50 protein-coding genes and 3 tRNA genes (2 of these 53 running past the window's edge) are annotated in these 57,086 nt (G+C 70.1%); 22 read left to right on the forward strand and 31 right to left on the reverse strand.

Annotated elements, in window-relative coordinates:
• Together ITJ59_RS03390 and ITJ59_RS03395 are read right to left on the reverse strand one after the other, a co-directional pair.
• Positions 1-522 carry the beginning of an RHS repeat-associated core domain-containing protein gene (locus tag ITJ59_RS03390; protein WP_194649708.1) on the reverse strand. Its footprint begins 3,915 nt before the window's first position, so 522 of the gene's 4,437 nt are visible here — the first part of the coding sequence; its start codon is at positions 520-522; its stop codon lies beyond the left edge, outside the window.
• Positions 523-735: 213 nt separating this feature from the next.
• The gene (locus tag ITJ59_RS03395; protein WP_194649709.1) at positions 736-1,713 is read right to left on the reverse strand and encodes a matrixin family metalloprotease; all 978 of its coding nucleotides are present in this window, start codon (positions 1,711-1,713) and stop codon (positions 736-738) included.
• A 131-nt stretch (positions 1,714-1,844) separates the two neighbouring features.
• On the opposite strand from ITJ59_RS03395, the gene ITJ59_RS03400 reads away from it, so the two are divergent.
• Complete coding sequence (locus ITJ59_RS03400) at positions 1,845-2,699, forward strand: phosphotransferase (protein WP_194649710.1); 855 nt, start codon at positions 1,845-1,847, stop codon at positions 2,697-2,699.
• A 20-nt stretch (positions 2,700-2,719) separates the two neighbouring features.
• Here ITJ59_RS03400 and ITJ59_RS03405 read toward each other — a convergent pair whose 3' ends face one another.
• From ITJ59_RS03405 to ITJ59_RS03445, 9 genes are all read right to left on the reverse strand, one after another.
• A complete protein-coding gene (locus ITJ59_RS03405; protein WP_228510776.1) occupies positions 2,720-3,637 on the reverse strand; it encodes a GNAT family N-acetyltransferase in 918 nt (305 codons plus the stop codon).
• A 216-nt stretch (positions 3,638-3,853) separates the two neighbouring features.
• Complete coding sequence (locus tag ITJ59_RS03410) at positions 3,854-5,770, reverse strand: S9 family peptidase (protein WP_323749384.1); 1,917 nt, start codon at positions 5,768-5,770, stop codon at positions 3,854-3,856.
• A gap of 29 nt (positions 5,771-5,799) precedes the next feature.
• Positions 5,800-7,608 carry an N-acetylglutaminylglutamine amidotransferase gene (locus tag ITJ59_RS03415; RefSeq protein WP_194649712.1) on the reverse strand — a complete coding sequence of 603 codons (1,809 nt, stop codon included), beginning with the start codon at positions 7,606-7,608 and terminating at the stop codon, positions 5,800-5,802.
• Positions 7,608-10,172 carry a glutamate--cysteine ligase gene (locus tag ITJ59_RS03420; protein WP_194649713.1) on the reverse strand — a complete coding sequence of 855 codons (2,565 nt, stop codon included), beginning with the start codon at positions 10,170-10,172 and terminating at the stop codon, positions 7,608-7,610. The genes ITJ59_RS03415 and ITJ59_RS03420 overlap by 1 nt, the downstream gene beginning before the upstream one ends.
• A 352-nt stretch (positions 10,173-10,524) precedes the next feature.
• Entirely contained in the window at positions 10,525-11,394 is an 870-nt protein-coding gene (locus tag ITJ59_RS03425) for an ABC transporter permease (protein ID WP_194649714.1), read from the reverse strand.
• The gene (locus tag ITJ59_RS03430; RefSeq protein ID WP_194649715.1) at positions 11,391-12,332 is read right to left on the reverse strand and encodes an ABC transporter permease; all 942 of its coding nucleotides are present in this window, start codon (positions 12,330-12,332) and stop codon (positions 11,391-11,393) included. The genes ITJ59_RS03425 and ITJ59_RS03430 overlap by 4 nt, the downstream gene beginning before the upstream one ends.
• On the reverse strand, positions 12,329-13,549 hold the full coding sequence (locus tag ITJ59_RS03435) for a spermidine/putrescine ABC transporter substrate-binding protein (protein ID WP_323749385.1): 1,221 nt from the start codon (positions 13,547-13,549) through the stop codon (positions 12,329-12,331). The genes ITJ59_RS03430 and ITJ59_RS03435 overlap by 4 nt, the downstream gene beginning before the upstream one ends.
• Positions 13,546-14,733 (reverse strand): ABC transporter ATP-binding protein, encoded by a 1,188-nt coding sequence (locus ITJ59_RS03440; RefSeq protein WP_194649716.1) that lies wholly within the window; start codon positions 14,731-14,733, stop codon positions 13,546-13,548. The genes ITJ59_RS03435 and ITJ59_RS03440 overlap by 4 nt, the downstream gene beginning before the upstream one ends.
• A gap of 31 nt (positions 14,734-14,764) precedes the next feature.
• Positions 14,765-16,192, reverse strand: coding sequence for a gamma-aminobutyraldehyde dehydrogenase (locus ITJ59_RS03445; RefSeq protein WP_194649717.1), 1,428 nt, complete (start codon positions 16,190-16,192; stop codon positions 14,765-14,767).
• Positions 16,193-16,304: 112 nt separating this feature from the next.
• Between ITJ59_RS03445 and ITJ59_RS03450 the strand changes: the two genes are divergently transcribed.
• The 5 genes from ITJ59_RS03450 (at position 16,305) to ITJ59_RS03470 (ending at position 21,801) form a co-directional block, all read left to right on the forward strand.
• Positions 16,305-16,787: an Lrp/AsnC family transcriptional regulator gene (locus tag ITJ59_RS03450; RefSeq protein ID WP_035809531.1), complete on the forward strand. Its 483-nt coding sequence runs from the start codon at positions 16,305-16,307 to the stop codon at positions 16,785-16,787.
• Positions 16,788-16,906: 119 nt separating this feature from the next.
• Positions 16,907-18,238 (forward strand): aspartate aminotransferase family protein, encoded by a 1,332-nt coding sequence (locus tag ITJ59_RS03455; RefSeq protein WP_416354852.1) that lies wholly within the window; start codon positions 16,907-16,909, stop codon positions 18,236-18,238.
• Positions 18,239-18,240: 2 nt separating this feature from the next.
• The gene (locus tag ITJ59_RS03460) at positions 18,241-19,605 is read left to right on the forward strand and encodes an NAD(P)/FAD-dependent oxidoreductase (RefSeq protein WP_194649719.1); all 1,365 of its coding nucleotides are present in this window, start codon (positions 18,241-18,243) and stop codon (positions 19,603-19,605) included.
• Positions 19,605-20,933, forward strand: a complete 1,329-nt coding sequence (locus ITJ59_RS03465; RefSeq protein WP_194649720.1) for a flavin monoamine oxidase family protein — start codon at positions 19,605-19,607, stop codon at positions 20,931-20,933. Before ITJ59_RS03460 ends, ITJ59_RS03465 begins: the two co-directional genes overlap by 1 nt.
• A 214-nt stretch (positions 20,934-21,147) precedes the next feature.
• On the forward strand, positions 21,148-21,801 hold the full coding sequence (locus ITJ59_RS03470; protein WP_194649721.1) for a DUF1345 domain-containing protein: 654 nt from the start codon (positions 21,148-21,150) through the stop codon (positions 21,799-21,801).
• A gap of 6 nt (positions 21,802-21,807) precedes the next feature.
• Here ITJ59_RS03470 and ITJ59_RS03475 read toward each other — a convergent pair whose 3' ends face one another.
• The 7 genes from ITJ59_RS03475 to ITJ59_RS03505 all read right to left on the reverse strand — a co-directional run bounded on the left by ITJ59_RS03475 (position 21,808) and on the right by ITJ59_RS03505 (position 27,087).
• A complete protein-coding gene (locus tag ITJ59_RS03475) occupies positions 21,808-22,626 on the reverse strand; it encodes an SDR family oxidoreductase (protein WP_194649722.1) in 819 nt (272 codons plus the stop codon).
• A gap of 106 nt (positions 22,627-22,732) precedes the next feature.
• Positions 22,733-23,173 carry a VOC family protein gene (locus ITJ59_RS03480; RefSeq protein WP_194649723.1) on the reverse strand — a complete coding sequence of 147 codons (441 nt, stop codon included), beginning with the start codon at positions 23,171-23,173 and terminating at the stop codon, positions 22,733-22,735.
• A 50-nt stretch (positions 23,174-23,223) separates the two neighbouring features.
• Positions 23,224-23,475 carry a hypothetical protein gene (locus ITJ59_RS03485; protein ID WP_194649724.1) on the reverse strand — a complete coding sequence of 84 codons (252 nt, stop codon included), beginning with the start codon at positions 23,473-23,475 and terminating at the stop codon, positions 23,224-23,226.
• On the reverse strand, positions 23,472-24,917 hold the full coding sequence (locus ITJ59_RS03490; protein ID WP_194649725.1) for a PH domain-containing protein: 1,446 nt from the start codon (positions 24,915-24,917) through the stop codon (positions 23,472-23,474). Before ITJ59_RS03490 ends, ITJ59_RS03485 begins: the two co-directional genes overlap by 4 nt.
• Before the next feature lie 34 nt (positions 24,918-24,951).
• The gene (locus tag ITJ59_RS03495; protein ID WP_194649726.1) at positions 24,952-25,404 is read right to left on the reverse strand and encodes a PH domain-containing protein; all 453 of its coding nucleotides are present in this window, start codon (positions 25,402-25,404) and stop codon (positions 24,952-24,954) included.
• 16 nt (positions 25,405-25,420) lie between these two features.
• Complete coding sequence (locus ITJ59_RS03500) at positions 25,421-26,302, reverse strand: ATP-binding cassette domain-containing protein (RefSeq protein WP_194649727.1); 882 nt, start codon at positions 26,300-26,302, stop codon at positions 25,421-25,423.
• On the reverse strand, positions 26,299-27,087 hold the full coding sequence (locus ITJ59_RS03505) for a hypothetical protein (protein ID WP_194649728.1): 789 nt from the start codon (positions 27,085-27,087) through the stop codon (positions 26,299-26,301). The genes ITJ59_RS03500 and ITJ59_RS03505 overlap by 4 nt, the downstream gene beginning before the upstream one ends.
• 258 nt (positions 27,088-27,345) lie before the next feature.
• Between ITJ59_RS03505 and ITJ59_RS03510 the strand changes: the two genes are divergently transcribed.
• The 3 genes from ITJ59_RS03510 (at position 27,346) to ITJ59_RS03520 (ending at position 29,678) form a co-directional block, all read left to right on the forward strand.
• Positions 27,346-27,507 (forward strand): aureocin A53 family class IId bacteriocin, encoded by a 162-nt coding sequence (locus tag ITJ59_RS03510; RefSeq protein ID WP_123311236.1) that lies wholly within the window; start codon positions 27,346-27,348, stop codon positions 27,505-27,507.
• A 108-nt stretch (positions 27,508-27,615) separates the two neighbouring features.
• The gene (locus ITJ59_RS03515; RefSeq protein WP_194649729.1) at positions 27,616-28,650 is read left to right on the forward strand and encodes a nitrilase-related carbon-nitrogen hydrolase; all 1,035 of its coding nucleotides are present in this window, start codon (positions 27,616-27,618) and stop codon (positions 28,648-28,650) included.
• Complete coding sequence (locus ITJ59_RS03520) at positions 28,647-29,678, forward strand: agmatine deiminase family protein (RefSeq protein ID WP_194649730.1); 1,032 nt, start codon at positions 28,647-28,649, stop codon at positions 29,676-29,678. The genes ITJ59_RS03515 and ITJ59_RS03520 overlap by 4 nt, the downstream gene beginning before the upstream one ends.
• Here ITJ59_RS03520 and ITJ59_RS03525 read toward each other — a convergent pair whose 3' ends face one another.
• Positions 29,679-30,905, reverse strand: coding sequence for an alpha/beta hydrolase (locus tag ITJ59_RS03525; RefSeq protein ID WP_194649731.1), 1,227 nt, complete (start codon positions 30,903-30,905; stop codon positions 29,679-29,681).
• 315 nt (positions 30,906-31,220) lie between these two features.
• On the opposite strand from ITJ59_RS03525, the gene ITJ59_RS03530 reads away from it, so the two are divergent.
• Positions 31,221-32,630, forward strand: coding sequence for an APC family permease (locus ITJ59_RS03530; RefSeq protein WP_194649732.1), 1,410 nt, complete (start codon positions 31,221-31,223; stop codon positions 32,628-32,630).
• A 19-nt stretch (positions 32,631-32,649) separates the two neighbouring features.
• On the forward strand, positions 32,650-34,017 hold the full coding sequence (locus tag ITJ59_RS03535) for an NAD-dependent succinate-semialdehyde dehydrogenase (RefSeq protein WP_194649733.1): 1,368 nt from the start codon (positions 32,650-32,652) through the stop codon (positions 34,015-34,017).
• A gap of 406 nt (positions 34,018-34,423) precedes the next feature.
• On the opposite strand, the gene ITJ59_RS03540 is transcribed toward ITJ59_RS03535, so the two are convergent.
• From ITJ59_RS03540 to gabT, 3 genes are read right to left on the reverse strand one after another with little or no spacing between them, the layout of a single operon-like run.
• On the reverse strand, positions 34,424-35,797 hold the full coding sequence (locus tag ITJ59_RS03540) for a flavin monoamine oxidase family protein (protein WP_194649734.1): 1,374 nt from the start codon (positions 35,795-35,797) through the stop codon (positions 34,424-34,426).
• Positions 35,794-37,347, reverse strand: coding sequence for an NAD-dependent succinate-semialdehyde dehydrogenase (locus ITJ59_RS03545; protein ID WP_194649735.1), 1,554 nt, complete (start codon positions 37,345-37,347; stop codon positions 35,794-35,796). The genes ITJ59_RS03540 and ITJ59_RS03545 overlap by 4 nt, the downstream gene beginning before the upstream one ends.
• Positions 37,344-38,705 carry a 4-aminobutyrate--2-oxoglutarate transaminase gene (gene gabT, locus ITJ59_RS03550; RefSeq protein ID WP_194649736.1) on the reverse strand — a complete coding sequence of 454 codons (1,362 nt, stop codon included), beginning with the start codon at positions 38,703-38,705 and terminating at the stop codon, positions 37,344-37,346. Before gabT ends, ITJ59_RS03545 begins: the two co-directional genes overlap by 4 nt.
• Positions 38,706-38,797: 92 nt before the next feature.
• On the opposite strand from gabT, the gene ITJ59_RS03555 reads away from it, so the two are divergent.
• Complete coding sequence (locus ITJ59_RS03555; RefSeq protein ID WP_194649737.1) at positions 38,798-40,369, forward strand: PucR family transcriptional regulator; 1,572 nt, start codon at positions 38,798-38,800, stop codon at positions 40,367-40,369.
• 9 nt (positions 40,370-40,378) lie between these two features.
• A complete protein-coding gene (locus tag ITJ59_RS03560; RefSeq protein ID WP_194649738.1) occupies positions 40,379-40,996 on the forward strand; it encodes a TetR family transcriptional regulator in 618 nt (205 codons plus the stop codon).
• On the opposite strand, the gene ITJ59_RS03565 is transcribed toward ITJ59_RS03560, so the two are convergent.
• The gene (locus tag ITJ59_RS03565; protein WP_194649739.1) at positions 40,979-41,665 is read right to left on the reverse strand and encodes an NUDIX domain-containing protein; all 687 of its coding nucleotides are present in this window, start codon (positions 41,663-41,665) and stop codon (positions 40,979-40,981) included. The genes ITJ59_RS03560 and ITJ59_RS03565 overlap by 18 nt on opposite strands.
• A gap of 167 nt (positions 41,666-41,832) precedes the next feature.
• Positions 41,833-41,919: transfer RNA gene (locus ITJ59_RS03570), tRNA-Leu, on the reverse strand.
• Positions 41,920-42,005: 86 nt separating this feature from the next.
• Between ITJ59_RS03570 and ITJ59_RS03575 the strand changes: the two genes are divergently transcribed.
• The 7 genes from ITJ59_RS03575 to pknB all read left to right on the forward strand — a co-directional run bounded on the left by ITJ59_RS03575 (position 42,006) and on the right by pknB (position 51,212).
• Positions 42,006-42,686: an FhaA domain-containing protein gene (locus tag ITJ59_RS03575; RefSeq protein ID WP_194649740.1), complete on the forward strand. Its 681-nt coding sequence runs from the start codon at positions 42,006-42,008 to the stop codon at positions 42,684-42,686.
• Positions 42,683-43,234 (forward strand): FHA domain-containing protein, encoded by a 552-nt coding sequence (locus ITJ59_RS03580; protein ID WP_194649741.1) that lies wholly within the window; start codon positions 42,683-42,685, stop codon positions 43,232-43,234. The genes ITJ59_RS03575 and ITJ59_RS03580 overlap by 4 nt, the downstream gene beginning before the upstream one ends.
• Before the next feature lie 6 nt (positions 43,235-43,240).
• Positions 43,241-44,599, forward strand: a complete 1,359-nt coding sequence (locus ITJ59_RS03585) for a Stp1/IreP family PP2C-type Ser/Thr phosphatase (RefSeq protein WP_194649742.1) — start codon at positions 43,241-43,243, stop codon at positions 44,597-44,599.
• Entirely contained in the window at positions 44,596-46,038 is a 1,443-nt protein-coding gene (locus ITJ59_RS03590) for an FtsW/RodA/SpoVE family cell cycle protein (protein ID WP_194649743.1), read from the forward strand. The genes ITJ59_RS03585 and ITJ59_RS03590 overlap by 4 nt, the downstream gene beginning before the upstream one ends.
• Entirely contained in the window at positions 46,035-47,489 is a 1,455-nt protein-coding gene (locus ITJ59_RS03595) for a peptidoglycan D,D-transpeptidase FtsI family protein (protein ID WP_194649744.1), read from the forward strand. The genes ITJ59_RS03590 and ITJ59_RS03595 overlap by 4 nt, the downstream gene beginning before the upstream one ends.
• Positions 47,486-49,267 (forward strand): protein kinase domain-containing protein, encoded by a 1,782-nt coding sequence (locus ITJ59_RS03600; RefSeq protein WP_194649745.1) that lies wholly within the window; start codon positions 47,486-47,488, stop codon positions 49,265-49,267. Before ITJ59_RS03595 ends, ITJ59_RS03600 begins: the two co-directional genes overlap by 4 nt.
• Positions 49,268-49,388: 121 nt before the next feature.
• Positions 49,389-51,212, forward strand: a complete 1,824-nt coding sequence (pknB, locus tag ITJ59_RS03605; RefSeq protein WP_323749386.1) for a Stk1 family PASTA domain-containing Ser/Thr kinase — start codon at positions 49,389-49,391, stop codon at positions 51,210-51,212.
• A 274-nt stretch (positions 51,213-51,486) separates the two neighbouring features.
• On the opposite strand, the gene ITJ59_RS03610 is transcribed toward pknB, so the two are convergent.
• The gene (locus ITJ59_RS03610) at positions 51,487-52,131 is read right to left on the reverse strand and encodes an anthranilate synthase component II (RefSeq protein WP_194649746.1); all 645 of its coding nucleotides are present in this window, start codon (positions 52,129-52,131) and stop codon (positions 51,487-51,489) included.
• An 81-nt stretch (positions 52,132-52,212) separates the two neighbouring features.
• Between ITJ59_RS03610 and ITJ59_RS03615 the strand changes: the two genes are divergently transcribed.
• Positions 52,213-52,467: a cell division protein CrgA gene (locus ITJ59_RS03615; protein ID WP_194649747.1), complete on the forward strand. Its 255-nt coding sequence runs from the start codon at positions 52,213-52,215 to the stop codon at positions 52,465-52,467.
• A 373-nt stretch (positions 52,468-52,840) separates the two neighbouring features.
• Here the strand turns inward: ITJ59_RS03615 and ITJ59_RS03620 are convergent, their stop codons facing one another.
• Together ITJ59_RS03620 and ITJ59_RS03625 are read right to left on the reverse strand one after the other, a co-directional pair.
• Positions 52,841-53,695 carry a rhomboid family intramembrane serine protease gene (locus ITJ59_RS03620; RefSeq protein ID WP_194649748.1) on the reverse strand — a complete coding sequence of 285 codons (855 nt, stop codon included), beginning with the start codon at positions 53,693-53,695 and terminating at the stop codon, positions 52,841-52,843.
• Positions 53,696-53,702: 7 nt separating this feature from the next.
• On the reverse strand, positions 53,703-54,242 hold the full coding sequence (locus ITJ59_RS03625; RefSeq protein ID WP_194649749.1) for a peptidylprolyl isomerase: 540 nt from the start codon (positions 54,240-54,242) through the stop codon (positions 53,703-53,705).
• 117 nt (positions 54,243-54,359) lie between these two features.
• On the opposite strand from ITJ59_RS03625, the gene ITJ59_RS03630 reads away from it, so the two are divergent.
• Complete coding sequence (locus ITJ59_RS03630) at positions 54,360-54,935, forward strand: hypothetical protein (protein ID WP_123339322.1); 576 nt, start codon at positions 54,360-54,362, stop codon at positions 54,933-54,935.
• Positions 54,936-55,180: 245 nt separating this feature from the next.
• Here ITJ59_RS03630 and ITJ59_RS03635 read toward each other — a convergent pair.
• The 4 genes from ITJ59_RS03635 to gyrA form a co-directional block, all read right to left on the reverse strand.
• A tRNA-Ala gene (locus ITJ59_RS03635) sits at positions 55,181-55,253 on the reverse strand.
• Positions 55,254-55,285: 32 nt separating this feature from the next.
• A tRNA-Ile gene (locus ITJ59_RS03640) sits at positions 55,286-55,362 on the reverse strand.
• A gap of 75 nt (positions 55,363-55,437) precedes the next feature.
• Positions 55,438-55,845: a DUF3566 domain-containing protein gene (locus ITJ59_RS03645; RefSeq protein ID WP_027466922.1), complete on the reverse strand. Its 408-nt coding sequence runs from the start codon at positions 55,843-55,845 to the stop codon at positions 55,438-55,440.
• Positions 55,838-57,086 carry the 3' portion of a DNA gyrase subunit A gene (gene gyrA, locus ITJ59_RS03650; RefSeq protein WP_228510778.1) on the reverse strand. Its footprint extends 1,409 nt past the window's final position, so 1,249 of the gene's 2,658 nt are visible here — the last part of the coding sequence; its start codon lies beyond the right edge, outside the window — the gene reads right to left on this strand; it ends in the stop codon at positions 55,838-55,840. The genes ITJ59_RS03645 and gyrA overlap by 8 nt, the downstream gene beginning before the upstream one ends.

Below are 57,086 nucleotides of genomic sequence, written 5' to 3' on the forward strand. Positions count from 1 at the left end.
CTGCCCCTGCGCGGCACCGATGCCGCCACGGGAATCCAGCACCCGGGACGGTGACATCGCGACGAACCCGCCGGCCGAGACGCCGTTCTTCGTCGACGTGTAGTAGCCGGTGATGTCGATGATGACCCTCGACTGCGCCGTCTCGGTCCGCACCTGGATCGTGCCGTCATCCGCGACCGCGAGCAGACCCGTGTTCGACGTGTTCCCACCGACCCCGGAGTTGTAGATCATCAGCAGCGTCGTCGCATCGGAAGCGTCGGCGCGTGCCTGCAACTGCCCCGACCCGGACGGATCGGCGATCGTGACCATCATCGTCACCGCGCCGATCCCCGACGACGGCAACCCAGCCACCCCGGCAACCTTGACGGTGCGGAACACGCCCTTCTCGGTCGCACCACTCAGCACACGAGCGTTGGAGGGCATCGGCACGTACTGACCGCCCGACCCCGTCACCGCCGCCTGCGCCGGTGTCGGCTGCGACACCACCACCAGCAACGAACCCAGCAGAGCGACCAATGTCACCACCGCCAGGACCACTCCACGGACACGACCCGACAACGACGCAGCGAACACGCGAAAAGAACCCCTCAGCACGTCGCACCAACGCACAGCCCCCATGGCTGTGCTGTGCAACTCCACAGCACGTTACGGAGCATCACTCACCACCGCACCCCCACATGTGGGGGTCGAAACGACGAGCGTCGCACCGATGTAGGCGGGGTGGACCAGCACCGCTCAGTACAGCGCCGCGATCCCCCGCACGTCCCCGAGCCCGAGCGTCCGCTGTGCTGTGTCGCACACCGTGGACGACGGCTTCATCACGAGCCCGGACTGCTGCGCCGTGTGCCCGAGCCCGTACGAGTGCCCCCACTCGTGCGTCGCGATGCCGCGCAGGTCGAACCGGTTGCCCGAGCAGGTGGTGGTCGATCCCCACCGGTGGCTCGTCGAGTACCGCTGGTCGGTCTCGAACGCGACCCCGTCCGTGAAGGACCAGATGCACGTCACAGCGAGGGTCTTCGACGGCAGCGTCCCCCACCCGACGACACTCGTGCTGTTCGAGGTGCCGCAGCCCCCGTCAGCGGTGACAGAGGGCTGCTGCTTCGTGGTGCCGAGGTACTCCTGCGCCGCCGCCGACTGGACGGTCTGACCGCACGCCGTGATCGTGCCGGTCCACGCTTCGGCGCCGCGCTGGAACGCCGCGACCTTCGACACCTTCGCCCCGCTCGGGTTGTACCGCCACCGGATGGGCGACTCCCAGTGCGCGCCGGTCAGCGTGTAGGCCTTGCTCCCGCAGCTCGCGGACGTCGTCGTGCCGCCGTGCGAGACGGTCCCGCGGATCGTCGGTCCGAGGGTCCGCCGCTGCTGGGCTGCGCGCTCCTGCCGGACGGCGGCGGGCGATCCGCCCCAGACCACGTCGACCTGCACGGCGATGCCCGCCGCACCACGGTTCGCGATCACGACGTCACCGGGGTCGGTGTCTCCTTCGGCGACCGGGGCAGCGGTGAGCGTGACGCCGGCTGCGGGCACCGCAAAGGTCCGGCCGTCGTCGAGCGCGATCACGCCGGAGTCGACGTGGCATCCGGAGGCGAGATCGTGAACCGAGATGCTGTCGCCGTGGCATCTGGGCGCTCCCGCGATGCTCGGCGCGGCGAACGCCGCCGTCAGGACGAACCCGAGTACGACCGCGGCTGCGGCCTTCGATGACGTGCGCAATGCGCCCTCCTTGATCACACCGCACCCGAACCACGGTGGCGGACGGCTGCATCAGTGTCCGGGGGCCCAGGAGGGCCGACAAGCCCCCAGAACGGCCGCGGTGCGCAGACTGGACCGGGTAGCGTGCCGCCATGCAGTGGGGCGACACCGGACTCGACGACCACCAGATCGCGTTCGTGCTCCGCACGCTCCCCGACGCGGTCTTGGTGGCGGACGACTCGTGGGGCCTGCTCGACACGAGGGTCCTGCACGTCGTCGCCGGCGACCACGCCTGGACCGTGAAGGCCTCGGGCCCGGACAACACCCACTTCCCGCGGGAACTCGAGGCGCACCGGACCGTCACCGACACGCTGCGCGCCGCCGGGGACACCGGCGCGCTCGTGTCCGCGGACGAACAGCACCGGGTCCTCGTCCTCGAACGCGTCCCGGGTCACCTCGCGCTCGGCACCGCGGACGAGCACGCCCCCGAGGTTCACCGGCAGGCCGGCGCACTCCTCCGGCGTCTGCACGACCAGGGCACCCGGCACGACCCGTCGTTCCTGCTGCACGAACAGGCGAAGGCCCTCCGCGCGCTCGATGCCCCGCACCGGATCTCGCCCGACGTCGTCGCCCGGACCCGCGCGGCACTGCGCGCACTCCCGACCGACCACCCAGGCGAGCCCCTGGTCCCGACCCACGGCGACTTCCACCCGCGCAACTGGATCGTGGACGACGGACGGCTCCGCGTCATCGACTTCGGCCGCTTCGGCTGGCGCCCCGCGTCCTTCGACCTCACCCGACTCGCGGTGCTCCACTGGCAGCACGATCCGACCCTCGAAGCAGCGTTCTTCGACGGTTACGGCGACGATCCGCGCAAGCCTGGGGCCTGGCGCTGGCTGCAACTCCGCGAGGCCGTCGGCACTGCGACTTGGGCCTACGCCGTCGGCGACGAGGGCTTCGAGGCGCAGGGCCACGACATGCTCCGGCGCGCCCTCGCGGCCTTCTGACGGTCAGGAACGAGCCCAGCTCACGGCACCCGCACAAACCGCGGCGCCCCGCGATCCCGCAGCCGGAACCCCAGGTGCTGGTACAACCCGATCGCCCCGGTGTTCCCGGCAGCCGCGTGCATGAGCGGTGTCTCACCACGCTCCCGGATCCCGTGCGCGACGGCGAGCACCAACCGCCGCCCGAACCCCTGCCCCCGGTACCCCTCGTCCGTGCACACCGCGCTGATCTCGGTCCACCCCGGCGGGTGCAGGCGCTCCCCCGCCATCGCGACGAGCTGTCCGTTCCGTCGGATGCCGAGGTACGTGCCGAGCTCGATGGTGCGCGGCAGGAACGGCCCCGGCTTCGTCCGCTCCACCAGGGCGGTCATCTCCGGCACGTCGTCCGGCGTCAGCACGACGGCCTCGGGGTCCGGCGCACCCTCGATCGCCTCACCGGTGAGCTGCACGCCGCCGGCGCCCTCGACGAGCTCCCACCCCGACGGCAGGACGGCAGCGGCACCGACGCCGAGCATCCCGCCCGACCCGAGCAGCGCCCGGACGTCGTCCCAGTCCTGCGGCGTGGGCTGCGCGGGGATGCCCGTCCACACCGACACGTCGGTCTGGTACCGCACGACCTCGCCACGGCGCTCGGCGAACCGGGCGTGGTGGCTGTTCAGCGCGGCCATCGCGGGCGCGTCGAGCATCCGCGTCGGGGTGCCGTCGTCGGCGATGGTCAGGTCGAGCGTCCGGAGCGCTTCGCCGCGGGCATCGCCGCCCCGGAACCCGAGGTCCTCGATCCGCCGACGGTCGCCGTCGGCCCACCCGGCGGTGTCCGCGACGACCCCGGGGGCGTAGTGGTTCGTGGCGCGTTGCACGACCAGCTCGACGTCCGCTGCCGAGGCCACGAGGACCTCTCCGGGTCGGGGCAGCGCGGTCGAGGTCGGCGCAGTCGTCGTCATCCCACCATTGTCCGCCCGCACCGAGCGCCGCCACCGCATCGTTGCATCCCGTGACGCCGTGCCGCGCCTCGCACGGTGCGAGGGTGCCCGCGGCCCGTGCGAGGTTCCGTGCCCGGTGCGAGGGCACGTGCACCGCACGGAGTACGGAACCTCGCACCAGACCGAGAACCGCGGGAGCACCAGCGCGAGCAACCAGCACCAGCGCCCCGCCCCGCCTCACGCCAAGCGCGCCGCCACGAACTCCACCATCCGCCGCACCAGCAGCGCCCGCGACGACGCCCGCCGGTACTCGTGCCCCTCACCCGCGAGCTCCAGGTACTCGACGTCGTGCGACCGCTCCCGAAGCGCCGCGACCACCTGGTGCGCCTCGCCGATCGGCACGTTCGTGTCGAGCTCGCCGTGCACGACGAGCAGCGGCGCCGTGACGTCGTCGATCGCCCGCATCGGCGACAGGGCCGCGAGCAGCGCTTCGTCGTCGACGGGGTGCCCGTACTTCGTCGCGGCCGCCGAGGCGATCCACGGTTCGGTGTCCCGGTAGAACGTCGCGAAGTCGCTCATCCCGCACACCGCGACCCCGGCCGCGAACACGTCGGGCGTGAACGCCAACGACGCGAGGGTCGCGTACCCGCCGTACGAGCGGCCCTCGACGGCCACCCGCGATCGGTCGGCGTACCCGTTCGACACCAGGAACCGTGCGCAGTCCACGACGTCGGCGAGCGCGTTCCAGCGCAGGGCCAGGTCGTCGGCGTGCACGAACTCGTGTCCGTACCCGGACGATCCGCGGATGTTCGGGGCGAGGACGGTCACGCCCGCTGCGGCGAGCGCCTGGTGCTGCGGCGAGAACGTGGGTCGCTCCTGCGACTCCGGTCCGCCGTGCAGGTGGACGAGCGCTGCGCGCGGGCCGGGAGGAACGTCCTGCGTCACGCCATCGCCATCCGCCGACGACGCGACCGGCTCCACCGCCCGGTACAGCCACCCGGTCAGCTCGAGTCCGTCACGGGCGGCGAACCGCTCGAGGGTCGGCTCGACCAGCTGCACGTCCGGCAGCGCGGGGACGTCGGTGACCCGGTTCCAGGTGAGCGCGTTCGTGTCGAGGCGCCAGAGTTCTCGCGGTCGGGTCGGTCCCTCGACGGCGAGCAGCACGCTCCGGCCGTCACGGCTGAGCACCGGGTCGGTGACGACGTACCCCGGCAGGTCGGGCACGGGGGTGCGCGAGGCGTCGTGGGTGTTGAGCAGGTCGAGTTCGCTGCGCCCGTCGACGTTCCAGACGAGCAGCAGCGTGCGGCCGGCGTCGTCGGCGTCGAGGTACTCGAGTTCCGCGTCGGCGCGCTCGATGATCCGTCGGGGTGTGCCGCGCCAGCCGTGTGGTCCGACGGGCTGGGCGACGAGTCCGCGGCGGGGCAGTCCGGCCTCGGTCGCGACGTAGGCGACGAGGGGGCTGGTCTCGCTCGCGGGCGAGGGCCGCAGGAACGCGATCTCGGCGGAGCCGTCGGGGTCGTCGGCGAACAGGGCGTGGCTCTCGTCGGTCAGCCGGTCGACCACGACGACGAACTCCTGCCCACGCTGCCCGTCGCTCAGCACGACGAGGCGTTCCTCGACGGACAGGTCGAGGATGTGGATGAGTTCGCCGACGGCCAGGTCGTCGCGGTCGCCGGACACCGGGTCGACCAGGTACGAGCGGGCCGGCTGCTCGGCCTCGGTCGAGGGCAGCGTGATGACGACCCGGTGCCCACTGCGGCTCCACGGGCCGAGTTCGGCGTGTTGGTAGCGCGAACCGGCGATCTGCGCGGCGTCGGTGCCGTCCGGCCGGACCACCCAGACCTGCTGCTTCACACCGCCGTCGGTCGCGATCGCCACGGCGAGCCACTCCCCGTCGGACGACCACGACACCCGGATCACGGGGTCGTCGGACAGCGCGATCCGCACCGGTTCGGGCAGTTCGCCGTCGACGACGACGTCCTGCACGAACACCTCGGGGGTGCCGTGCCGATCGGACACGAACGCCACACGCCGGGCGTTCCGGGTCATGGTCGGGCCCCACGACCCCCAGGCGGCGGCGAGCCGCGCACCCAGGTCGGCCGCGGCCCTGGCGGCGACCGTGGGGCGGACGTCGGCCGACGACGCGACGCTCACCGCGCCTCCAGGCCGGATGGAACCCACGTTCACCGCACCCCCTGCTGCTGCAGCCACATCTCGATCAGGCCGAGCTGCCAGAGCGCGTTCGCGCCGATCTCGGTCCGCGTGCTGTTCGGGTCCTGGAGCATCCGCTCGACCGTACCCGGGTCGAACAGACCACGTTCCCGCGCCTCCGGCGCGTGCAGTGCCGCGCGGACCCGCTCCAGGTACGGGCCCTCGAGCTGCCGGATCGCGGGCACCGGGAACGACCCCTTGCTGCGGTCGATGACGCTGTCGGGGACGATGCCGCGCGATGCCCGCTTCATGACGCCCTTGCCGCCGTCCGACAGCTTGAGCGCGGGCGGGATCGCACCGGCGAGCTCGACGAACTCGTGGTCCAGGAACGGCACGCGGGCCTCGAGGCCCCACGCCATCGTCATGTTGTCGACGCGCTTCACCGGGTCGTCGACGAGCATCGTCATCGTGTCGCTGCGGAGCGCGGCGTCGACACTCGTCTCGGCGCCCGGAACCGCGAACGAAGCGTCCACGAACGCCGACGGGGTGTCGTCGGCGCTCTTCCAGCGCTCCCCGAGCAGCCCCTGCAGCGCCGGCCACCGGCGGTCCATGAACACGGAGCGGTAGGCCTCGGCTGCCTGGTCGCGGGGGACGTCGGCGAGCGGCGGGTACCAGTCGTAGCCGGCGAGCACCTCGTCGGCGCCCTGGCCGGACTGCACGACCTTGACATGCTGCGAGACCTCCTGCGACAGCAGGTAGAACGCGACGCAGTCGTGGCTGACCATCGGCTCGCTCATCGCGGCGACCGCACCGTCGATGCCGTCGAGCAGCCGTGTCGAGGGGATGTGGATGCGGTGGTGGTCGGTGCCGAAGTGCTTCGCGACCTGGTCCGAGTACTCGAACTCGTCGCCGGACTCACCGCCCGCCGCCTCGAAGCCGATGCTGAACGTGGCGAGGTCCTGCTGGCCGGCCTCGGCGAGCAGCCCGACGACCAGGGACGAGTCGATGCCGCCGGACAGCAGCACGCCGACGGGGACGTCGGCCACCATGCGGCGCTCGACCGCCGTGCGGAGGGAGCCGATGAACGCCTGCTCCCAGTCGTGGTCGGTCCAGTCGGCCCTGGCGGGGTCGCGTTCGAACCGCGGCTCCCAGTAGACGGTGTCGCGCTCGGTGCCGTCGCGCTCGATCACCCGGACGGTGGCGGGCGGCAGCTTGCCGACGCCGGACAGGATCGTGCGGGGTGCCGGCACGATCGAGTGGAAGCTCATGTACGAGGCGAAGGCGACGGGGTCGATGGACGTGTCGATGCCGCTGCCGGAGCTGCCCGCGCCGCCGTCGCCCGCCAGGATCGCCGGCAGGGAGCTCGCGAACCGCAGCCCGCCGCGGACCTGCGCGACGTACAACGGCTTGATGCCGAGCCGGTCCCGCGCCAGGACCAGCCGGCCGCTGGCGTGCTCCCAGATCGCGATGGCGAACATGCCGATCAGGTGCTCGACGAAGGCCGTGCCCCACTCGGCGTAGGCGACGGCGATGACCTCGGTGTCCGACGTCGAGAAGAACTCGTGGCCCTTGCCGCGCAGCTCGTCACGCAGCTGCTCGTAGTTGTAGACCATGCCGTTGTAGGCGATCGTCAGTCCGGCCCGGGGCAGCACCATCGGCTGCGCACCGGCGGTGGACAGGTCGACGATCGACAGTCGCCGGTGGCCGAGCGCGACCGGCCCGCGTGCCCACAGTCCGTCGCCGTCGGGGCCGCGGTGCACCATGCACCCGGTCATCCGTGCCACTGCTCCGACGTCCGGGGCGGTGCCGTCGAACCGGATCTCGCCAGCGAGTCCACACATCAGCTGTCTCCCTCGGTCGCCGTCGCGGCGGATCCCACGATCCACGTGTCCTTGGCCCCGCCGCCGCGCGACGAGTTCACGACCATGCTGCCCTCGGGCGCGACCCGGGTCAGCGCGACGTCGGCCAGGTGCGCGTCGCCCGCTCCGGTGCCGGTCAGGTAGACGAACGCGCGCAGGTCGACGTGCCGGGGGTCGAGGCCCGCCGGTCCGATGGTCGGGTGCGACGACAGCTGCACGACCTCTTGGCCGACCCAACCCGTCGGGTCCGCGGCGATCTCGCGCCGTCGTTCGGCGACCTCGGGGGCGCTCGCGCTCGGCCCGATCAGGACCCCTCGTCCGCCCTCACCGTCGACCGGCTTCGTCACGAGTTCGCCGACGCGGTCGAGCACCGACAGCCGCTCGCCCTCGATGCTCGTGCGGTACGTCGGCACCGACTCGAGCAGCGGCTTCTCGTCCAGGTAGTACCAGATCAGGTCCGGCACGGTGACGTACATCGCCTTGTCGTCGACCAGCGCGTTGCCGGGGGCGTTGGACAGGTGGACGTGTCCGGCCTCGGCGACGTCGAGGATGCGGGCGCCCAGCTCCGGCGTGTGGTCCGCGGTCAGGGCGCGCACGTCGCGGTCGATCCGCAGGTACAGCCCGTCGAGCACGTCACCGGTGGTCGCGTCGACCACGCGTCCGTCACGGACGTCCAGGTCCGACCCGGCCAGGAGGCGCAGCCCGGCTCCGTCGGCCAGCCTGCGGTGCTCGAACCACGCGCCGGCGGCGGGGCCGTCGCTGACGAGTGCGAGCACCGGGTCCGGGTTGCCGGTCACCGCGGTCGCGTTCGTGCGCAGGGTCTCGCGCAGCCGGTCGATCACGCCGTGTGGATCGCGCAACAGCGCCGGCCGTGGGGCGTCCGGCACGACATCGTCCATCAGCTCGCGGAGCGCGATGCCGTACGCCACCCCGGAGGGCGACCGCACGTTGTCCTCGAGCACCCGCCAACCACCGAACTCGTTCCGCACCAGGTCGAAGCCGAGCACGGGCGCACGCACCGCGTGACCGGGCAGGCGCGAGGCATCGGGGTCCCAGCCGTTCGCGCCGACGAACTGGTGCTCGTCCATGACCCCGTCGGCCACGATCCGCCGCTCGCCGTACACGTCGCGCAGGAACAGCTCGATCGCCCGTGCCCGCTGACCGAGGCCGCGCTCGAGCTGTGCCCACTCGTACGCGCTGATCGTCCGCGGCACCAGGTCGCACCCGAAGGCCTGCACGCCGCCGTCCACGACGAACCCGACCTCGTGCTCGCGGGTCCAGGCGTCGCGCGCGGCGCAGTGCGCGTTCGTGGTGTCGGCGTCCCAGGCGGTGAAGTACGTCGCCAGGTCGCGGAACGCCGGACGGGGGCGGGCACCGGGGCCGACCGCTTCGTCGCCGGCGCGCACGCGGTACCCGGGGACCGCGACCGCCGGGTCCTCGTCGCGGCCGGACGGCGTGCCGGCGGTGTCCTCCACCACCAGGGCGACGACGTCGTCGAGCTCGCCGCGCTCGGCGTACGCGGTGCGCTGCCGGTCGGTGGAGTTGCCGCGGGCCAGGGTGTCCTCGAGCAGGTCCGTGACGGTTCCCCAGTCGCCGAGTTCCTCGAGCTGCGGCCGGAGGCGTGACACGAGCTGCCGGACCGCGACCTCGGCCGGCAGGCGTTCCGGGTGCTGCCCGAGGCCGAGCAGTTCGCCGCTCAGCCCGGTGCGTGCCGCTTGCCACATCGCCGCACGGTGCAGGGGCTCGCTGCGGGGGTGCCACTCGGCGCCGGACTCGACGGCGATCTCGGCCTTCCGCACCGCGGCCCGGAACAGCCCGGCGATCAGGACGGCGTCGTCGACGATCGGAGTGGCGTCGCAGACCCGGAGCTCAAGCGTCGGAGCGTGCGACGACGGCCGTACGTCGAAGTACGCCATCTTCTTGTCGGCGATCACCCCCGAGGCGATCAGGTCGTCGAGCACCTTGTCGTACTCCGCCGCGCTCGACACCCGACCGAAGCTGCCCGCCGACGGCCACCGCTGCCAGATGATGCTGCGGAACGACGAGTACCCGGTGTCCTGCCCGTTCCAGAACGGACTCGACGCGCTCAGGGCCAGCAGCACCGGCAGCACCGGGGCCACCCGCTGGGCGATCTGCACCGCCAGGTCACGGTCGCTCACACCGACGTGCACCTGCAGGCCGCAGATGAGCTGCTCGTCGACGAGCATCCGATACTGCTCCTGCATCCGGCCGTAGCGCCCGCCGCTGGTGAGCTCGAAGTCGGCGTACTCGGACCGCGGTGCCGTACCGACCGACGCGATGGTGACCCCGGCCGGTGCGATCGCGGCGCTGAGCTCACGGCGCAGGTCGACGATCACCCGCCGCAGGTCGTCGAGGGTGCGCACCACGGGGGTGTTCGTCTCGATGGTCGTGCGCTGCAGTTCCGCGCCGAAGCGGTCGGCGGGCAGCTTGGGCAGAAGGCGCGGGGCCTTCGCGGAAAGTCGGCCGGACTCGAGGTCGATGAGGTGCAGCTCTTCCTCGGCGCCGAGCGTCAGCTCTGCACTCATGGCTGGAACCTACGCGTGGCTGCTGTGGTGCGCGCCGCGGCACACCGCCCGACTCGTGCCCGTAACACGCCCGTCAACCGAGCGTCACGAGCACTGCTCCGCCCGGCCGCACCGTGCTGTGGACGCACCACACGTTCGGACGGGAGGCACGACGCCAGCCCGCCACGCGCCTCCCGTCCGCACCGTGCGCACCTCGCCACCCCGTGCGAGGTTCCACGCACCGTGCCCGGTTACAAGCGCGCACCACGCGCGCAACCTCGCACCAGCCCGCGCACCCCGCACCGTGCGCACCGCGCCGACCCCGCACCAGCCCGCGAAAGCCGCACCGTGCGAGCGCCGGCCCGCCGCCCGCCTACCCCCGCGTCCGCGCCAACCGCCGGTTGAGCGCACCGTTCAGCAGCGCCACGAGCAGCCCCACCGCGAACACGAGCGTCCCGAAGCACAGCACCTGCGGCGGCATGCCGGCCTTCGCGGCCCCGTACACGAACAGCGGGAAGGTGACGGCTGGCCCGGCGACGAACGAGGTGATGACGTAGTCGTCGATCGACATCGCGAGCGCCAGCAGCCCCGCCGCGAGCATGCCCGGCGCGAGCAGCGGCAGGGTGACGAGCCGGAAGGCCTGGAACGGCGTCGCACCGAGGTCGCTCGCGGCCTCTTCGAGCACCTGCGACGTGCCGGAGATCCGCGCCCGGAGCACCACCACGACGTACGCGACGTCGAACGCCACGTGCGTGATCAGCACCGTCAGGAACCCGGTGCCGAGCCCCACCGACAAGAAGAAGGAGAGCGACGCCGAGCCGACCACGATGGACGGCGCCGCGATGTCCGCGAAGACGACGGCGTTCACGGCACCGCGGCCGGGGAACCGGTACCGCTCGAGCGCCAGGGCCAGCGGCAGCCCGATCGCGACCGAGACGATCGCGGCGAGGAACGCGACCAGGACCGAGGTGACGAACGCCGACCCGAGCCCGGAGACGTTGACCAGGTTCGCGTACCAGTAGGTCGTGAAGCCGTTCCAGGCGAAGGACAGTCGGTTCGTCGGGGCGTCGTTGAACGAGTACACGATCATGTAGACGATCGGCACGAGCGTGATCGCGATGGTGACCCAGTAGATGATCGCGAGCCAGGGCCCGCGCCGGTTCACGCCGTGGCGGCTCGGGCCGCGGGCGATCCCGCCGGTGGCCGGTGCGGCGGACGATCGGGTCGGTGCGACGGCGGTCATACGAGGTCCTCGAGGTCGTCGGTGCCGGAGACGCGGGCGTAGATGAACAGGATGATGCCGAGCACCACCATGAGCACGGTCGACAGTGCCGCCGCGACGTTGTACTGCTGGTTGCCGGAGTAGGCGTCCTGGATCGCCTGGCCGATCGTGTACGTGTTCGTGCCGCCGAGCAGCGCCGAGTTCACCGGGTCGCCGACGCTGTCGATGAACACGAGCAGCACCCCGGCGAAGATGCCCGAGCGGGACAGCGGCAGCGTGGTGTGCCAGAACGCCCGGAACTTGCCGGCGTACAGGTCGTTGGCGGCTTCGCCGAGTCGCGGGTCGATGCGTTCGAGTGCGGCGTAGATCGGCAGCACCATGAACGCCAGGTCGTTGTACGCGTCGCCGAAGATCACCGCGCCGCCGGTCCCGAGGATGTGGAAGTCCTTGCCGGCCAGGCCGATCGCCTGCAGGAACGTGACGACCGGGCCCTGCGACGCGAGCACGAACGCCCACATGTCGGTACGGATGATGAACGACACCAGGAAGCTCACGAACACGAGCATGAGCAGCGGGTTCTTCCACCTCGGGGACACCCGGAACGCGATGAAGTACGCCACCGGGTACCCGACGATGATGGTCACGACCGTGGCTGCTGCGCCGTACCAGAGGGATCGGAGCAGGAACGTCAGGTACGGCACCTGCGGGTCGATGAACAGCGAGCCGTAGATCCCCCAGTTCCACGTGAAGGTGTACCCGTCGTCCGGGTTGCCCGACATCAGCGAGACGATGAGCCCTGACACGAGCGGGATGACGAAGAACACGCAGAGGTACGCGGTCCCGACCAACGCGAGCAGGAACGGTGTGCCGCGACCCCGCCCCCGGCGGACCGGAGCCGGACCCGGACCCGCGCCCGGTGTCGGTGTGGCACCCGGGCCGGCGACGCCGACGGCGGTCACGACTGCACCACCGCGTTGAAGATGCCGTTCCACTCCGAGTACTCGTCGTAGTTCTCGAACACCCGGAACTCGTGCGACTTGTCGAGCACCTCGGACGAGGGGAACACCAGCGGACTGTCCGCCACCGTCGCGTCGTCGAGCTCGTTCCGCACGTAGTCCTCGGCGCCGGGGACCGGGCAGACGTAGTTGACGTAGTCCTCGACGATGCCGGCGATCTTCGGCGTGTAGTAGAAGTCCATCCACTCGAGGGCGGCCACCGGGTTCTCCGCCTGCCGGGGGATCATGAGGTTGTCGTGCCACATCATCTGGCCCTCCTCCGGCGTCACGAACTTCAGGTCCTCGAACCCGGACTGCTGCGCCTGGAAGACGTCGCCCGACCACGCCTGGGTGATCCACGTGTCGCCGTTCTCCAACCGGTTGATGTAGCTCTGGTCGTAGAACCCGGTGACGCTCGGGCGCAGTTTCCGCAACCAGGCCTGCGCTTTCCGCCAGTCCGCCGGGGTCGAGGTCTCGGGGGCGATGCCGTTCGCGAGCAGTCCGAGGGAACCGAGCTCGGTGTTGTCGCTCATCAGTCCGACGCGGCCCGCGAACGCCGGGTCGAGCAGGTCCTGGAACGACGTGATCTCGCGGTCGATGTACTTCGGGTTGTAGGCGATCCCGGTGAACCCGGTCTGCCAGACGACGGAGTGCTTGTTGCCGGGGTCGTACGTCGGGTCCTTCACCGAGTCCCCCGCGTTCGCCGCGAAGTTCGGCAGCCGCGAGTGGTCGAGCTCGCACACGAAGCCGTTCTTGATCATCTGGGTCAACTCGAACCCGTTGGTCATCACGACCAGGTCGTAGCCGGTGGCACCCTGCGCCCGCAGGATCGGCGAGACGGTCGCGTAGAAGGTCGCGTTGTCCTGGATCACCGCCTGGTAGTCGACGCTGATGCCGGTGGCTTTCTGGAACAACGCGAGCGACTCCGACTTGCCGTGGTCGGAGTCGATGTAGAGCGGCCAGTTCGCGAAGTTCAGCGTCTTGGTCGCCTTCGCGTCCTTCCAGAACGCGGTCCAGTCGACGGCGTTCTCGGCCACGGACGCGGCCGAGCCCTTGATGCTGCAGCCCGCCAGCAGTGCGGCGACGGCGGCGGCGCCGCCACCGGCCAACAGGCCCCGTCGACTGAGCCGCGCGGACGTCAGTCCGCGCAGCAGGTCCGGGCCGGCTCCCCCGCCGGTCACGCGAGCGATCCTGCCGTGGCGGGTGCGGACGGGAGGCCCGTGGCGGCGTGGGCGGTGACGGACGCGTCGGACGCGGGGTGCGCCTCCAGGCCGAAACCGTGGTCGACGCCCCACGTGAGCCAGACCTCGGTGCCGGTCGCGATCCGCGGCCCGCCCTTCGAGTTCTGCGCGAACACCGAGACGCGGCCGGCGCCGGGGACGTCCACCAGGTACTGGGTGCTGACGCCGGAGAACGAGACGTCGACCACGCGGCCGGGGCCGAGGATGTTGCGGCCGGCTTCGGGGGTGGGCTCCGAGGTGCGGATCTTGAGCTTCTCCGGACGGACGCCGACGACGACGCTGCCCGAGGTCGAGACGGCGCGGTCGGCCGGGACGGCGATGGTGCCCGCCGGGGTCGCGACCACGAGCAGCGGGCCGTCGGTGCCGCGGACCTCGCCCTCGAGCAGGTTCGACTGGCCGAGGAAGTTCGCGACGAACGCGGTGCGGGGCAGCTCGTACAGGTCCTGGGGGCTGCCCATCTGCTCGATCCGGCCGCCGTTCATGACGGCGACCGTGTCGGCCATCGTCATCGCTTCTTCCTGGTCGTGGGTGACGTGCAGGAAGGTGAGCCCGACCTCGGCCTGGATCGTCTTCAGCTCGAGCTGCATCTGGTGCCGGAGCTTCAGGTCGAGCGCGCCGAGCGGCTCGTCGAGCAGCAGCAGGGCCGGCCGGTTCACGATCGCGCGGGCCAGGGCGACGCGCTGCTGCATGCCGCCGGACAGCGAAGCCGGGCGCTTGTCGGCGGACGCGTCGAGTTCGACCAGGTGCAGGGCCTCGCGCGCCTTCGTCATCGGGTCCGGGATCCGCCGCCGCTTCAGGCCGAACGCGACGTTGTCGAGCACGCTCATGTGCGGGAACAGCGCGTAGTTCTGGAACACCGTGTTGACGGGCCGCTGGTACGGCTTCGTGTCGGTGACGTCCTTGCCGCCGATGGTGATGGTGCCGCTCGTGGGTTCCTCGAGGCCGGCCACGAGCCGCAGCGTCGTGGTCTTGCCGCAGCCCGAGGGGCCGAGCAGGGCGAAGAACGAGCCGGCGGGCACCGTCAGGTCGAGGGCGTCGACCGCGGTGTGCCCGGGGAACGACTTGGTGATCTGCTCGAGCCGGAGATCGGCTCCGGATTCGGCGAACGTGCCGGTCATTGCCATGGTGCCTCCTGCTGCGTCGGACGGGTCGGGATCAGCCGATGTAGGACATGACGTGCTTGATGCGGGTGTAGTCGTCGAACCCGTACTGGGACAGGTCCTTGCCGTAGCCGGAGTGCTTGAAACCGCCGTGCGGCATCTCGGCGACGATCGGGATGTGGGTGTTGATCCACACGCACCCGAAGTCCAGGTCGCGGGCGAAGCGCATCGCCCGCGAGTGGTCGGTCGTCCACACCGAGCTCGCGAGCCCGTACTCGACGCCGTTCGCGGCGCGCAGTACTTCGTCCTCGGTCGTGAAGCGCTGCACGGTCTGCACCGGGCCGAAGACCTCCTGTTGCACGATGCGGTCGTCCTGCCGCAGGCCGGACACGATCGTGGCCTGGTGGAAGTAGCCGACGTCGCCCTGCCGCCCGCCGCCGAGCTCGATCGTGGCGTGGTCGGGCAGGGTGTCGAGGAAGGACCGGACCTGGGCGAGCTGGTTCGCGTTGTTGACCGGGCCGAAGTACGGGGTGGCCGTGTCGGCGCCGGTCCGCGCGTTCGCCCGGGCTTCCTCGGCGAGGGCCGCCACGAACTCGTCGTGGATGCCGTCCTGCACGAGCACCCGGGTGGCGGCGGTGCAGTCCTGCCCGGCGTTGAAGAACCCCGCGGCGACGATTCCGGCGACGGCGGACGGGATGTCGGCGTCGTCGAACACGATCACCGGGGCCTTGCCGCCGAGCTCGAGGTGGGTGCGCTTCAGGTCGCCGGCGGCAGCGCGGGCGACCTCCATGCCGGCGCGGACCGACCCGGTGATCGACACGAGCTGTGGCGTCGGGTGGTCGATCATCGCGGCGCCGGTGGTGCGGTCGCCGACGACGACGTTGAGCACGCCGGGCGGCAGGAACTCGGCGGCGACCTCGGCGAGCAGCAGGGTGGAGAGCGGAGTGGTGTCACTCGGCTTGAGCACGGTGGTGTTGCCCGCGGCGAGCGCCGGGGCGAACTTCCACACCGCCATGTTGAGCGGGTAGTTCCACGGGGTGACCTGCGCGACCACGCCGATGGGCTCGCGCCGGACGAACGAGGTGTGGTCGGTCATGTACTCGCCGGCGCTGCGGCCCTCGAGGTTCCGGGCAGCTCCGGCGAAGAAGCGGATCTGGTCGACGGACAGCAGGATCTCGTCCTCGACCAGGGTGGCACGGGGCTTGCCGGTGTCGAGGGACTCCAGGTCCGCGAACTCCGCCGCCCGCGCTTCCATGGCGTCCGCGATCCGGAACAGCGCGAGCTGCCGTTCGCCGGGGGTCGTGCGGCGCCAGGTCGCGAACGCGGTGCTCGCGCTCGCGAACGCGGCGTCGACGTCGGCCGCGGTGGACACCGGCGAGGTGCCGTAGACCTGCTCGGTGGCCGGGTCGACGAGGTCGAAGGCGGCCTCGGCGCTCGAGGCGACCGAGGCGCCACCGATGAAGTTCTGCACGGCGTGCGACATGGCGGCGATCCTGACACGGATTCCGGCGGTTCGGAAGACTTGTAACAACGGAAATCGTCGCGAAACACGGTGTTCACAACGGAATCCCTTGCGCGCTCCGAGCCTCGCTGCCATGCTGTCCGGCATGGCGGCAGCACCACGACGTCCGGGACCGATCGACGACACCTCGAAGCGGATCATCGAACAACTCCAGGCGGACGGCCGCCGTCCGTACGGCGAGATCGGCAAGGCCGTCGGTCTCAGCGAGGCGGCGGTCCGGCAGCGCGTCCAGAAGCTGACCGAGACCGGCGTCATGCAGATCGTCGCGGTCACCGACCCGATGCAGCTGGGCTTCCACCGCCAGGCGATGATCGGCATCCGGGTCAGCGGCGACACCCGAACCGTCGCCGATGCCCTGGAGCAGCTGCCGGCGGTCGACTACCTCGTGATGACCGCCGGCAGCTTCGACCTGATGGTCGAGGTCGTCTGCGAGGACGACGACGACCTCATCGAACTGCTCAACGGCACGATCCGGGCCATCCCGGGCGTCGCCGGCACCGAGACCTTCGTCTACCTGCAACTCCGCAAACAGCTCTACGACTGGGGAACGCGATGACCATCTCCGAAACGACCAGCGGCCAGGCCACCGGCCAGTCCACCCGCCTCGGGTCCTACGACCCGTTCGCGCCGGTCGACGACGCCGACCTGCAGCGGAAGTCCCGGGACCACCTGTGGATGCACTTCGCCCGGCACGGTGCGAACCAGGCCGGAGCCGACGTGCCGATCATGGTGCGTGGCGAGGGCCACCACGTCTACGACAGCCACGGCAAGGGCTACATTGACGGCCTGTCCGGCCTGTTCGTCGTCGCCGCCGGCCACGGCCGCAAGCGCCTGGCCGAGATGGCCGCGAAGCAGGCGGAGACGCTGAGCTTCTTCCCGATCTGGTCCTACGCGCACCCGGCGGCCATCGAACTCGCCGACCGTCTGGCCGAGCACGCCCCCGGTGACCTCAACAAGGTCTTCTACTCGACGGGTGGCGGCGAGGCGGTGGAGACCGCCTTCAAGCTCGCGAAGTACTACTGGAAGCTCCAGGGCAAGCCGATGAAGCACAAGGTGATCTCGCGCGCGGTGGCCTACCACGGCACCCCGCAGGGCGCCCTGGCGATCACCGGCATCCCGGCGATGAAGCAGATGTTCGAGCCCCTGACGCCCGGCGGTTTCCGGGTGCCGAACACGAACTACTACCGCGCCGAGGAGATGGGCTTCCCCGGAGGCACCGAGGAGCAGTTCGGCTTCTGGGCGGCGGAACGCATCCGCGAGATGATCGAGTTCGAGGGTCCCGACACCGTCGCCGCGGTGTTCCTCGAGCCGGTGCAGAACTCCGGCGGCTGCTTCACGCCGCCGCCGGGGTACTTCCAGCGGGTGCGCGAGATCTGTGACGAGTACGACGTGCTGCTCGTCTCCGACGAGGTCATCTGCGCCTTCGGCCGGATCGGCACCATGTTCGCCTGCGACACCTACGACTTCGTGCCGGACATGATCACGTGCGCGAAGGCGATGACCTCGGGGTACTCCCCCATCGGCGCGACGATCATCAGCGACAAGCTCTTCGAGCCGTTCTCCAAGGGCGACACGACCTTCTACCACGGGTACACGTTCGGCGGGCACCCGGTGTCGGCCGCCGTCGCGATGGAGAACCTCGACATCTTCGAGGAAGAGGGCCTGCTCGCGAACGTGCGGCAGAACGCGCCGCTGTTCAAGGCCGAGCTCGACACCCTGAAGGACCTGCCGATCGTCGGGGACGTCCGCGGCGACGGCTACTTCTACGGCATCGAGCTCGTCAAGGACAAGGCCACCAAGACCACCTTCGACGACGACGAGTCCGAGCGGCTGCTGCGCGGGTTCCTGTCGAAGGCGCTGTTCGACGCCGGGCTGTACTGCCGGGCCGACGACCGCGGCGACCCGGTCGTGCAGCTCGCTCCGCCGCTGACCATCGGGCAGCCGGAGTTCCGCGAGATCACCTCGATCCTGCGGAGCGTCCTGTCCGAGGCCTCGTCGAAGGTCTGACCGTGAGCGGCTACCGGGGCGTCTCGTTCTGGCTCGACCAGCTCGCGTCCACCGGACGCGACGACCTGGCGCCCCGGCCGCCGCTCGACGGCGACACGACCGCGGACGTCGCGATCGTCGGCGGTGGACTGACGGGTCTCTGGACCGCCTGGTACCTGCACCAGGCCGACCCGGGCCTCCAGATCGTCGTCCTGGAACGCGAGATCGCCGGGTTCGGCGCCTCCGGGCGCAACGGCGGCTGGTGCTCGGCGCTGTTCCCGCGCTCAGCGGAGTCCGTCGCGCGCGAGCACGGCCGCGACGCCGCACTCGCGCTGCGCGCTGCGATGCGCGACACCGTCGACGAGGTCGGCCGCGCAGCGGCCGAAGCCGGGGTCGACTGCGACTACGTGAAGGGCGGCACCGTCCTCTACGCACGCTCCGCCGTGCAGGAACGCGCGGCGCACGACGAGGTCGTGTCGTCGGCCGAGTGGGGCGACGCCATGACCTGGCGCGCGGCCCGGCCCGGCGACGCCGCCGGATCGGCGGGGGTCGCGTGGACCCCGGACTGCGCGCGCGTGCAGCCCGCCGCACTGGTGCGTGGCCTGGCGGCCGCCCTGGAGGCCCGGGGCGTCCGGATCGCGGAGCACACGCCCGCCTCGTCGTGGGACCACGGGCGTGTGGTCACGTCGCGTGGGACCGTCACGGCCGGCGCCGTGGTGATCGCAGTCGAGGGGTACGGCGCGCAGCTGGAGCAGACGAAGCGGCGGATCCTGCCGCTGTACTCCCTCATGACCGCCACGGCACCGCTGCCCGCGGCGGTGTGGGACCGCATCGGCCTCGAGCACGGGCAGACGTTCTCCGACTACCGCCACCTGCTCGTGTACGGGCAGCGCACGGCGGACGACCGACTGGCGTTCGGCGGACGCGGCGCCCGCTACCACTGGGGGTCCGCGATCACCCCCGGCTACGACCGGGTACCACGCGTGTTCGAGCACCTGCGGGGGTCCCTGGTGGAGCTGTTCCCGGCCGTCACCGACGCCCCGATCACCCACACGTGGGGCGGCCCGCTCGGGGTGCCACGCGACTGGTGCGCCTCGGTCACCTGGGACGGCCACGTCGGGACCGCCGGCGGCTACGTCGGCGACGGACTGTCGACGACGAACCTGGCCGGTCGGACGCTCGCCGACCTCGTGCGCGGGGTCACGTCGCCGCTCACCGCGCTGCCGTGGGTGAACCACCGCTCGCCCGACTGGGAGCCGGAGCCCCTGCGGTTCCTCGGGGCGAACGCCGGGCTCGTGGCGACTGACCTGGCCGACCGCGAAGAAGCACTCACCGGGCGGCCGAGTCTGGCGGCCCGGCTGATGGCGCCGCTGACGGGAGGGCACTGATGGATGCCGACGTCGTCGTCGTGGGGGCCGGGGTCTCCGGGCTGGCCGCTGCCCGGGCGCTCGCGCTCGGGGGCCAGCGGGTCGTCGTGCTCGAGGCCCGCGACCGGATCGGCGGACGGACCTGGACCGACTCCGCGCTCGGGGTGCCCGTCGACCTCGGTGCCTCGTGGATCCACGGCATCGACGGCAACCCGCTCTGGGCCCTGGCTCCCCGGTTCGGCATCGAGACCGTCGAGTTCACGGTCGGGAGCTTCCAGTTCGACGGCCGACCGATCGCCTGGCACGGCCCCTCCGGCGCGCCCCTGTCCGAGGCTTCGGCGTCGGCGTTCGTCGCGGACCTGCACACCGTCGACGCCGCCCTGGACACCGTCGTCGCACACGCTCCACCGCCCTCGACCTACGCGGCCGCCGTCGACACCGTGCTGCGGTCCCTGCTGTGGCAGGGCGACCGGGCTGCACGGGTCCGCGAGTACATGGCGCACCGCTCCGAGGACCTCTGCGGCGCACCCGTCACGGTCCTCGACGCCCGCGGGCTCGAAGAAGAACACGTCCCCGGCGACGAGGTGGTGTTCCCCGGTGGCTACGCCCAGTACGCGCACGCCCTGGCGGTCGGACTCGACGTGCGCCTGTCCTCCGTCGTCGCCACCGTGCGTTCGTCGTCTTCGGGCGTGGTCGTCGGGCTCGCCGACGGCACGACCGTGTCCGCTGCGGAGGTCGTCGTCACCGTGCCGCTCGGCGTGCTGCAGGCCGGCGACGTGACGTTCGACCCGCCGCTCGCCGAGGCGGTCACCGATGCGATGGGCCGGCTCGGGATGGGGGCCTACGACAAGGTCTTCCTGCGGTTCCCGGAGCGGTTCTGGGGCGAGTCGTGGGTGGTGCGCCAGCAGGGGTCCGCCGGTGTCGACTGGCACTCCTGGTACGACATGTCCCGCGTGACCGGCGCGCCCGTGCTGGCTGCCCTGGTCGGTGGGACCGGGGCCCGGCGCCTCGAGACACTGCCGGACGCGATGATCGTCGAAGAAGGGGTCGGCGGGCTGCGGCGGATGTTCGGTGCCGCTGTCCCCGAGCCCGAGGCGTTCCGCATCACCCGGTGGGCCGACGACCCGTTCTCGCGCGGCTCGTACTCGTACCTGCACGTGGGGGCATCACCGGACGACCACGACCTGCTCGGCACCGTGTCCGGCCGGGTGCAGCTCGCCGGCGAGGCCACGTGGGGCGACGACCCGGCGACGGTGCACGGTGCGCTGCTCTCCGGGCTGCGGGCGGCGGGGCGGTTGCTCGGTGCCGAGGTCGACACGCTCGCCCTCGCGACACCCCTCGGCGCCTGACCGGTCCCCGTCCCGCGCCCCCGCCCCGCCCGCGCGTCTCGCCCGTCTCGCCCGTCGCCCCCGGGGTTCCAAAATCTCGGAACCCCGACGCGCTGAGCGGGCCGCTGTGGAACCTCGACGGACGTGAGCGGTGTGTTGTGGAACCTCGGGCGCCCCGAACCGACGCGCCGCGACGGGTCCGCTGCGCGCCCGACCAGTGCGCGACACTCACACCGTGACCCCGACCACGACCCGACACCGCCACGAACACCGCGCGCCGGTCGCGATCGCCGTCCTGGTCAACCTCGGCCTCGGCCTGTTCCTGCCGAACGAGGTGCTGTTCTTCCCGTCGTGGGTCGTGCCGGTGCTCGGCGTCCTGCTCCTCGCCCCGCTCGTCGTCTTCAACCCGCGACGACTGACCCGCGAGACGACCTGGTCGCGGTGGGTGTCGTTCTCGTTGGCGATCCTGCTGACCGTTGCGAACCAGTTGACCGTGGTCCGGACGATCGGACAGCTGCTCGGTGGCCATGCGGAGGGCGGTGCGGTGCTGCTCACCGCCCTGCAGGTGTGGGTGAGCAGCATCATCGCGTTCGGACTCGTGTACTGGGAGCTCGACCGGGGCGGGCCGGTGGCTCGTCGCCGCCCGGAACTGTGGGCGAGCGACGAGGCCGACTTCCAGTTCCCGCAGGAGACCGATCCGAAGACCGCTGCGTGGCGTCCGGTCTACCTCGACTACCTCTACGTGGCGCTGACGAACATGATGGCGTTCAGCCCGACCGACACCATGCCGATGACCGTCCGCGCGAAGATGATCATGGCCTACCAGTCCCTCGGCGGGTTCATCCTGCTGGCCCTGGTCATCTCGCGCGCGGTCAACATCATCAGCTGAGGTCGCTCAGGAGCCGTGCGCCTCTTCCGACACCGGCTGCCACTCGCGCCAGGTCGCCAGGCGGGACTCGTAGTCCTTCTCGGCGATGCCGAGCGGGGCCTTGCCGAAGAACACGCGCAGGGGCGGCTGCTCGGCGTCGACGACCTTGAGGATCGCCGAACGGGTCGCTTCGGGATTGCCGGGGTCAGCGGCCGACGGGCGCTTCGACGCGGCCTCGCGGACGTCGGCGTAGGCGGCGATCTCGTCACTCTTCTTCGACGACGGTCCGGACCAGTCGGTCGAGAACCCACCGGGCTCGATGAGGGTCACGTGGATCCCGAAGCCGGCGACCTCCTGCGACAGCGACTGCGACAGCCCCTCGAGTGCCCACTTCGACGCGTGGTAGGCGCCGACCGTCGGGAACGCGCTGATCCCGCCGATGCTCGACACCTGGATGACGTGCCCGGAGCCCTGCTCGCGCATGATCGGCAGCGCGGCCTGGGTGACCCAGAGCGCCCCGAACAAGTTCGTCTCGAGCTGGGCGCGGACCTCGTCCTCGGTGAGTTCCTCGACCATCCCGAAGTGGCCGTAGCCCGCGTTGTTCACGACCACGTCGACCGAACCGAAGTGCTCCGCCGCGCGCTGCACCGCCGCGAAGTCCGCGGCACGGTCCGTGACGTCGAGCTGCAGCCCGAGGAACGTGTCCGGGTACTGGTCGACGAGTGCCTGCACGTCGTCGGTGTTCCGGGCCGTACCGGCGACGGAGTCTCCGCGTTCGAGGGCGGCTTCCGCCCACTCGCGGCCGAAGCCCTTCGATGCTCCGGTGATGAACCAGGTCTTGCTCATGTTGTCTCCTCCTGAGATCTGACGCGATCAGGCAACGCCCCGCGCCCCGGTGGCACCTGGAGGTCCGGGTGACGGACGCGGCAAGCGGACACCAGCGCGCCGCGGCTCAGGGCCGAGGCGCCGCGAACTCCAGGTTGACGTCGTCGGGGTCCTGCACCGACAGGATCACCAGGCCGAAGGGCGGCAAGTCGGTGACGTCACCGTGTTCGATGCCGGCTGCATCCAGCCGCTCGGCGGCGGCGTGCAGGTCGTCCACGGACCCGACGCGGAACGACACGTGGTCGAGGCCCACGCGGTCAGGATCGAACTGGTCTCCGGCGGGGGCGACCGGTCGCAGGCCGAGCGTCTGCCCGCCGAACGTGAACGAGCACCCGCCGTAGGTCCGCCAGGGGTCGTCGCGGATCGTCGGGTCGTCGATCTGGTCGCTGAAGTCACTGCCGGGCGGCATGCCGAACAGCCGCTCGTAGAAGGCCTTGCTGCGGCGGATGTCGGTGACCGTGAGGCGCACGTGCGAGAAGCCGAGCGGCGTGACGATGGGTTCGCTCATCACCCCATCCAACTCGTGGAGGATCCGAGCCCCGATCCGCCACCCGTTGATCATCGGCGCGGGGCTCGATCCCGACGCTTCTCCCGACCAGCGAGAACGACGACGCCGGTCACGCACACAACCACACCGCCCAGCAACCAGTCCCGAACCGACGTCAATCCGGCGTTGGCTGCAACGACACCGACCACCACGATCGCGAGCAGCGGAAAACACAGGCCGACAAACCTTGGCAGGTACCGCCCTGCCAGCCAAGCCATCCCGAAGAATGCCGCGACGGCGGCGGCGATGAAGAAGTCCATCATGTTCCTGCCCTTTCTGTGGTGGATGATCGCGGACAACCGATCATTCGGCGCAACCGAAGGCTTGTGCGCACGTCGACCGGCCACACCGTGAGGCGCACGACATGGCGGCCGCGAAGGTTGAAGACTTGGAATCCCGCGTGGCGGAACGCCCCGCTCCAGCGGGAGAAATCGATGGCTTCTTCAGGGATCAGCCACACGGATCGGAACGCGACACCTCGACGCGCTACGAGCCATCGCGCACCGCGCTGATTCGTGGCGACATCGATCCTCCCGAATCGAGAATCCGTAAAACGCCAGATCAGCAGGTACGCCGCTGTCAGTGCGAGGGCTGGTCCGGGACCGACACCGACCCAGGACGCGACAGTCAACCCAGCGATGACTCCAGCACTGCTTCCCACCATCAACCAGGCACGTTGCGGGCGTGCCGGGGACGAAAAGCGGGCGGGATCCACGTCGGTGAGGGCATTGAGCATGCGCAGACCGTTCGAAGCACTCGTCAACGGGAGGAGCCTGCCTTCCGTGATCTGACCGCCGTCACCACGGATCATCGCCCGGAGCGACGCGCGGCGAAGCGGGAGGAGCAGGAGAGGCTGGCGGAGTTCGTACGCCGACACCGCGTTTGCGGCGACCACACGATGTTCTCGTTGCGTCAAGCCGGCTCGGAAGACGAGCTCCCCGGAGGTCCCGAGCGCTACGACGAAACGGCGGTACTTCAGCCACGCGAAAAGCGACCCGTACGCAATGCTGCACGCAGCACAAGCGCTCAGGATGACGGTCAACCGCCACCCGCCGACCCCTCGAAGGTCGTCGACCGTCGGGAGGATTCCCCGTACCGACCCGATGAAGGATGCCACTTCGGCGACCAACGAGTAGAGACTCGGGATGAACCACAGGAATGCCCCCGATGCGATGCCGATGAGGACGAAATCCCATCCCCGCAGGACGGGTGAGATCACCGAATGGGCGTCGGCCCCGGTCTTCACCTGAACCGAGTGAGGGTTACGCCGGAGCGGCGATTCCCCTGGTGCCGACCGCGAGGCCCGATGATGAAGTCGTTGTATCCTCGCCGCTTCACGCTCGCTGATACTCGGAATTGCCTCCCCGGCACCATCGGAAGCATTGACCGAGATTCGTACATCCGTGACGCGAAGGAGACGTTGTACCAGCGACTGGCTCTGCGACACGGACGAAACGGATCGCCAGGGAAGCAGCTTGTCCTGTCGTCCGACGACACCCTTGCTGATCCTGACACCGGAACCATCTGCTGCGTAGCGAAGCGAGATCCAGTCGTGGAAGACGACGAAGAACCTGGTGTACGAGTAGTAGGCACCGAAGACGAGAACGGGCATGCGCAACCCGTCGGGCGCGAGGGCGAAGATCGTCACGAGGAAACCGAGAACGATCCAGCCGGAGCGCATGGCGGCAAGCCCGCGAACGATCAACAGCCGAGCGTGCGGGCGCCGGAGCCTCCTCCGATCAGGCACTTCTGGCCAGACTCGCTGCGACGATGACATCGACGTCCTGTGGCGACATCGGAAGCAGCGTGACCTCCTTCGCGGGCGTGAAGATGACGCACCTTGCCAACCCGAGCCGATGCAGCAGCGGACCAGTCTGCTGACGGATGACCACGACCTTCGGCCAGGGAACGTGCTCCACCGATCGCCACAACGCGCCACGATGGATCACCAGTCCGGTGGGTGCCAGCTCGACCCGGAACCGACGAACTCCCGCCGGTGCGATGAGCGCCGACTCGATAGCCGCACTCAACCCGGCCAACACCACGCCCATGCGACAGTAGAGCGCCCACTCCGGAGGCAGGAGAAGAGAGAGGAGCACTGCAGCAGCTGCGACCAGTACAGCCCCGCCACACGCTTCGACTCGGGCCACGATCACCGCGCGTGCTGCGGCTCCGATCGAGAGTCGATCCATCACCACGTCCGATGGATCATTGGACGGCGGTGACCGCGTCGTGGTACTGCTCCTCGAGACTCTGGACGTCGACTGCGAGGTGCGTCAGGACCGCCCCGACGTCTCGGGCGAGACAGAACACTTGGGCAGCGTCGAGGCCGTCGACCGCGAGGGTGCCGCCCTCATCCTCGCGAACCGTCGCCGATCTCTCCTGGAGAGCCGCGCGCAGCTCGCGGTGCCCTGCCTCGGCATGCACGCGGACGGTTCGCTCGAGTGCCGTGCGGTCTCGCTCCAGCTCGGACACGGAGCCTTCTGCCAAGAGCAGCACCCGGGTCGCGATCCGTTCCATCTCAGCCATGAGGTGAGACGAGAGCAAGACGGCCCCACCGTTGCTCGTGAACTCGCGGATGAGGTTCCGCATCCACAAGACGCCATCCGGGTCGAGCCCGTTGAGTGGCTCGTCGAGAATGAGTGCATCGGGTGAGTCAACGAGCGCGAGCGCGAGTGCAAGCCGTTGACGCATCCCGAGCGAGAGGTGCTTCACTCGTCGACGTGTGGCTTCCCCGAGGCCGACCTCGACCAACCGAGCTCGGACGTCCGATCGAGCTGCACGACCTCCCGCGCTGAGGAGCGCGATGGCCACGTGCTGCTGGCAGGTGAGTCGAACGTCCAGCCACCCTGGGTCGAGAAGTGCTCCGATCCGAAGATCCGAGCGGCGCTGACCGGGCTCCGTCGAGACCTGACCCGCAGCCGGAGCGTCGATCCCCGTCACGATCCGCAGCAGTGTGCTCTTTCCTGAGCCGTTCGCACCCAGGAGGCCGAGGACTTCGCCTCGACGGAGTTGGAGGTCGACGCCAGTCAGCACGTCGCGGCTCCCGAAGCGCTGACGGATCCCGATCAGCTCGATCATCGCGGTCATCGGATCCTCCATCGGAGCAGCGAGACGAAACCGACAGCGAGGAGAACGCCGTCCATCAAGCAGAACCTCGCCGCGGCCCCGATCTGAGTGGTCGGGTCGAGCATTGCGGCGGTGAGGGTGACGGGAGCGATCTGCAGGAGTGGACCGCTGAAGCTCGGTACCCAGATGCCCGCGATCGCGACGACGAGTGGGAGAGCCCAGATGAACGCGAGGTACGCGAACACCGTCCCGACGACGGACCGTACGATCATCCCGATCGCAGCGCCCAGCAGTGCGAAGAAGGCATGCAACGCGGGCACCGCGAGCCAGTAGGGAATCGTGTCTCGGTCAAGGCTTGCTCCGCGGTGCACTGCGATCGGCGCGATCAAGAGCATTGCGCCGACGCCGGTGATGACCGCGGTCGAGACGAGCACGATGATCTTCGCGCAGAACACCAGCGCCCGGCCCTTCATCTGGAGGAGCGTGAGCGCGAACTGCCGGGACGACAGATCGGCAGAGGCGAACAACGCAGCCCCAAGGCCGACGAAGAAGGGGCTGATGTCACCGCCAGCGGCCACGGCGCTGAGGATCTGTTCGTCAGGCGCACCGAGTCCGAGGGCGAACAAGCGGCCAGCGCCGAGGGCGATAGCGCCGGCCGCGGCCACGGCGAGCAAGACGCCTTGCACACGCAGACTCACGAAACGGCGGAATTCTGCTCGCCAAGCGCGCGCCCACCGGCCCCGCCGATGAAGAAGCGTCGGCATCCCCGTCATGATCCGCGCCGGAATCGCTGGACCGGGCTCCATGCGCGGACCTCGGCAACGGACGCATCCGTTGCACTCCACGTCGACCTGACCCTGAACACGAGCATCGCAACGCCCCCTCTCGTCGGAAGACTAACCGGTCTGTTCGGCACAATTTCACTCGCAACTGGTTTGTAATGTCACATTTGACAGGTACAACCCGGGGCTGCAAGGTTGTCCTCGCCGCGCCGAAGCGGTCGGGCTGCCGAGTGCACGCGGGGGACCGTTCAATGCCGATCAACATGTGAAGGGGGCGCAGCAATGGCTGTGTTCGCACGAATCCTCCAGCTCCTCGCCAAGTACGGAGCTCGCGCCGTCAACTGGGCGAAAGCCAACATCCAGCGGGTGCTCAACTGGATCAACGCCGGGCAGGCGATCGACTGGATCGTCTCGAAGATCAAGCAGATCCTCGGCATCCGCTAGTGACCGGCTCCAGCTTGAAGTGACGGCGGAGCCCACCATTGCTGCTGGCCGTGGTGGGCTTCGTCATTGAGCATTGCGATCGTTGACCACTTGATCAACAATGGCCGGATGGACGTCGTCATCGCTCCCCCGCACCCGTCTCCGCTGCACCAGGACTCCGGCACACCCCGCCGCGCGGTCCGCGTCGCGCTGGTGCAGATCCGGTGGCTCGCAGACCCCGCTGCACACCGCGCACAGCTCGCCGACGGCATCGCCACCGCCGCGGCGAACGGCGCCGCAGCGGTGTTCCTGCCCGAGCTCACCCTCCGCCGCTACCCGGGCGACACCCCGGCGAACGGCACACCGAAAGACCTCGCCGAGTCGCTCGAGGACGGCCCGACGGTGGCCTTCGCCCGCGCACAGGCGATCGAGCACGGCGTGTTCGTCCACGCCTCCCTGTACGAGCGGCCCGCAGACGACGACCAGCCCGACGACCCCCGCGGCTACAACACCGCCGTCCTCGTCGCCCCCGACGGCACCCTGGTCGGCCGGACCCGGAAGACCCACATCCCGATCAGCGCCGGCTACTACGAGGACACGTACTTCCGCCCGGGTGCGGACGACGACGCGTTCCCGGTCTACGAGCCTGCCGGACTCGGCACCCGCATCGGGCTGCCGACCTGCTGGGACGAGTGGTTCCCCGAGGTAGCCCGGTCATACGGTCTCGCCGGGTCCGAGGTCCTGGTGTACCCGACGGCGATCGGCTCCGAACCGACGTTCCCCGCGTTCGACACCGCCCCGATCTGGCGGCAGGTCATCGTCGCGAACGGCATTGCCGCCGGTCAGTTCATGGTCGTGCCGAACCGCTGGGGCGACGAGGGCGACATCACCTTCTACGGGTCGTCGTTCATCTCGGACCCGTTCGGCCGCGTGCTCGCCGAGGCTCCGCGTGACGCCGACACGGTGCTCGTCGCCGACCTCGACCTCGACGCCCGGACCGAGTGGCTCCGGCTGTTCCCCTTCTACGTGACCCGACGACCGGACCTCTACGACGGCCTCGTCGCACCGGTCGACGAGGACCGCCACGCGTACGGCGCACGCGACGCGATCGACGCGGCCCAGGCCGTGGCGGCGACCGACGCCGGGCAGGAGGCACGCGCATGACGTGGGTGATGCCTCCCGAGACGGCTCCGCAGGAACGCACGTGGATGGCGTTCCCACGCCCCGGACTCACGCTGGGTGACGACGCGGCGAGCGCCGAGGCGGCGCGACGGACGTGGGCGACCACCGCGAACACGATCAGCGAGCACCAGCCCGTCACCGTCGTCGTCGACCCGGTGGCGCGCAGCGACGCACGACGACTGCTGTCGGAGCAGGTCGAGGTGCTCGAGGCGCCGCTCGACGACTTCTGGATGCGCGACATCGGCCCGACGTTCGTCGTCGACGACGTGACCGGCGAGCTGGGCGCCGTGGACTGGGTCTTCAACGGCTGGGGCGCGAACTCCTGGTCGACCTGGACCCGTGACGCCGAGGTCGCCGCCACGATCGCGGCCGCCGCCGGTGCGCAGCGGATCCCGTCGTTGCTGGTCAACGAGGGTGGGGCGATCCACGTCGACGGCGCGGGGACGGTCCTGGTGACCGAGACCGTGCAGCTCGACCCGCGACGGAACCCCTACGCCGACCGGTCCCGGGTGGAGCAGGAGCTGGCGCGGACGATCGGTGCGACCGAGGTCATCTGGCTCCCACGCGGCCTGACCCGCGACTACGACGGGTTCGGCACGCGCGGGCACGTCGACATGGTGGCGACCTTCGCCGGAGCGGCGATGGACACCGTCCTGCTGCACGCCCAGCCGGACCCGGGTCATCCGGACCACCTGGTGATGCCGCAGATCCGTCGGGTGCTGGAGCAGGCGACGGACGCGATGATCGTCGAACTGCCGGCCCCGTCGACCCTGACCGACGACGGTGGCCCGGTCGACTGGAACTACGTCAACCACGTGGTGGTGAACGGCGCCGTGATCGCCTGCGCGTTCGGAGACCCCGTCGCCGACGACCGTGCGCGGGGCATCCTCGCCGACGCGTACCCGGGCCGTCAGGTGCGCTCGATCGACGCCCGCGAGGTCTTCGCGCGCGGCGGTGGGCTGCACTGCATCACGCAGCAGGAACCCGCGACCCTGCCCACCGGAAGCTGATCAGCCCGAGCCCGAGCCCACGCCCGAGCCCGAGCCCGAGCTCGCGCCAGCGCCAGCGCCAGCGGCCGCGCCCGCGGGTGCCCCCAGTCCCACCCGCGGCTGCAACCAGTCGAGCCCCGCGGCGAGCGCTGCCCGCGCCGTCACCCAGCTGTGCCGCCCGCCCGGCACCACCCACGTGGCAACGTGCATGCCGGCTGCCCGGGCACGCTCCGCCATCACGGGCATGACCGGCCCGTAGGTGGTGTCGAGGGCGCCCGCCGCGAAGAACGCGTTGGACGCCCGGAACGGCGCACCAGCCCGGAGCAGCGCCGCGGGCTGTGCTGCAGCCCACGCGGCACGGTCACCGGCGAACCCCTCGTCGATGGTCTTCGTCACGCTGCCGAGCGACGGGCCGTCCTCACCGGAGACGTCGACGAGGTTGCCGAACCGCGAGGGATCGCCCGCCCCGAGCTGGATCGCGCACGTGCCGCCCTGCGAGAACCCGCCGATGGTCCACGCCGACGCCGCGGTCTGCACCTTCAGGTGGCTCGTCACCCACGCGGGCACGTCCTGGGTGAGGAAGGTCCGGCTGTTGCCGAGCGCTCCGTCGACGCACATCGGGTTCGCCGACCGCGGCCCGAGCTGGTCGGGCACGACAACGATCGGCGCGAGTCCCCGGTCGACGGTGGCGAGCGCGTCCATCGTCTGCTCGATCTGCCCGCCGGTCGCCACGTCCTCGGGACCGGCTCCGCGGGACTGGCCGGACAGGAGCACGTCGACGGGCAGCGCCGGTGGGTCCGCGGTGAGCGCGGCCGGGGGCAGGTACAGCAGGGCTTGCCGTGCATCGAAGTGCGACCGCGTGGCGGGGATCGTCACCCGGAGCAGTCGCCCCTGCGCGGGCTGGTCGGCGGGTGCGGTCCACGTGGTCGCGAGGTCGAGGTGCGACGGCTCGGGCGTGGACCCGGGTGTCTCGGCAGCCGGGATGCCGCCGCCGGTCATCGGGGTGCGCGCGCTGGCAGGCGCGCTCGGCGCCGTCGTCGCGTGACCCGTGGAGGCGCGGCTCGGCTCGGCCTCGCTCGCTCGCCCACCGGCGGCGGGGCCGGTCGCAGAGCCGGCGGCGGGGCCGGTCGCGGAGCCGGTCGCGTGGGCGGCGCCCCACCCGCCGGCCGCCCCGAGCGCGAGCCCGACCACCAGGCCGGCGGCGAGCAATCCGGTCGAGCGGGAACGGAGCCCTGGTGTCCGCGTCATCGGTCGTCCTCGTCCGTACGGCGTCCGGCCCGGTGCCGGTCGTGACGAGCCGATCGTAGGGAGCCGTGCCGAGAGGCACCCTGCCGTTCCGGCTCGCCGGCTGAGCGTCTTCGTGGCCGGTGCCAGACTGCGGACGACGGGGCGAGAGCAAGCGACACCGCGTACACCGCAGCCTCGGATCCTGTACTCCGTGGTGGGTTCGACGCTCCCCGCGGCGTCGGTATCGTCAGCGCATCGGTTCACCCGACCCGGTCCGTGCACCGCCGCGCGGACCCCGGCCCCGCGGCTCCGGCTGCGCGCAGGAGGGAACTCCCCATGGCGTCCACCATCGTCACCGCCCCGCCCGTTCCCGCACGTGGCGGGTCACTGAAGCGGAGCCTCGGACTCTGGGCCATCGTCGGACTCGGCCTCGGGTACATGACCCCGACGGTGGTGTTCGACACCTTCGGCATCGTGTCCGGGCAGACCGACGGTGCCGTGCCGAGTGCGTACCTGATCGCACTGGTCATCATGGCCCTGACGGCGATCAGCTACGGCAAGATGGTCCGGGTCTACCCGGCGGCCGGCTCGGCCTACACGTACGTGCGGGAGTCGATGCACCCGAACCTCGGGTTCATGGTCGGCTGGGCGTCCCTGCTCGACTACCTGCTGCTGCCGATGGTGAACGCCCTGATCATCCGGCTCTACCTGGAGCAGGTGTTCCCGGCGCTGCCGTCGTGGGTGACGGTCGTCGTCTACACGGTGTTCGTGACGACGGTGATCTGCCTGTCGATGCGCGGCACGTCGAACCTCAACATGGTGCTGCTCATCGGCGCGATCCTGGCGATGATCGCGTTCGTGGTCTTCACCGTCATCGAGCTGGTGCACGGTGCCGGCGCCGGCACGATCGCGAGCACCGAGCCGTTCGTGCACGACGGCGTGACGATGTCCGCCCTGCTCACTGGTGCGACGGTGGTCTGCTTCTCGTTCATCGGCTTCGACGCCGTGACGATGTACACGGAAGAGGCGAAGTCGATCCGGATCATGCCGAAGGCGATCATGCTGACGGTGCTGCTCGGTGGCGCGATCTTCCTGGTGTCCGCGTACTTCGCGCAGCTGCGGTTCCCGACGAACACCCCGTTCGGCGAGTTCACCGACGACCCGCTGCCCCAGATCGGCCTGCTCGTCGGTGGCCCGGTGTTCCAGGCGGTCCTGGTGTCGGCCGGGTTCGTCGCCGCGCTGGCGTCGGGGCTCGCATCGCACGCGAGCGTCGCCCGCATGCTCATGGTGATGGGCCGGAACAACGTCCTGCCGAAGCGGGTGTTCGGCTACGTCAACCCACGCACGCACACCCCGGTGTTCAACGTGGTCTTCGTCGGGGCGGTCACGCTGCTCGCGATGAGCTTCTCGCTCGACACCATCTCGTCGTACATCAACTTCGGCGCGCTCGTCGCCTTCACCTTCGTCAACGCGAGCGTCATCGTGCACTTCGCCGTCCGGCAGGGCCGCCGCCACACCGCGGGTGACCGGTGGAAGTACATCGTCCTGCCCGGGCTCGCGATGGTCCTGACGGGGGTGCTCTGGTCGCAGCTCCACGCCGACGCACTGGTCGCAGGAGGAGTGTGGGCCGCGATCGGCTTCGCCTACCTGCTCGTCATCACGAAGGGCTTCCGGGTGCTGCCGAAGAGCTTCGACGAGAACCAGCCGGTCACCGGCGTCAACAAGCAGCTGACCGACCAGGCCTGACCCACCACGAGAGGACGCCATGTACGCCGTCACCGACCCCACCACGGGCACGACCCTCGAGACGTTCCCGACCATCACCGACGACGAGCTGCGCGCCGCCGTCAGCACCGCCCACCACACCCACGGCGGGTGGGGCCGCACCAGCACCGTCGCCGAGCGCGCGGCCCTGCTCCACCGCGTCGCGGACCTGTACCGGGAGCGCCACGCCGACCTCGCCGCCACGATCGTGCGCGAGATGGCGAAGCCGATCGACCAGGCCGAGGGCGAGGTGGACTTCTGCGCCGACATCTACGACTACTACGCCGACCACGCCGAGGAGTTCCTCGCCGACCAGCCGATCACCCTGGCCGACGGCTCCGAGGGCAGCGCCTTCATCCGGAAGTCGTCGATCGGCGTCCTGCTCGGCATCATGCCGTGGAACTTCCCCGCCTACCAGATCGCCCGGTTCGCCGGCCCGAACCTGCTCATCGGCAACACGGTCCTGCTCAAGCACGCACCGCAGTGCCCCGAGTCGGCCCTGGCGATCGAGCGGATCTTCCATGACGCCGGGTTCCCCGAGGGCGCGTACACGAACGTCTTCGCGACGAACGACCAGGCCGCCGACGTCATCGCCGACCCGCGCGTGCAGGGCGTCTCGCTGACCGGGTCCGCCCGTGCCGGCGCCGCCGTCGCCGAGATCGCCGGCCGGAACCTGACGAAGGTCGTGCTCGAGCTCGGTGGGTCGGACCCGTTCATCCTGCTGTCCACCGACGACCTCGACTCGGTCGTCGAGTCGGCCGTCACGACCCGCCTCGAGGGCAACGGGCAGGTCTGCAACGCCCCGAAGCGCTTCCTGGTCGTGGACGCCCTGTACGACGACTTCCTGGCGAAGTTCACGACGGCCATGTCGGCAGTGGCGCCGACGGATCCGTCCGTGCCCGGCGCCGAGCTCGGCCCGCTGTCGTCCCCGACCGCCGCAGACCGCCTGCAGGAGCAGCTCGCGTCCGCCGTCGAGCAGGGAGCGACGGTCGTCACGGGTGGCAGCCGTCAGGGCAACGCCTTCGTGCCGACCATCCTGACGGACGTCACGCCGCAGAACGACGCCTACCGCGAGGAGTTCTTCGGCCCGGTCGCCGCCGTCTACCGCGTCGCCGACGAGGACGCCGCCGTCGCACTCGCCAACGACACCCCGTACGGCCTCGGCTCGTACCTGTTCACGACCGACGCCGACCAGGCGCTCCGGGTCGCGGACCGGCTCGAGGCCGGCATGGTCTACGTCAACATCGTCGGCGCGGACAGCCCCGAACTGCCGTTCGGTGGCGTCAAGGCGAGCGGCTTCGGCCGCGAGCTCGGTCCCCTGGGCGCCGACGAGTTCGTCAACAAGAAGCTGATCCGCATCGGCTCCTGACGGTCGCGAGACGCCGGCGTCTCCGCACGACGCCCCGGAGCACGCAAGACGCCCCTGATCCCGGCGGCGTCTCGACGACGTGACGGCGTCCGACACAGACGCCGGCGTCTTGTACGGGGCCATCAGCGGACGGGAGGCGCGGTGCCAGCTGGCGCCGCGCCTCCCGTCCGTCCTGTCGTGCGTCCAGAGCACGCCGGCGTCTCATCCGGACGCCGCACAACGCGCGAGACGCCGCCGAATTCGGCGGCGTCTCGTTCACATGGGGGCGTCTCGCGCAGACACCGGCGTCTCGCGCGCACACCGGCGTCTCGCGCAGACGCCGGCGTCTCGCGCAGACACCGGCGTCTCGCGCGCACGCCGGCGTCTCGCGCAGACACCGGCGTCTCGCGCGCACGCCGGCGTCGCGTCAGGAGACCGAACCGACGCCCGCCGGCACACTCACCAGGATCTCGTCCGCGACCTCGCGCCCGATCCGCACCGCACCGTCGACGTGCTGGTACCCCTGCCCGGCCAGGTCGCTCGACGCGAACCGGATCGGACCGACGGCTGCACGCTGGTCGGCGCCGTACCGGACGAGTCCACCCAGATCGAAGCTCGCCGCGTAGGCGCCACGGGTCCACTCCTCGGTGCCCCAGTCGCTCTCGTAGTACACGACCGGACGCAGGGCCTCGTCGCCGTAGTAGTGCGCGAGCGACGCGAGCACGCGAGCCTTCCGCTCCTCGACCGACAACGCGAACAGGTCGTCGGCGTGCTGGTCCGAGACGAACCCGACGAGCGTGCCCTGCTCCGAGCCGTGCTCGGTGTTGTCGTAGGCCTCGTGCACGACCTCGTACGGGCTGAACGCGGTGCCGGAGAGCCCGGCACCGCGCCAGAACGGCCGGTCGTAGACGGCGTGCACCTTGATGACGAAGCCCATCGACAGGTGCTGGTGCAGCTGGTGCTGACGACGGGGCAGCGGCGGTTCGTACGAGATCCGCGAGTACAGGGGCGGCGGGACGGCGACGAGCGCCTGGCGGGCGTGGACCTCGAGGCCGCCGTCGGCGAGCGCGACGACCCCGTCGTCGGTCCAGCGCAGGGTGCGGACCGGGGCGTTCAGGTGCACGGCGTCGCCGAGGCGCTCGGCGAGCCGCTCCGACACCTGCTGCATGCCGCCGACGACGCGCTTGTCCAGGATGAAGTCGGCGTCGACCAGGTTCGTGAAGCTGCCGGCCGAGGCGGCCATCAGCAGTGCCTGCAGCGCGGAGAACGCGTGCGCGGGCTTCGTGAGCATGGCGCCGGCGATGAAGAGTTCGACGTTGTCGGTCGCGACCCGGTCGTCGCTGAGCGAGTGCAGCCAGGCCCGGAAGGAGACCTCGTCGAGTGCCGCCGCGTGCGGGGACTCCCACGGACGGGCCGGGTCCACCGCGGCGACGTACCCGTCCACGACCTCGACGAGCCGCTCGATCTCGTTCGCCGTGGCTTCGGGCAGCGGGAAGATGTCGCCGGTGTACTCGGTACGGGTGCCGTCGGCGTCGATGTAGACGCTGGAGCCCTCGCGGTACCGGTCGTACGTGTCGAGTCCGAGTTCGTCGAGGGTCTCGAGCAGTGCGGTCTGGTCGGGCGAGACCCACTGGCCACCGATCTCGAGGGTGACCCCGTCGATGTCGTTCGTCCAGGTGCGCCCGCCGACGCGGTCACGGGCCTCGAGCACCGTGACGGTCAGTCCCGCCGCGCGCAGGCGGTTCGCGGCGGTCAGGCCGGTGACACCGGCTCCGATGACGACGACGTCGCTCTCGATCATCGTGCTGCTCCTTCGGTGGTCGTCGGGGTGCCGGTGTTCCGGAACGGGTCCGGGGTCAGCGTGTACATGGTCTCGAGGTACTCGGCGATGCCCTCGCCGCCGCCCTCGCGACCGAGGCCGGACTGCTTCACCCCGCCGAACGGGGCCGACGCGTTCGAGACGACGCCGGTGTTGAGGCCCAGCATGCCGGTCTCGAGCCGCTCCATCAGGCGCTGCCCGCGGGCGGGGTCCTCGGTGAACGCGTAGCCGACCAGACCGTACTCGGTGTCGTTGGCGGCGGCCACGGCCTCGTCCTCGGTCCGGAAGGTCCGGATCGCCAGCACCGGTCCGAAGATCTCGTCGCGGAGCAGGTCGCTGCCGGGCTGCACATCGGTCAGGACCGTCGGCGCGTAGAACGTGCCAGGGCCGTCGACCGGGTGTCCGCCGGTGCGGAGCGTCGCCCCGCGTTCGAGCGCGTCGGTGACCAGGCGGTGCGCCTTGTCGACGGCGCGGTCGTCGATGAGCGGTCCGATCGCGACGCCGTCCTCGGTGCCGCGCCCGACCGACATCGCCGCGACGCGTTCGGTGATCCGACTCGTGAACTCGTCGACGACGTCCTCGTGCACCAGGAACCGGTTCGCGGCCGTGCAGGCCTGTCCGGTGTTCCGGAACTTCGCGGCGAGCGCGCCGTCCACCGCCAGGTCGAGGTCGGCGTCGGCGAACACCAGGAACGGGGCGTTGCCGCCGAGCTCCATGCTGGTCCGGAGCACGTTCTGCGCCGCCTGGGCCAAGAGGGTCCGGCCGACCGGCGTCGATCCCGTGAACGAGAGCTTGCGGAGGCGCGGGTCGGCGATCACCGGTCCGGAGACGTCGGCTGCCCGCGTGGTCGGGATCACGTTGACCACACCGGCGGGCAGCCCGGCTTCACGGAGCAGGTCGACGAACAGCAGCGTCGTGAGCGGTGTCAGCTCCGCCGGCTTCACGACGACCGTGCAGCCGGCGGCGAGCGCCGGTGCGATCTTCCGGGTCGCCATCGCCAGCGGGAAGTTCCAGGGCGTGATGAGGAACGCCGGACCGACGGGCTTGTGCGAGACGGTGGCGCGGCCGGTGCCCTCTGGGTTGGTGCCGTACGAGCCGCCGATGCGGACCGCTTCTTCCGAGAACCAGCGCAGGAACTCGCCGCCGTAGGCGACCTCGCCGCGTGCCTCGGCGAGTGGCTTGCCCATCTCGAGCGTCATCAGGAGCGCGAAGTCCTCACGTCGCTCCTGCAGCAGGTCGAACGCGCGGCGCAGCAGCTCGGCGCGCTGCCGGGGTGGGGTCGTCGCCCAGCCCGTCTTCGCAGCGACCGCGGCGTCGAGGGCCCGGACACCGTCCTCGGGGGTTGCGTCGGCGATGTCCAGCAGGGTCGCACCGGTGGCGGGGTCGACGACGGCGAAGGTCGCGCCGTCGGCCGCCGGCTGCCAGACGCCGTCGACCAGGAGGCCCGTGGGGACGCGGGCGAGCAGCTCGCGTTCGGCGTCGGTGCGGTCGGCCGCAGGGGCGGTGGTGGTGGCGTTGGTCTCGGTGGTCATGCTGTTGCGAGTCCTTCCAGGACGACGTCGAGTCCCTCGTGGAGCAGGGCGTCGTCGATCGACAGTGGGGGCAGGAAGCGGACGACGTTGCCGTACGTGCCGGCGGTCAGGGCGATGACGCCGTGCTCGAACGCGTGCCGCACGACCTTGCCGGTCAGTGCTGCGTCCGGGTCCCCGGTGGCGGGGTCGACGAGTTCGATCGCGACCATCGCGCCGCGTCCCCGCACGTCGCCGATGCGCGGGTCGGTGGTCTGCGCGGCACGGAGCCGTCCGAGCAGGACGTCGCCGATCTCGCCGGCCCGGTCGATCAGCCCGTCGTGCTCGAAGGCGTCGATCGCTGCCAGTGCTGCGGCGCAGGCGATCGGGTTGCCGCCGTAGGTGCCACCGAGCCCGCCGACGTGTGCGGAGTCCATGACCTCGGCGCGACCGGTCACGGCGGACAGGGGCAGACCGCCGGCCATGCCCTTCGCGGTGGTGACGACGTCGGGGACGACGCCCTCGTGCTCGCTGGCGAACATCGACCCGGTGCGGGCGAAACCGGTCTGCACCTCGTCCGCGATGAACACGACACCGTTGGCGGTGGTCCACTCGGACAGCGCGGCCAGGAACCCGGGGGCGGGCACGACGAAGCCGCCCTCGCCCTGGATCGGCTCGATGAGGACCGCAGCCGTGTTCGCCGCGCCGACCTGCTTCTCGATCTGGCTGATCGCGCGCTTCGCGGCTTCGGGCCCGGAGAGGCCGTCGTGGAACGGGTAGGACATCGGCACCCGGTAGACCTCGGGGGCGAACGGGCCGAAACCGTCCTTGTACGGCTGGTTCTTGGCGGTGAGCGCCATCGTCAGGTTCGTCCGGCCGTGGTACGCGTGGTCGAACACCACCACGGCCTGTCGACCGGTGTGCTTCCGCGCGATCTTGACGGCGTTCTCGACGGCTTCGGCACCGGAGTTGAACAGCGCCGTCCGCTTCTCGTGGTCCCCGGGGGTCAGCCGGTTGAGGGCTTCGGCGACGGCGACGTACCCGTCGTAGGCGGCGATGGTGAAGCACGTGTGCGTGAAGGCGGCGACCTGTTCCTGCACGGCGGCGACCACGCCGGGGTGCGCGTTGCCGACGCTCGTCACGGCGATGCCGGAACCGAGGTCCACGAACGAGTTGCCGTCCGCGTCCACCACGACGCCGCCACCGGCCGCGACGACGGCGATGGGCACGGCGACACCGACACCGGCGGCGACGGCTCCGGCCTTGCGCGCCAGCAGCTCCTGCGACCGCGGGCCGGGGACGGACGTGACGAGGCGTCGTTCCTGGGGCAGTGACGGGCCGCCGGCGGACGCACTGATCGAGGGTGCTGCGGTGGAGGACATGCGGCGATCGTAGGAGCCACCGCCGACACGGGGCGCTGTCCGTCGTGTACACCGAGTACCCTTCGGATCGCCTCGGTGGATAAGGTGCCGTCATGCCCGCGACACTGCGTTCCCTGTTGCACCGAGCCGACCTCCGTCTGCGCTCGCGGACTGCTGCGGACGACGTCGCCCTCGACGCCCCGCTCTCGTGGCTGCACAGCTCCGACCTCGAGGACCCGACGCCGTTCCTCGCCGACGGGCAGGGCCTGCTGACGACGGGCACTCAGTTCGGCGCGGAGGCCGAGGTGCCGGGCGACGTCGCCGATGCCTACGTCCGACGGCTCGTCGACCGGGGGGTCGTCGCGCTCGGGTTCGGCACCGAGGTCGTCCGGGCCGGCACCCCCGACGCCTTGGTCGCCGCGTGCGAGCGTCACGGCCTGCCGTTGTTCGAGGTGCCGTACGAGACCTCGTTCATCGCGGTCGCGCAGGCGAACGCCGAGGCCGTCGCCCGCGACGCCAACGCCCGGAACGCCTGGGCCCTCGCCGCGCAGCGGGCGATCTCCCTTGCCGCCATGCGTCCGGACGGCCTCGGCGCCACCATCGCCGAGCTCTCCCGGCAGCTCGACGGCTGGGTCGGCCTCTTCGACGTCTCCGGCCGGCTCGACCGCGGACACCCGGTCGACGGGGTGCCGGCGGAGGACCTCGAGGTCCTGCGCGTCGAGGCGCTCCGCCTGCTGCGAGCGGGACAGCGGGCGAGCCTGCCGGTGACGACCGAGCACCACACCGGCTTCACCCTGCAGACCCTCGGCAGCGGCGGCCACCTGAGCGGCGTGCTCGCCATCGCGAACGGCGGCGCCCTCGACCGTGCCGGGCGCGAGGTCGTCACGGCGGTCATCGCCCTGGCGGGGCTCGCCCTGCAGCAGAACCGCGAGCTGGCGAGAGCACGCGGCCTGTTGCGGACCGGACTGCTCACCATGCTCTCGGTCGGCGACCCCGAGGTGGTCCAGTCGACGTCGCGCGAGGTCTGGGGGCCGTTGCCCGCCGAACCGGTCCGGATCGCGGCGGTGGACGTCGCCGACCACGACCTGGACACCGTCGTCGACCTGCTCGAGCTGTGGGTGCAGGACCGGCCGGGCCAGTTGTTCTTCGCCGTCGACGACGCCCTGTTCCTCTGCGTGAGCGCGGACGACACCGGCATCGTCGAGGAACTCGTCGGGCGCTTCGACCTGCGCGCCGGCATGTCGGACGGGGCGGCCTACCGGTCGTTCGGCCGCGCCCGCACCGAGGCCGTGCAGGCCCTGGACCGTCGCCGCGAGGGCCGTCCGGGCACCACCGAGTTCGGCGACCTCGCCCGCGAGGGCGTCCTCGCGCACCTGGCCCACGTCGACGTCGATGCCGGGGCGGTGGCACGTGCGTTCCTCGCGCCGCTGCTCGACCACGACCGGACGGCCGGCACGGAGCTGACCCGCACCGTCCGCGCGTGGCTCGACGAGAACTGCGAGTACGACCGCACCGCCCAGGCCCTCGGCATCCACCGGCACACCGCTCGGGCCCGGGTCGAGCACGCCGGCCGGCTCCTCGACCGCGACCTCACGGTCTTCGCCACGCGCGCCGACCTCTGGGCGGCCTTCGTCGTGGACACCGCGGGTGCCGACCGCGGCGGCCGGTCCGGCCGGCGCGCCTAGGCTGGCACGGTGCCGACGACACCGGCCCGCCGGCGCCTGAGTCCGGCCGAGCGTGAGGCCCAGATCACGGCAGCGGCGGTCGACCTCGCCCGGTCCGAGGGGCTCGCGGCCGTCACCCTCCGTGGGGTGGCCGCGGTGATCGGTGTGGCGCCGTCGCTCGTCGCGCACTACCGGCCGAGCATGGAGGACCTGGTCGGCGAGACCTTCCGGACCGTCGCCGCAGCCGAGGTCGCCGAGGTCCGCGCGATCGTCGGCGCAGCACGCGAACCGGTGTCCGGCCTCCGCACCCTGCTCGGCTGCATCGCCGACCCCGCACGCGACGACGTCGCCACCCTCTGGGCCGACGCGTGGAGCATCGGCCGCACCAACGCCGCACTGGCGACCGCCGCCCGGGACGTCATGGACGACTGGCAGGTCCTGGCGACCACGGTGGTCGCCGACGGGGTGCACGCGGGTGTGATGCGCACCGACGACCCGGACGGGGTCGGACGCCTGTTGTTCGCCCTCGTCGACGCCACCAACGGCTACGCCCTGGTCGACTACCTCGACCGCTCGACCCGCGAAGGCCTGGTCCGCACGACGATCGCCCGCGCCGTCGGCCTGGACGGCTCAGCTCTGTCGGGGTGACACCCGCCGCAGCGCGACCCACTGCAGCAGCATGATCGTCTTGCCGTCGGCGATCCGGCCGTCCTCGACCATCACGAGTGCGTCGTCGAGCGCGAGTTCGAGCACCTCGATGTCCTCACCCTCGTCCTCGACCCCGCCGCCGGCCTCGACCCGGTCGGCCGGGGTGTACGCCCCGACGTAGAAGTGGACCCGCTCGGTGACCGAGCCGGGGCTCATGAAGACGTCGCCGACGTGGACCAGTTCGCCAAGCCGGATGCCGAGCTCCTCGGTGGCCTCACGTCGCACGGCCGTCTCGGGGTCGTCCTCGTCGAGCAACCCGGCAGCCGCCTCGATCAACATGCCGTCCGGGTGCCCGTTCACGTACGCCGGCCACCGGAACTGCCGGGTGAGCAAGACCGTCCCGCGCTCGGCGTCGTACGGCAGCACCGTCGCCCCGTTCCCGCGGTCGTAGGTCTCGCGCTGCTGCCGGTCCCAGCGGCCGTCGCGGCGCCGGACGTCGAGGGTGGTGCGACGGAGCACGTGCCAGCCGTTCGACACCACCTCGACGTCCCGCACGACGACATCCGGGTTGCGGTCGAGGTCACGACCGACCGCGTCGAGTCCGACGCGACCGCGGTCGTCCGGCACGTCGACACCGGGGCGGGGGGCTGCTGCGCGTTCGTCGGTCACGTCGTCACGCTAGCGGGGCGGCCTCGTGGTGCGGCGGGAAGAACCGGCCACGGGAACACCGGTACCGGCGTGTCGGGCGCGAGCCGTGCCTCCCGGCCAGATCCGGAGGACGCGCTCCGAGAACGAGGAAAGGCCCCGGATTCCTCCGGGGCCTTGCTCGTTTCGCCTGGTGCGCGAGGGGGGACTTGAACCCCCACGCCGTTTCCAGCACACGGACCTGAACCGTGCGCGTCTACCAATTCCGCCACTCGCGCCAGCCCCAAAACACTACCACGCACAGACTGCCCCCTGCGCCAACCACTACCATGCAGGGGTTGGCGACCGACGACTCTGGAGACACATGGGCCTGCTGGACAACTTCGAGCGAGGGCTGGAGCGCGCAGTGAACGGCGCGTTCGCGAAGACCTTCCGCTCCGGTGTGCAGCCGGTCGAGATCTCCAGCGCCCTGCGCCGCGAGCTCGACACGAAGGCCGCCGTGGTGTCGCGAGAGCGCATCCTGGTGCCGAACGAGTTCACCGTGCGCCTGGCGCCGCCGGACTTCACGCGCATGAACGACGTCGGGCGCCCGCTCATCGACGAACTCACGCAGATGGCCCACCAGCACGCTGTGGCGCAGAACTACTCGTTCTCCGGACCGGTCACCATCCGCCTGCAGCAGGACGGCACGCTGTCGACCGGCATCCTGCAGATCGACTCCACCACGGTGCAGCGAGACGTCGCCTGGGTCGCCGTGCTCGACATCGGGTCGCAGCGGCACCGGCTGGACCGCGGACGCACCGTCATCGGCCGTGGCAGCGACGCGGACATCACCATCGCGGACACCGGGACGAGCCGGAAACACGTCGAGGTCCTGTGGGACGGCAAGCACGCCCAGGCCACCGATCTGGGCTCGACGAACGGCTCGAAGCTGAACGGTCAGCACTTCTCCCAGGCGATCGTGGAGCCGGACTCCACCATCGAGATCGGTCGTACCCGTATGGTGTTCCGGGTGATCCCGGAGAACGACGGAGGTGCTCGATGACCACAGGCCTGACCCTGCTCGTCCTGCGCTTCGTGTTCCTCGCGGTGCTGTGGCTGTTCGTGTTCGTGATCGTCTTCGCGCTGCGGAGTGACCTGTTCGGTCAGCGGGTGCGCACGATCCCGACCGATCCGAAGGGCGCACCGTCGGGTCCGACGACCCCCACGATCCCCGCTGCGGCAGCCCCGACAGCGGCTTCGGCCGGTGCGTTCACCGACCTCATCGGGCAACCGACCCAGGCGACGCAGTCCGCGTCGCCGGCCGCGACCCGCCTCGTGATCACCGAGGGTGCGCGCGAGGGCATGGAGATGCCGCTCGGCGGCGGACCGATCACGATCGGCCGGTCCAGCGAGTCCAACGTCGTGATCCGCGACGACTACACCTCGACCAACCACGCCCGGCTCGACCTGCGCGCCGACGGCTGGCTCCTCACCGACCTCGAGTCCACGAACGGCACCTTCGTCAACGGTCAGAAGGTGATCGCTCCCCTGACCGTCGCGGAGCGCACGCCGATCACGATCGGGACGACGACGTTCGAGCTGCGGCGGTAACCCGGCATGACCGCTCGCACGCTGAGCGCCGCTGTGTCCCACGTGGGACGCATCCGCGCGAACAACCAGGACTCCGGCTACGCCGGGGCGCACCTGTTCGCGGTCGCGGACGGCATGGGCGGGCACGCCGGCGGCGACGTCGCCTCGGCGATCGCGATCCGACGCATCCGCGAGGTCGACCGCGAGTTCCCCTCGGCACACGACGCCGAGTTCGCGCTGCAGTCGGCGTTGATCGCGGCGAACCAGCTCATCACCGAGACGGTGTTCGAGCACCAGGAACTGACCGGCATGGGCACCACGGTGTCCGCGATGATCCGGGTCGGTGAACAGATCGCGATCGCGCACATCGGCGACTCGCGCATCTACCGCCACCGCGACGGCGAGCTGCAGCAGATCACCTCGGACCACACGTTCGTGCAGCGACTCGTCGACAGCGGTCGGATCACGCCCGAAGAGGCCGCGGTCCACCCCCGACGGTCGGTGCTCATGCGGGTGCTCGGCGACGTCGACGCCGCACCAGAGGTCGACACGGCGATCATGGACATCCAGCCGGGCGACCGCTGGCTCCTCTGCTCCGACGGTCTGTCGTCCTACCTGGCCGAAGAACGCATCCGACACGCACTCGCGTCGAACATGGACGCCAACCAGGTCACGCAGCGCCTGGTCAAGGAGACGCTCGACCACGGCGCGCCCGACAACGTCACCGTCGTCGTGATGGACGTCACCGCAGAAGAGGTCGACGACGACGACGACGCGGCCACCACCGTCGGGTCCGCAGCCGCCCCCCTGACCTTCGAGGCGTCGACCGGCCGCAAGCCGATCCGCCTCCCCACGATCCTGCTGCACCCGCTCAAGGTCACCACGGCGCCGGAGGACTCGCACTTCGAGCCGGAGTCCGACCAGTTCTTCGCCGAGCTCATCGCCGAAGACCGCCGCCGGCGCATCCGTCGCCGCATCTCGTGGACGATCGCCCTCGTCGTCGCGGTCGCCGCCCTGGTCGGCGCGGTGTTCCTCGGGTGGCGGATCACCCAGGACCACTACTACGTCGGCAACGACCGCGGCACCGTCGCGATCTACAAGGGCGTGCAGCAGTCGATCGGACCGATGGCGCTGTCCGACGTCTACGAAGAATCCGACATCACCGTCTCGTCGCTGCCCGACTACACGCGCGAGAACGTCCGCTCGACGATCAACGCCCAATCGCTCAGCGACGCACGCGACATCGTCGACCGGCTGCGCAAGGCCGCCGAGACCGGTCAGGACCAAGCCGGCACCGGCGGTGACGGGGGTTCCACCTCGTCGCCCTCGCCGTCGCCGTCGCGGTCGTCCTCCCCGTCGCCGAGCGCGACCCGGAGCTCGCGATGAGCAACGCCACCGCCCAGTCGTTCACGCAGGCGATCACGATCAAGCTCCGTGAACCCGCACGTGCTCGGAACCTCGAGCTCGTGCTGCTCGTCATCGCCTGCGGCATCTGCGCCGGCGCGATGGTGCTCGTGCAGCTCGGCACCAAGGGCCGGTTGTTCGACACCTCGGTGCTGTGGACCGGAGCCGCCATCCTCGGCCTCGCGCTCGTCATGCACGTGGTGCTGCGGGTCGTGGCGAAGAACGCCGATCCCTTCATCCTGCCCGTCGCCCTGGTGCTCAACGGCATCGGCATCGCGGAGATCTACCGCATCGACATCCACAACGGGCTGTCCGGGTGGAGCGCGATCGGCGTCAAGCAGATCGTGTGGACGCTGCTCGCGATGGTCCTGGCGATCATCACGCTGCTGTTGGTCCGGAACCACCGGTTCCTGCAGCGGTACCGCTACATCTTCATGTTCCTGACGATCGCGCTGCTGCTGCTGCCGATGCTCCCGGGCATCGGGTACGCACCCGGCGGAGCGCGCGTCTGGATCCGCGTCGGGCCGTTCTCGTTCCAGCCCGGCGAGCTCGCGAAGATCACCATGGCGCTCTTCTTCGCCGGGTACCTCGTCACCGCGCGCGACTCCCTGTCGATCGTCGGCAAGAAGTTCCTCGGCATGACGTTCCCGCGCGCCCGTGACCTCGGCCCGATCCTGGTGATGTGGGGCGCCGCGATGGCCGTCCTCGTCTTCCAGCGCGACCTCGGCACGGCGCTGCTGTACTTCGGCCTGTTCCTCGTGATGATCTACGTCGCGACCGCGCGCATCAGCTGGGTCGTCATCGGCCTCGCGCTGTTCGTCGGTGGTGCCCTCGTCGCGCAGAGCGCCCTCGAGTACGTGCACGGCCGCTTCGAACAGTGGCTCGACCCGTTCAACCAAGAGGTCTTCAGCCGCGACACCCAGGCGAGCTACCAGCTCGTGCAGGGCCTGTTCGGCTTCGCGAACGGCGGGATCACGGGCACAGGTCTGGGCCAGGGTCGTCCGTACATCACGCCGGTCGCCAACGCCGACTACATCGTCGCCTCGCTGGGCGAAGAGCTCGGCCTGATCGGCGTCTTCGCGATCCTGGCGCTCTTCATCGTGCTCGCCTCGCGCGGCATCCGTGTCGGGTTCATGGCGCAGGACGACTTCGGCAAGCTGCTCGGCGTCGGCTTCGGCTTCGTGATCGCCCTGCAGGTGTTCGTCGTCGTCGGTGGCATCACCCGGGTCATCCCGGTGACCGGCCTGACCACGCCGTTCATGGCCGCGGGTGGTTCCTCGCTCATCGCCAACTGGATCATCGCCGCGATGCTGCTGCGACTCACCGATTCCATCCCAGCCGAACAACGCGTCCAGCAAGGCGCGATCCCCGCCGCGAGCGGGCGGTCCGCGCGTGCGACCAGGAAGGAGCGTCGTCGATGAACCGACAGCTCCGCGGTGTCTCGACCGTCATCGTGCTCATGTTCGTCGCACTCTTCGTGTCGACGACGTCGATCCAGTTCTTCTCGGCCGACTCGCTCCGTGCCGATTCGCGCAACTCGCGAACCATCCTGGACAGTTACTCGACCAAGCGGGGCGCGATCCTCGTCGACGGCAGCCCGATCGCCGAGTCGACCCCGGTGGACGACCAGTACGAGTACCAGCGCAAGTACACGAACGGCGACCTGTACTCCGCCGTCACCGGCTACTTCACCATCGGCCAGGGCAACACCGGCATCGAGAGCGCGGAGAACACGGTGCTGTCCGGCAACTCGGACGCCTCGTTCTTCCAGAACCTCAACTCGATCCTCACCGGCCAGGACGTCCAGGGCGACAACGTCAACCTGACGATCGACCCCGCCGTCCAGCAGGCCGCGTACGACGCGCTCGGCACGAACAGCGGCGCCGTGGTCGCCATCCAGCCGAAGACCGGCAAGATCCTCGCCATGGTGTCGAAGCCGAGCTACGACCCGAACACGCTCACCTCGCACGACACCGCGAAGGTCAAGGAGCAGTACGACGCCCTGCTCGGCGCCTCGTCGTCCCCGCTGCAGAACCGCGCGATCGGTGGCGACCTGTACACGCCCGGATCGGTGTTCAAGCTCGTCGTCGCCTCGGCGGCACTCGAGGGGGGCAAGTACAACCTCGACTCGACGTTCCCGAACCCGTCGCGACTGCAGCTGCCCGGCACGAGCACGTACATCAACAACGCCGAGGGCGGCACCTGCGGCGGCGGCGACAAGGTCAAGCTCCGCACGGCCATCCAGAACTCGTGCAACATCCCGTTCGCCGAGCTCGGGCAGAAGCTGGGCTACGACGCGATCAAGAACATGGCGGACAAGTACGGCTTCGGTGACGCCATCGAGGTCCCGATGTCCGCCACCGCCAGCCAGTACCCCGAGGTCGACTCGACCGCGCAGCTCATGCTGAGCGCGTTCGGCCAGGCGAGCGTCCGGGTGTCCCCGCTGCAGATGGCGATGGTCTCGGCCGGCATCGCGAACGGCGGCAAGGTCATGCAGCCCTCGCTCGTCGACTCGATCACCACGAGTGACCTGAAGACGGTCGAGTCCTTCTCCCCGAAGCAGTACAGTGATCCGCTGTCGTCCTCCGAGTCCGCTGACCTCACCGAGGCCATGCAGAGCGTCGTCGACGCGGGCACCGGGACCAATGCCAAGATCGACGGTGTCGACGTCGCAGGGAAGACGGGCACGGCCGAAGGCGGAACAGGCGATCCCTACACACTCTGGTTCACCGGGTTCGCGCCCGCGAAGGACCCTGAGGTCGCCGTGGCGGTCGTCGTCGGAGACGGCGGCGGGCTCGGTCAGTCGGGAGTCGGCAACACGGTCGCGGCCCCGGTCGCGAAGAAAGTCATGGAGGCGGTGCTGAACAAATGAGACCCACCAGCGGACTCACCTTCGGTGGGCGGTACCAGCTCTCGTCCCGGGTCGCCATCGGCGGCATGGGAGAGGTGTGGCAGGCCACCGACCTCGTCATCGGCCGAACCGTCGCACTCAAGATCCTCAAGGACGAGTACCTCGGCGACCCCGGGTTCCTCGAGCGCTTCCGCGCCGAGGCCCGGCACGCTGCGCTCGTCAACCACGAGGGCATCGCCAACGTCTTCGACTACGGCGAAGAGGACGGCAGCGCCTACCTCGTGATGGAGCTCGTCCCCGGCGAAGCGCTGTCGACCATGATCGAGCGCGAGCACACGCTGCCGGTCGACAAGGTCCTGGACATCGTCGCGCAGACCGCGAACGCGCTGCAGGCTGCGCACGCCGTCGGCCTGGTGCACCGTGACATCAAGCCCGGCAACTTGCTCATCACGCCGGACGGCCGCGTCAAGATCACCGACTTCGGCATCGCGCGCATCGCCGACCAGGTCCCGCTCACCGCGACCGGCCAGGTCATGGGCACCGTGCAGTACTTGTCGCCGGAGCAGGCGAGCGGACACCCGGCGTCACCGTCCACCGACATCTACTCGCTGGGCATCGTCGCCTACGAGTGCCTGGCGGGTCGTCGTCCGTTCACCGGTGAGTCGCAGGTCGCGATCGCGATGGCGCACATCAACGAGCAGCCGCCGGCGCTGCCCGGGGACATCCCCGAGCCCGTCTCGGCACTCGTGATCTCGTGCATCGCGAAGAAGCCCGCCGACCGCCCCGCGACCGCCGCCAACCTGGCGCGCGCCGCACAGGCGCTCCGCCGCGGCGACGTCGCAGCGGCGACGGTGGCCGTGCCCTCGATCGCACAGGGTGGGACCGTCGCGTTCAACCCGCCGCAGGGCCAGGGGAACGACGCCGCCACGGCGCTGCTCGGCACCCAGGCCGGAGCGGCCGTAGCAGGTGCCGGTGGGCCTGGCGCTCCGCGATCGCCCGCCACGGACGAACCCGAGGAACCGAAGAAGAAGCGCGCGTGGATCTGGTGGGTCGTCGGCATCGTCGTGGTGCTCGCCATCGCGGGTGTCGTCGGAGTGTTCGCACTGAACGGTGCGGCCGACCCCGAGCCCAGCCCGTCGAAGTCCACCTCGAAGACCCCGCGTCCGTCGCAGGCCCCGTCGGAGACGCCGTCCCAGACGCCGGTGGACACCCGCGTGACGGTTTCGGCGGCCGACTACCAGGGCCAGAATGCCGAGCAGGTGGCCGCCCAGCTGCAGGCCAAGGGCCTCGTGGCCACGGTCGTCGCGGGCTCGAACGCGACGTCCTCCGACCAGGTCGGCACCGTCGAGTCGCTCAGCCCGGAGGGCAGTCTTGCGCAGGGCACGACGGTGACGATCAAGGCCTACGGTGACGTCCTGACGGCCGAGACCCCTGCGGTGGCGACGGGTGGCGACGTCAGTGCGTCCGGTCGCGTGACCTTCAGCTGGCCGTCGTACCAGAAGTGCCCGGCCGGGTACTCCGACGTCAGCTACACGTACACGATCGACAACGGCACCGTCACGTCGAACGGCAGCAGCTCGGGTTCGACGTCCGGCACCGCGGTGACCGTCGCAGGGGCGCAGTACGGCACGGTGACGCTGTCCTACAAGGTGACCTGCAAGTCGCCGCAGTCCGACGCCACGGTGGTCTCGGACTCCTCGCCCGGCGCCCAGGTCGAGTGGACCGAGCCGACGGACCAGACCACGACCGACCCGTCCGACGGGATCAACCCCACCGACGGCCCGATGGACGGCAACTGAACACCCCCCGGACGGGGACTGTCGACACCGTTCGGTAACGGTTCGGTCGAGCCCTCCGTGGCCAGCGTCTCACCAGGTGGTGCTGCCGTACACTGATCCGGACCGACAGACGGAGGAGTACGTGCCAGAAGGTGTGACCGCGGGGATCACCCTCCTCGCCAACCGGTACGAGATCGGTGACGTCATCGGTCGAGGCGGCATGGCAACCGTGCACCTCGGCAACGACACCCGTCTCGGTCGCAAGGTCGCGGTGAAGCTCCTGAAGCCCAGCCTCGCCAACGACCCGGCGTTCCGCACCCGCTTCCGGCAAGAGGCCCAGGCCGCCGCCCGCATGGCCCACCCGACCGTCGTCCGCGTGTACGACGCCGGAGAAGAGACCGTGACCGAGACCTCGGGCGCCGAGGTGCAGGTCCCCTTCATCGTGATGGAGTATGTCGAGGGTCGTCCACTCTCCGACATCATCGCCGAGGGCGCAGTCGCCCCGGACGAGGCAGTCCGCATCACCGAGGGCATCCTCACCGCACTCGAGTACTCCCACCGTGCCGGCGTCGTGCACCGCGACATCAAGCCCGCCAACGTCATGGTGACGCACAACGGCCAGGTCAAGGTCATGGACTTCGGCATCGCGCGGGCGATCACCGACACCTCGGCCACCGTCGCGCAGACCACGTCGATCCTCGGCACCGCGTCGTACTTCTCGCCGGAGCAGGCCCGTGGTGAGACCGTCGACGCCCGGACCGACATCTACTCCACCGGCGTCGTGCTCTTCGAGCTCCTCACCGGCCGTGCCCCCTTCCTCGGTGACACCCCGGTGGCGGTCGCCTACCAGCACGTCAGCGAACAGCCCGTCGCACCGTCCTCGATCACGCCAGCGGTCTCACCGGCACTCGACGCCGTCACCCTGCACGCGCTGGTCAAGGACCGCACCCGCCGGTTCCAGAACGCTGCCGAGTTCCGCTCGGACCTGCAGCAGGCCGCGGCGGGCCGTGTGCCGGCATCGACCAAGAAGATCCAGCAGAACGCCGCGAACGACGCGTCGACGGTGCTCTTCGGGGTCGACCCCCGCACCACCTCGAACCCGGCCGCGGCGTTCCGCGAGCTCGACGACGACACCGCCGAGCACCGTCCGCAGCGCACGCAGAACCGTCCGCCGGTGGCGTGGATCTGGGTCGGCATCCTGCTGACCGTCGCGGTCATCGTCGGGGTGGTCTTCTTCGTCGCGAACCTGCAGCCGGGCAAGCCGCCGGTGTCGTCGTCCGTGAGCGTGCCGAACGTGACCGGGTCGACCTACAGCGCCGCCGCGGCCGCGCTCGAGAAGAAGGACCTCACGGCCGTCAAGGTCGAGGAGAACTCCGACTCCGTCGACAAGGGCATGGTCATCCGCACCGATCCCGGCTCCGGCATCAACGTGGGCCGCAGGTCCAGCGTCAACGTCGTCGTGTCGCTCGGCCCGGAGCGCGTCCCCGTTCCCGAGCTCAGCGGGCAGTCGCAGGCCGCCGCGCAAGAAGCGCTCGACGCCGCCGGCTTCCGCGTCGGTGCGATCAGTTCGGACTACTCGTCAGACGTCCCAGAGGGCACCGTGATGAGCTCCGATCCGGCGTCCGGTTCGCTCCACACCAAAGGCATCGTGATCAACCTCACGGTCTCCAACGGCAAGGTGCAGCTGCCGAACGTCACCAACCAGCAGTTCGCCGACGCCAAGGCATCGCTCGAGCAGCTCGGACTCACCGTGACCCCGGCGCCGTCGAACGCGTGCACGGGCGGTCTGGTCACCCAGCAGGACACCCCAGAGGGCGACGTCGCCCAGGGCAGTGCCGTCACGCTGACCTACTGCGCCGCGTCGAAGCAGCCGTCCCAGGCACCCACCTCCGGTGCCGGCAACAGCGACGGCAAGGACAGTGGCGACAACGGAGGGGACAACGCCGACAACGGCGACGGCCGCTGAGCCGACCACGCGTGGACGCGAGGGGCGGTGCGGGCGCGTGACGGGCCTCCCGTCCGGCTGCTGACGGCCTGGAGGCCCGGCGCGGTCCCGCCACGGGGCCACGCGTCCGTCATGGCGTCACGTCCACTGCCCCACACGCCGTCGTCTTCGCTCGGCGCACTACGGACGCCGAGACGCCGCCGTGTCCGGCGGCGTCTCGGTCACACGACGGCGTCGTGCTGACGCGCGTCAGGCGTGCTGGCGCGCTGGCGCGCGTCAGGCGTGCTGGCGCGCGTCAGGCGCGGTGCGTCGCGATGAGCGGACCCAGGCCAGCTGCGTGTTCTGCTGCCCCGGACAGTCCGGTGGTCTCGAGCCAGTTGCCGACCATGCGGTAGCCACCCTCGGTCAGCACGGACTCGGGGTGGAACTGCACGCCGTACACCGGGTGCGCGCGGTGCTGCACGCCCATGATGACGCCACCACCCGTCCGCGCCGTCACCGTGAGTTCGTCCGGCACCGTGCCGTCGACGATCGCGAGCGAGTGGTACCGCGTCGCCCTGAACGGGTGCGGGACCCCGGCGAACAGCGTGCTGTCGTCGTGGTCGACCTGCGACGTCTTGCCGTGCATGAGTTCGTCGGCGTGCGTGACCGTGGCGCCGAGGGCCTCCGCGATCGCCTGGTGCCCGAGGCAGACCCCGAGCAGCGGCGTCTCGGACTCGATCGCGGCGTGCACCGTGGGGATCGAGACGCCGGCGTCCGCAGGGGTGCCGGGGCCGGGCGACAGGAGCACGCCGTCGTACTCGGCGATGCGGTCCGCGATCTCCGATTCCGGGAACGCATCGTTCCGCACCACGTCGGTCTCGGCCCCGAGCTGCTGCACGTAGCCGTTCAGCGTGTAGACGAAGCTGTCGTAGTTGTCGACGACGAGGATCCTGGTCATGGCGGTTCACCGTACTCGTGGGGGATGTGTGCAGCGACCGCCGGGCCGATCCACACACGTGGTCACGGTAGGATACCGGCCATGGCCAGTGACAAGGACCGCACCAAGCCCGCCCGGAGGACCCGAGCCGACTCGGTCGACACCGCGGGGGACACCCCGAACCCGGTGTGGTTCAAGCCGGTCATGTTCGGCTTCATGATCATCGGCCTCGTCTGGGTGATCGTCTTCTACATCTCCAACGCCACACTGCCCGTCCCGAGCCTCGGTTCGTGGAACATCCTGGTCGGCTTCGGCATCATGTTCATCGGCTTCCTCATGACCACGCGCTGGCGCTGAGCCCCAGCCTCGAGACCCCCGACGCCCGTCGCACCGCAAGGTGCGGCGGGCGTCGTCGTTCTCCACAAGCGGCGCGGTCCCGATCGGCTGGATCGTCGAGGATTCCGGCGCTTGTCCACAGTTCTCCACACTCTCCACACGCCTCTCCACATCCGGACCCCGGAGTTGTCCACAGCTGTGTCCACAGTGGGGATAATCACACGCGTGTAACTCACCGCTTTGTCCACAGCTGTGGACAACTCTGCGGGGAGCCTGTGGACGGTGGTGTGTGCGGCGTACCCGAGGCTCGAGGCATCCCGGCTGAGACCCGAGGAACGACGAACGCCCCGCCGCTGGTGCGACGGGGCGTTCGGTGGACGGAGTCCGCCCGGTTTCAACCGATGGTGACCGCGTAGCTGACCGCGGTGAGTGCGATCCCGACGACGGCAGCTCCGGCGAGCAGCGCGACCTGCAGGGGACGCTGCCGGATGTTGCGGGTCTTGGCGAACACGAAGCCCACCACGAAACCGCCGATGATGCCCCCGACGTGCGCCTGCCACGAGATGTTGGTACCGGGCAGGAACCCGACGACGAGGTTGAGGCCCATGATCACCAGGAGCTGCACCGCGTTCTGCCCGAGGCTCCGCTGCAGGACGAAGAATGCCGCGAACAGACCGAAGATCGCGCCGGACGCCCCGACGACCCAGGTGCCCGGGGCGAGGAACGTGACGAGCATCGAACCGAAGATCCCGGTGATGAAGTACAGCGCCACGAACCGCCAGGCGCCGAGCATGTTCTCGAGCATCCGACCGAAGATCCACAGTGCCCACATGTTGAACAGGATGTGGAGGAAGCCCGAGTGGACGAAGAGCACGGTCACGACCCGCCAGGGCTGCGTGGGCAGCAGGAGCGAGTTGTAGGCGAACAGGCTGGTGAAGAAGCCACCACTGACCTGGTCCAGCAGCCAGATGGCGACCGTGATCGCCACGATGACGACCGTCGCCTTCTGGTCCAGCATCGCGAAGCGCCGCCGCGCGACCGTCAGCCCGCTGGGGGCTCCGGACGCACGGCGGTTCGCGGCGAACTGTGCGCGCTGTTCACGCACACACTCCGGGCAGTGCACCCCGACTGCCGCCGGCGTCTGGCACTCCGGGCAGATCGTCCGCCCGCAGCGCTGGCAGAGCACGAAGCTCTGCCGGTCCGGATGCCGGTAGCAGGTGTTGTTCGGGTTGTACGCCGGGTCGGTCACGTGAGGATCAGACGCCTTCGACGTCGATGCTCTGGATGACCACGTCCTCGACGGGCTTGTCACGGCCGTCGGTGGGGACGGCCTCGATGGCGTCGACGACGGCACGCGACTCGTCGTCGGCGACCTCACCGAAGATGGTGTGCTTGCCCTGCAGCCACGGCGTCGCCACCGTGGTGATGAAGAACTGCGAGCCGTTGGTGCCGCGGCCGCCCTGGATGCCGGCGTTCGCCATGGCGAAGATGTAGGGGTTCTGGAACGTGAGCTCGGGTGAGATCTCGTCGTCGAAGCGGTAGCCGGGGCCACCGATGCCCTGACCGAGCGGGTCCCCGCCCTGGATCATGAAGTCCTTGATGATGCGGTGGAAGATCACGCCGTCGTAGAGCTTGTCGGTGGACACCTTGCCCGTACCCGGGTGGGTCCACTCCTGCTGCCCCGTGGCGAGGTCGACGAAGTTCTTAACGGTCTTCGGAGCGTGGTTGCCGAACAGGTTGACGCGGATGTCGCCCTTGTTGGTGTGGAACGTTGCGACAGCGGTGTGCAGAGACATGTTCCGATTCTCGCATGTACCGGCTGCGTGTGGACGGTACCCACAGGTGAGGCTCCGTGACCTGTCAGGGACTCTGGTGGCAGGATGGGTGTCACGCCGATCCGATGGAGGTACCAGATGACGACGATCGAGATCCCGCGCAAGCGTCGGAAGCAGATCAAGAAGCTCAAGGGCCAGACCGCCTCGCTCCTCGGAGAGCAGCGCAAGGTCCTCGAGCACGCGAACGCGATCCTGGCGGAAGCCCGGTCGAACGCAGCCGACGCAGCCCGCAAGGACATCGCCCCTCGTGTGCAGAACGCGATCGACAACGGGATCCGCCCCGCGGTCGCAACCGGAGTGCACGCTGCGACGTCCGCAGCACACAGCGCTTCGCACAAGTTCCAGTCCGAGGTCATCCCCGGGCTGGTGTCGACCGCCGGCTCCGTGCTGAGCGTCACCGACCTCGCGAAGGACCCCCGGGTCAAGAAGATCGTGAAGAACGCCCAGAAGAAGGGCAAGAAGGCGAAGAAGGCCGCGGCGAAGTACGTGCCGTCGCAGCAGAAGAAGGGCATCGGCTTCGGTGGTGTCGCACTCATCATCGTCGGCGTCGTTGCCGTCGCTGGTGCTGCGTACGCCGCGTACCAGACCCTCCGTGCTGACGACGACCTCTGGGTCGCCGACGACGCGGACACGGCGGAGAAGCCCGCCGCCTGACCTCCCGGTTCGTACGAAGGGCCCCGGCTGATGCCGGGGCCCTTCGTCGTTCCCGGGTGCAGCGCTGCGAGGACGCGCCCGCCTGCCGACGCCGAGGTTCCACGACATGCCGCACGTTGCCCGCCGAGGTTCCACGGGTGGCCCCAGGCGCGCTCGAGATGCCGAGATTTCGGAACCTCGGGGCGAGCGGGCACAAAGAAAGCCCCTGGCCAACGACGATGTCGTCAGCCAGGGGCTTCTGCGAGTGGAGCCTGGGAGAATCGAACTCCCGACATCCTGCTTGCAAAGCAGGCGCTCTACCAACTGAGCTAAGGCCCCGTGACACTCGTGAACTGCAGTGCCGGACGAGATGGTGGGGCTACAAGGACTTGAACCTTGGACCTCTTCGTTATCAGCGAAGCGCTCTAACCGCCTGAGCTATAGCCCCTCAGACCGGATGAAAGCCTACCGCACGGATCTCGCAGAACGAAATCGAGCGACCGGCTCACCCGGCCCGGGTGTGTCAGTTGTTCGTGAAGCCGACGAGCAAGCCGCCGGTGATCCGGACACTGAGGTTGTAGAGGACGCTCACGATGGCGCCGAGCACGGTGCCGACGACCACGTTGAGGATGCCCACGACGATGGAGAACCCGAGCACCTGGCCCAGCGAGAACTGGTCCATGATCGAGTAACTGTTCTGGCCGGTGACGTCCTTCAACAGGGCGTCGACCTGCGTGAACACGCCCGTCTGGTTCAGGATGACCCACACCAGTGCCGTGGCGACCACGATCACGATGCTGCCGGCCAGGGCGATGAGGAAGCTGAGCTTCACCATCGACCAGAAGTCGACGTAGACCAGCCGCAGCCGCACTTGGCGGGTGCCGACGGGTCGCTTCGCCTTCTTCTGGAGCTTCTCGGCGACACTACTCATTGCTTGACTGGTCCTCTCCGGCCTCGTCCGCGACGGGCTCGGTGTCGATGGGATCAGTGGAGTCCGGGGCCGCTTCGGAAGGGCTGACCGTCTCCACCGGGCCCGCTGGCTCGATCTCGGCGTCGTCCTGGTCGACCAGGTTCCGCTCGGTGTTCTGGGCCACCGCGATGATCTTGTCGTTCGCCGCGAACCTGGCGAAGACGACACCCATGGTGTCACGACCCTTGGCAGGGACCTCGGCCACGGCAGACCTTACCACCTTGCCCGATTGCAGCACGACGAGCACCTCGTCGTCCTCGCCGACGATGAGAGCACCCACAAGGTCGCCTCGGTCGGTGGCCAACTTCGCCACCTTGATGCCGAGACCACCGCGTCCCTGGATGCGGTACTGGTCGACCGCGGTGCGCTTGGCGTACCCGCCCTCGGTCATCACCCAGACGAAGCCGTCGTCCGCGACCACGCGTGCAGCCAGGAGCGAGTCGCCGTCACGGAAGGACATGCCCTTCACGCCGGAGGTCGATCGACCCATCGGCCGCAGGGTGTCGTTCGTCGCAGTGAACCGGAGCGACATGCCCTGACGCGACACGAGGAGCAGGTCGTCGTGCTCGTCGACGAGCAGCGCCTGGCGGAGCTTGTCGCCGTCGCGCAGGTTGATCGCGATGATGCCACCGGTGCGGTTGGTGTCGTACTCGGTGAGTGCGGTCTTCTTCACCAGCCCGTGCTCGGTCGCGAGGACGAGGTACTGCGCGACCTCGTAGTCACGGATGTCGAGCACCTGCTGGATCTGCTCGTCCGGCTGCATCGCGAGCAGGTTCGCCACGTGCTGGCCCTTGGCGTCGCGGCCGGCTTCCTGCAGCTCGTACGCCTTGGCGCGGTAGACCCGGCCCTGGTCGGTGAGGAACAGCAGCCAGTGGTGCGTCGTCGTGACGAAGAAGTGCTCGACGATGTCGTCGGCGCGGAGCTGGGCGCCACGGACGCCACGGCCACCGCGGTGCTGCGACCGGTACTGGTCGCTGCGTGTGCGCTTGACGTAACCACCGCGCGTGATGGTGACGACCATCTCCTCTTCGGGGATGAGGTCTTCCATCGACATGTCGCCGTCGTAGCCGAGCATGATCTCGGTGCGGCGGTCGTCGCCGAACCGCTCGACGATCTCCTCGAGCTCGTCGCGGATGATCGTGCGCTGCCGGGTCTCCGACGCCAGGATGTCCTGGAAGTCGGCGATCTTGCGCTCGAGCTCT

It is taken from the genome of Curtobacterium sp. VKM Ac-1393, from assembly GCF_015350995.1.
Lineage (GTDB): Bacteria > Actinomycetota > Actinomycetes > Actinomycetales > Microbacteriaceae > Curtobacterium.

Bases quoted from the DNA above. Each gene is read 5' to 3' on its own strand.
- ITJ59_RS03400 (WP_194649710.1), top strand. From the start codon at position 1,845: ATGCAGTGGGGCGACACCGGACTCGACGACCACCAGATCGCGTTCGTG.
- ITJ59_RS03405 (WP_228510776.1), bottom strand. From the start codon at position 3,637: ATGACGACGACTGCGCCGACCTCGACCGCGCTGCCCCGACCCGGAGAG.
- ITJ59_RS03415 (WP_194649712.1), bottom strand. From the start codon at position 7,608: ATGTGTGGACTCGCTGGCGAGATCCGGTTCGACGGCACCGCCCCGGAC.
- ITJ59_RS03420 (WP_194649713.1), bottom strand. From the start codon at position 10,172: ATGAGTGCAGAGCTGACGCTCGGCGCCGAGGAAGAGCTGCACCTCATC.
- ITJ59_RS03425 (WP_194649714.1), bottom strand. From the start codon at position 11,394: ATGACCGCCGTCGCACCGACCCGATCGTCCGCCGCACCGGCCACCGGC.
- ITJ59_RS03440 (WP_194649716.1), bottom strand. From the start codon at position 14,733: ATGGCAATGACCGGCACGTTCGCCGAATCCGGAGCCGATCTCCGGCTC.
- ITJ59_RS03445 (WP_194649717.1), bottom strand. From the start codon at position 16,192: ATGTCGCACGCCGTGCAGAACTTCATCGGTGGCGCCTCGGTCGCCTCG.
- ITJ59_RS03450 (WP_035809531.1), top strand. From the start codon at position 16,305: ATGCTGTCCGGCATGGCGGCAGCACCACGACGTCCGGGACCGATCGAC.
- ITJ59_RS03455 (WP_416354852.1), top strand. From the start codon at position 16,907: ATGCACTTCGCCCGGCACGGTGCGAACCAGGCCGGAGCCGACGTGCCG.
- ITJ59_RS03465 (WP_194649720.1), top strand. From the start codon at position 19,605: ATGGATGCCGACGTCGTCGTCGTGGGGGCCGGGGTCTCCGGGCTGGCC.
- ITJ59_RS03475 (WP_194649722.1), bottom strand. From the start codon at position 22,626: ATGAGCAAGACCTGGTTCATCACCGGAGCATCGAAGGGCTTCGGCCGC.
- ITJ59_RS03480 (WP_194649723.1), bottom strand. From the start codon at position 23,173: ATGAGCGAACCCATCGTCACGCCGCTCGGCTTCTCGCACGTGCGCCTC.
- ITJ59_RS03485 (WP_194649724.1), bottom strand. From the start codon at position 23,475: ATGATGGACTTCTTCATCGCCGCCGCCGTCGCGGCATTCTTCGGGATG.
- ITJ59_RS03495 (WP_194649726.1), bottom strand. From the start codon at position 25,404: ATGGATCGACTCTCGATCGGAGCCGCAGCACGCGCGGTGATCGTGGCC.
- ITJ59_RS03500 (WP_194649727.1), bottom strand. From the start codon at position 26,302: ATGACCGCGATGATCGAGCTGATCGGGATCCGTCAGCGCTTCGGGAGC.
- ITJ59_RS03505 (WP_194649728.1), bottom strand. From the start codon at position 27,087: ATGGAGCCCGGTCCAGCGATTCCGGCGCGGATCATGACGGGGATGCCG.
- ITJ59_RS03510 (WP_123311236.1), top strand. From the start codon at position 27,346: ATGGCTGTGTTCGCACGAATCCTCCAGCTCCTCGCCAAGTACGGAGCT.
- ITJ59_RS03515 (WP_194649729.1), top strand. From the start codon at position 27,616: ATGGACGTCGTCATCGCTCCCCCGCACCCGTCTCCGCTGCACCAGGAC.
- ITJ59_RS03520 (WP_194649730.1), top strand. From the start codon at position 28,647: ATGACGTGGGTGATGCCTCCCGAGACGGCTCCGCAGGAACGCACGTGG.
- ITJ59_RS03525 (WP_194649731.1), bottom strand. From the start codon at position 30,905: ATGACGCGGACACCAGGGCTCCGTTCCCGCTCGACCGGATTGCTCGCC.
- ITJ59_RS03530 (WP_194649732.1), top strand. From the start codon at position 31,221: ATGGCGTCCACCATCGTCACCGCCCCGCCCGTTCCCGCACGTGGCGGG.
- ITJ59_RS03535 (WP_194649733.1), top strand. From the start codon at position 32,650: ATGTACGCCGTCACCGACCCCACCACGGGCACGACCCTCGAGACGTTC.
- ITJ59_RS03540 (WP_194649734.1), bottom strand. From the start codon at position 35,797: ATGATCGAGAGCGACGTCGTCGTCATCGGAGCCGGTGTCACCGGCCTG.
- ITJ59_RS03545 (WP_194649735.1), bottom strand. From the start codon at position 37,347: ATGACCACCGAGACCAACGCCACCACCACCGCCCCTGCGGCCGACCGC.
- gabT (WP_194649736.1), bottom strand. From the start codon at position 38,705: ATGTCCTCCACCGCAGCACCCTCGATCAGTGCGTCCGCCGGCGGCCCG.
- ITJ59_RS03555 (WP_194649737.1), top strand. From the start codon at position 38,798: ATGCCCGCGACACTGCGTTCCCTGTTGCACCGAGCCGACCTCCGTCTG.
- ITJ59_RS03575 (WP_194649740.1), top strand. From the start codon at position 42,006: ATGGGCCTGCTGGACAACTTCGAGCGAGGGCTGGAGCGCGCAGTGAAC.
- ITJ59_RS03580 (WP_194649741.1), top strand. From the start codon at position 42,683: ATGACCACAGGCCTGACCCTGCTCGTCCTGCGCTTCGTGTTCCTCGCG.
- ITJ59_RS03585 (WP_194649742.1), top strand. From the start codon at position 43,241: ATGACCGCTCGCACGCTGAGCGCCGCTGTGTCCCACGTGGGACGCATC.
- ITJ59_RS03590 (WP_194649743.1), top strand. From the start codon at position 44,596: ATGAGCAACGCCACCGCCCAGTCGTTCACGCAGGCGATCACGATCAAG.
- ITJ59_RS03595 (WP_194649744.1), top strand. From the start codon at position 46,035: ATGAACCGACAGCTCCGCGGTGTCTCGACCGTCATCGTGCTCATGTTC.
- ITJ59_RS03600 (WP_194649745.1), top strand. From the start codon at position 47,486: ATGAGACCCACCAGCGGACTCACCTTCGGTGGGCGGTACCAGCTCTCG.
- ITJ59_RS03610 (WP_194649746.1), bottom strand. From the start codon at position 52,131: ATGACCAGGATCCTCGTCGTCGACAACTACGACAGCTTCGTCTACACG.
- ITJ59_RS03615 (WP_194649747.1), top strand. From the start codon at position 52,213: ATGGCCAGTGACAAGGACCGCACCAAGCCCGCCCGGAGGACCCGAGCC.
- ITJ59_RS03625 (WP_194649749.1), bottom strand. From the start codon at position 54,242: ATGTCTCTGCACACCGCTGTCGCAACGTTCCACACCAACAAGGGCGAC.
- ITJ59_RS03630 (WP_123339322.1), top strand. From the start codon at position 54,360: ATGACGACGATCGAGATCCCGCGCAAGCGTCGGAAGCAGATCAAGAAG.
- ITJ59_RS03645 (WP_027466922.1), bottom strand. From the start codon at position 55,845: ATGAGTAGTGTCGCCGAGAAGCTCCAGAAGAAGGCGAAGCGACCCGTC.